Annotated in this window: 50 protein-coding genes; 33 read left to right on the top strand and 17 right to left on the bottom strand. The window is 76.0% G+C overall.

The features are described from left to right. Window positions 1-1641: 1641 nt before the first annotated feature. From FB586_RS15620 to FB586_RS15565, 12 genes are all read left to right on the top strand, one after another. A complete protein-coding gene (locus FB586_RS15620) occupies window positions 1642-2499 on the top strand; it encodes a hypothetical protein (RefSeq protein ID WP_246036799.1) in 858 nt (285 codons plus the stop codon). Beyond that, complete coding sequence (locus FB586_RS15615; RefSeq protein WP_136520215.1) at window positions 2496-3515, top strand: HAD-IIA family hydrolase; 1020 nt, start codon at window positions 2496-2498, stop codon at window positions 3513-3515. The genes FB586_RS15620 and FB586_RS15615 overlap by 4 nt, the downstream gene beginning before the upstream one ends. A 207-nt stretch (window positions 3516-3722) precedes the next feature. Further along, entirely contained in the window at window positions 3723-3941 is a 219-nt protein-coding gene (locus FB586_RS15610; RefSeq protein ID WP_136520214.1) for a hypothetical protein, read from the top strand. 8 nt (window positions 3942-3949) lie between these two features. Further along, on the top strand, window positions 3950-4792 hold the full coding sequence (locus tag FB586_RS15605; protein WP_136520213.1) for a TlyA family RNA methyltransferase: 843 nt from the start codon (window positions 3950-3952) through the stop codon (window positions 4790-4792). Next, entirely contained in the window at window positions 4789-5652 is an 864-nt protein-coding gene (locus FB586_RS15600; RefSeq protein ID WP_136520212.1) for an NAD kinase, read from the top strand. Before FB586_RS15605 ends, FB586_RS15600 begins: the two co-directional genes overlap by 4 nt. Next, entirely contained in the window at window positions 5649-7376 is a 1728-nt protein-coding gene (gene recN / locus FB586_RS15595; protein WP_136520211.1) for a DNA repair protein RecN, read from the top strand. The genes FB586_RS15600 and recN overlap by 4 nt, the downstream gene beginning before the upstream one ends. 7 nt (window positions 7377-7383) lie before the next feature. Next, complete coding sequence (gene steA, locus FB586_RS15590) at window positions 7384-8571, top strand: putative cytokinetic ring protein SteA (protein WP_136520210.1); 1188 nt, start codon at window positions 7384-7386, stop codon at window positions 8569-8571. 79 nt (window positions 8572-8650) lie between these two features. Further along, the gene (locus tag FB586_RS15585; RefSeq protein ID WP_136520209.1) at window positions 8651-9709 is read left to right on the top strand and encodes a copper transporter; all 1059 of its coding nucleotides are present in this window, start codon (window positions 8651-8653) and stop codon (window positions 9707-9709) included. Further along, window positions 9706-10608 carry a hypothetical protein gene (locus FB586_RS15580; protein WP_136520208.1) on the top strand — a complete coding sequence of 301 codons (903 nt, stop codon included), beginning with the start codon at window positions 9706-9708 and terminating at the stop codon, window positions 10606-10608. The genes FB586_RS15585 and FB586_RS15580 overlap by 4 nt, the downstream gene beginning before the upstream one ends. After that, window positions 10605-12389 carry a murein biosynthesis integral membrane protein MurJ gene (gene murJ, locus FB586_RS15575; protein ID WP_187697878.1) on the top strand — a complete coding sequence of 595 codons (1785 nt, stop codon included), beginning with the start codon at window positions 10605-10607 and terminating at the stop codon, window positions 12387-12389. The genes FB586_RS15580 and murJ overlap by 4 nt, the downstream gene beginning before the upstream one ends. A gap of 63 nt (window positions 12390-12452) precedes the next feature. Continuing rightward, window positions 12453-14120 (top strand): CTP synthase, encoded by a 1668-nt coding sequence (gene pyrG, locus FB586_RS15570; RefSeq protein ID WP_136520207.1) that lies wholly within the window; start codon window positions 12453-12455, stop codon window positions 14118-14120. Beyond that, a complete protein-coding gene (locus FB586_RS15565; RefSeq protein WP_136520206.1) occupies window positions 14117-14734 on the top strand; it encodes an NUDIX domain-containing protein in 618 nt (205 codons plus the stop codon). The genes pyrG and FB586_RS15565 overlap by 4 nt, the downstream gene beginning before the upstream one ends. Before the next feature lie 79 nt (window positions 14735-14813). Here the strand turns inward: FB586_RS15565 and FB586_RS15560 are convergent, their stop codons facing one another. The 3 genes from FB586_RS15560 to FB586_RS15550 all read right to left on the bottom strand — a co-directional run bounded on the left by FB586_RS15560 (window position 14814) and on the right by FB586_RS15550 (window position 17691). Next, the gene (locus FB586_RS15560; RefSeq protein ID WP_136520205.1) at window positions 14814-15881 is read right to left on the bottom strand and encodes a COX15/CtaA family protein; all 1068 of its coding nucleotides are present in this window, start codon (window positions 15879-15881) and stop codon (window positions 14814-14816) included. An 83-nt stretch (window positions 15882-15964) separates the two neighbouring features. Then, on the bottom strand, window positions 15965-16747 hold the full coding sequence (locus FB586_RS15555; RefSeq protein ID WP_136520204.1) for an ABC transporter permease: 783 nt from the start codon (window positions 16745-16747) through the stop codon (window positions 15965-15967). After that, on the bottom strand, window positions 16744-17691 hold the full coding sequence (locus tag FB586_RS15550) for an ABC transporter ATP-binding protein (protein ID WP_136520203.1): 948 nt from the start codon (window positions 17689-17691) through the stop codon (window positions 16744-16746). Before FB586_RS15550 ends, FB586_RS15555 begins: the two co-directional genes overlap by 4 nt. Before the next feature lie 199 nt (window positions 17692-17890). Here FB586_RS15550 and FB586_RS15545 point away from each other — a divergent pair, with 199 nt between their 5' ends. From FB586_RS15545 to FB586_RS15505, 9 genes are all read left to right on the top strand, one after another. Next, window positions 17891-18484, top strand: a complete 594-nt coding sequence (locus FB586_RS15545; RefSeq protein ID WP_136520202.1) for a hypothetical protein — start codon at window positions 17891-17893, stop codon at window positions 18482-18484. 157 nt (window positions 18485-18641) lie between these two features. After that, complete coding sequence (locus FB586_RS15540) at window positions 18642-19364, top strand: helix-turn-helix transcriptional regulator (protein ID WP_136520286.1); 723 nt, start codon at window positions 18642-18644, stop codon at window positions 19362-19364. Window positions 19365-19437: 73 nt separating this feature from the next. Further along, window positions 19438-20895, top strand: a complete 1458-nt coding sequence (gene sufB / locus FB586_RS15535) for a Fe-S cluster assembly protein SufB (protein ID WP_136520201.1) — start codon at window positions 19438-19440, stop codon at window positions 20893-20895. After that, window positions 20895-22193 (top strand): Fe-S cluster assembly protein SufD, encoded by a 1299-nt coding sequence (gene sufD, locus FB586_RS15530; RefSeq protein ID WP_136520200.1) that lies wholly within the window; start codon window positions 20895-20897, stop codon window positions 22191-22193. Before sufB ends, sufD begins: the two co-directional genes overlap by 1 nt. Then, window positions 22190-22522: a non-heme iron oxygenase ferredoxin subunit gene (locus tag FB586_RS15525; protein WP_136520199.1), complete on the top strand. Its 333-nt coding sequence runs from the start codon at window positions 22190-22192 to the stop codon at window positions 22520-22522. The genes sufD and FB586_RS15525 overlap by 4 nt, the downstream gene beginning before the upstream one ends. Before the next feature lie 20 nt (window positions 22523-22542). Then, window positions 22543-23304, top strand: a complete 762-nt coding sequence (gene sufC, locus FB586_RS15520; RefSeq protein ID WP_136520198.1) for a Fe-S cluster assembly ATPase SufC — start codon at window positions 22543-22545, stop codon at window positions 23302-23304. 127 nt (window positions 23305-23431) lie between these two features. Next, window positions 23432-24751: a cysteine desulfurase gene (locus tag FB586_RS15515; protein WP_136520197.1), complete on the top strand. Its 1320-nt coding sequence runs from the start codon at window positions 23432-23434 to the stop codon at window positions 24749-24751. Further along, entirely contained in the window at window positions 24751-25239 is a 489-nt protein-coding gene (gene sufU / locus FB586_RS15510; protein WP_136520196.1) for a Fe-S cluster assembly sulfur transfer protein SufU, read from the top strand. The genes FB586_RS15515 and sufU overlap by 1 nt, the downstream gene beginning before the upstream one ends. Then, window positions 25236-25631 carry a metal-sulfur cluster assembly factor gene (locus tag FB586_RS15505; RefSeq protein WP_136520195.1) on the top strand — a complete coding sequence of 132 codons (396 nt, stop codon included), beginning with the start codon at window positions 25236-25238 and terminating at the stop codon, window positions 25629-25631. Before sufU ends, FB586_RS15505 begins: the two co-directional genes overlap by 4 nt. Window positions 25632-25698: 67 nt before the next feature. Here FB586_RS15505 and ypfJ read toward each other — a convergent pair whose 3' ends face one another. The 4 genes from ypfJ to FB586_RS15485 all read right to left on the bottom strand — a co-directional run bounded on the left by ypfJ (window position 25699) and on the right by FB586_RS15485 (window position 28803). After that, on the bottom strand, window positions 25699-26577 hold the full coding sequence (gene ypfJ, locus FB586_RS15500) for a KPN_02809 family neutral zinc metallopeptidase (protein WP_136520194.1): 879 nt from the start codon (window positions 26575-26577) through the stop codon (window positions 25699-25701). A gap of 74 nt (window positions 26578-26651) precedes the next feature. After that, on the bottom strand, window positions 26652-27272 hold the full coding sequence (locus FB586_RS15495) for an energy-coupling factor transporter transmembrane component T family protein (RefSeq protein WP_168800574.1): 621 nt from the start codon (window positions 27270-27272) through the stop codon (window positions 26652-26654). Between the two features lie 113 nt (window positions 27273-27385). Next, window positions 27386-28126: an energy-coupling factor ABC transporter ATP-binding protein gene (locus tag FB586_RS15490; protein WP_136520192.1), complete on the bottom strand. Its 741-nt coding sequence runs from the start codon at window positions 28124-28126 to the stop codon at window positions 27386-27388. After that, window positions 28123-28803, bottom strand: coding sequence for a biotin transporter BioY (locus FB586_RS15485; protein WP_136520191.1), 681 nt, complete (start codon window positions 28801-28803; stop codon window positions 28123-28125). The genes FB586_RS15490 and FB586_RS15485 overlap by 4 nt, the downstream gene beginning before the upstream one ends. A gap of 194 nt (window positions 28804-28997) precedes the next feature. Here FB586_RS15485 and FB586_RS15480 point away from each other — a divergent pair, with 194 nt between their 5' ends. Then, entirely contained in the window at window positions 28998-30596 is a 1599-nt protein-coding gene (locus FB586_RS15480) for an ABC-F family ATP-binding cassette domain-containing protein (RefSeq protein ID WP_136520190.1), read from the top strand. Here the strand turns inward: FB586_RS15480 and FB586_RS15475 are convergent. Genes FB586_RS15475 through FB586_RS15465 form a run of 3 tightly spaced genes read right to left on the bottom strand, consistent with a single transcriptional unit; the run spans window position 30569 to window position 32123 of the window. Further along, a complete protein-coding gene (locus tag FB586_RS15475; RefSeq protein WP_136520189.1) occupies window positions 30569-31564 on the bottom strand; it encodes an SURF1 family cytochrome oxidase biogenesis protein in 996 nt (331 codons plus the stop codon). The two genes, FB586_RS15480 and FB586_RS15475, sit on opposite strands and share 28 nt — an antisense overlap. Continuing rightward, entirely contained in the window at window positions 31561-31788 is a 228-nt protein-coding gene (locus FB586_RS15470) for a hypothetical protein (protein ID WP_136520188.1), read from the bottom strand. The genes FB586_RS15475 and FB586_RS15470 overlap by 4 nt, the downstream gene beginning before the upstream one ends. After that, window positions 31785-32123, bottom strand: a complete 339-nt coding sequence (locus FB586_RS15465; protein WP_246036798.1) for a DUF3099 domain-containing protein — start codon at window positions 32121-32123, stop codon at window positions 31785-31787. Before FB586_RS15465 ends, FB586_RS15470 begins: the two co-directional genes overlap by 4 nt. A 111-nt stretch (window positions 32124-32234) precedes the next feature. On the opposite strand from FB586_RS15465, the gene fabG reads away from it, so the two are divergent. From fabG to FB586_RS15450, 3 genes are all read left to right on the top strand, one after another. Next, window positions 32235-32996, top strand: a complete 762-nt coding sequence (fabG, locus tag FB586_RS15460; protein WP_136520187.1) for a 3-oxoacyl-ACP reductase FabG — start codon at window positions 32235-32237, stop codon at window positions 32994-32996. A 56-nt stretch (window positions 32997-33052) separates the two neighbouring features. Continuing rightward, complete coding sequence (fabI, locus tag FB586_RS15455) at window positions 33053-33820, top strand: enoyl-ACP reductase FabI (protein WP_136520186.1); 768 nt, start codon at window positions 33053-33055, stop codon at window positions 33818-33820. 109 nt (window positions 33821-33929) lie between these two features. Continuing rightward, window positions 33930-34451, top strand: a complete 522-nt coding sequence (locus tag FB586_RS15450) for a SixA phosphatase family protein (RefSeq protein ID WP_136520185.1) — start codon at window positions 33930-33932, stop codon at window positions 34449-34451. A gap of 38 nt (window positions 34452-34489) precedes the next feature. On the opposite strand, the gene serB is transcribed toward FB586_RS15450, so the two are convergent. Beyond that, complete coding sequence (gene serB / locus FB586_RS15445; RefSeq protein WP_281276686.1) at window positions 34490-35161, bottom strand: phosphoserine phosphatase SerB; 672 nt, start codon at window positions 35159-35161, stop codon at window positions 34490-34492. 46 nt (window positions 35162-35207) lie between these two features. Beyond that, a complete protein-coding gene (gene glgC, locus FB586_RS15440) occupies window positions 35208-36449 on the bottom strand; it encodes a glucose-1-phosphate adenylyltransferase (RefSeq protein WP_136520184.1) in 1242 nt (413 codons plus the stop codon). Between the two features lie 108 nt (window positions 36450-36557). Between glgC and glgA the strand changes: the two genes are divergently transcribed. After that, window positions 36558-37784 carry a glycogen synthase gene (glgA, locus tag FB586_RS15435; RefSeq protein ID WP_136520183.1) on the top strand — a complete coding sequence of 409 codons (1227 nt, stop codon included), beginning with the start codon at window positions 36558-36560 and terminating at the stop codon, window positions 37782-37784. 18 nt (window positions 37785-37802) lie between these two features. Here the strand turns inward: glgA and FB586_RS15430 are convergent, their stop codons facing one another. From FB586_RS15430 to FB586_RS15420, 3 genes are all read right to left on the bottom strand, one after another. After that, window positions 37803-38561: an Rv1486c family protein gene (locus tag FB586_RS15430; protein ID WP_136520182.1), complete on the bottom strand. Its 759-nt coding sequence runs from the start codon at window positions 38559-38561 to the stop codon at window positions 37803-37805. Window positions 38562-38665: 104 nt separating this feature from the next. After that, window positions 38666-39127 carry a GatB/YqeY domain-containing protein gene (locus tag FB586_RS15425; RefSeq protein WP_136520181.1) on the bottom strand — a complete coding sequence of 154 codons (462 nt, stop codon included), beginning with the start codon at window positions 39125-39127 and terminating at the stop codon, window positions 38666-38668. Between the two features lie 77 nt (window positions 39128-39204). Next, window positions 39205-41688: a DNA gyrase/topoisomerase IV subunit A gene (locus tag FB586_RS15420; RefSeq protein WP_136520180.1), complete on the bottom strand. Its 2484-nt coding sequence runs from the start codon at window positions 41686-41688 to the stop codon at window positions 39205-39207. Between the two features lie 151 nt (window positions 41689-41839). Here FB586_RS15420 and FB586_RS15415 point away from each other — a divergent pair, with 151 nt between their 5' ends. The 4 genes from FB586_RS15415 to FB586_RS15400 are packed head-to-tail and all read left to right on the top strand — an operon-like array spanning window position 41840 to window position 47100. Further along, window positions 41840-44638: a GNAT family N-acetyltransferase gene (locus tag FB586_RS15415; protein WP_136520179.1), complete on the top strand. Its 2799-nt coding sequence runs from the start codon at window positions 41840-41842 to the stop codon at window positions 44636-44638. A gap of 32 nt (window positions 44639-44670) precedes the next feature. After that, entirely contained in the window at window positions 44671-45243 is a 573-nt protein-coding gene (locus tag FB586_RS15410; RefSeq protein ID WP_136520178.1) for a DUF5998 family protein, read from the top strand. Beyond that, window positions 45240-46400 (top strand): alkaline phosphatase family protein, encoded by a 1161-nt coding sequence (locus FB586_RS15405; RefSeq protein ID WP_136520177.1) that lies wholly within the window; start codon window positions 45240-45242, stop codon window positions 46398-46400. Before FB586_RS15410 ends, FB586_RS15405 begins: the two co-directional genes overlap by 4 nt. 16 nt (window positions 46401-46416) lie before the next feature. Then, the gene (locus tag FB586_RS15400) at window positions 46417-47100 is read left to right on the top strand and encodes a thymidine kinase (RefSeq protein ID WP_136520176.1); all 684 of its coding nucleotides are present in this window, start codon (window positions 46417-46419) and stop codon (window positions 47098-47100) included. A 44-nt stretch (window positions 47101-47144) separates the two neighbouring features. Here FB586_RS15400 and sepH read toward each other — a convergent pair whose 3' ends face one another. Next, on the bottom strand, window positions 47145-48275 hold the full coding sequence (sepH, locus tag FB586_RS15395; RefSeq protein WP_136520175.1) for a septation protein SepH: 1131 nt from the start codon (window positions 48273-48275) through the stop codon (window positions 47145-47147). 132 nt (window positions 48276-48407) lie between these two features. On the opposite strand from sepH, the gene FB586_RS15390 reads away from it, so the two are divergent. The 3 genes from FB586_RS15390 (at window position 48408) to FB586_RS15380 (ending at window position 50509) form a co-directional block, all read left to right on the top strand. Further along, window positions 48408-49049 (top strand): trimeric intracellular cation channel family protein, encoded by a 642-nt coding sequence (locus FB586_RS15390; protein ID WP_136520174.1) that lies wholly within the window; start codon window positions 48408-48410, stop codon window positions 49047-49049. Between the two features lie 53 nt (window positions 49050-49102). After that, window positions 49103-49975 (top strand): inositol monophosphatase family protein, encoded by an 873-nt coding sequence (locus FB586_RS15385; protein WP_136520173.1) that lies wholly within the window; start codon window positions 49103-49105, stop codon window positions 49973-49975. A gap of 234 nt (window positions 49976-50209) precedes the next feature. Continuing rightward, window positions 50210-50509, top strand: a complete 300-nt coding sequence (locus FB586_RS15380) for a DUF4193 domain-containing protein (protein ID WP_135973448.1) — start codon at window positions 50210-50212, stop codon at window positions 50507-50509. 88 nt (window positions 50510-50597) lie between these two features. Here FB586_RS15380 and FB586_RS15375 read toward each other — a convergent pair whose 3' ends face one another. Then, window positions 50598-51089, bottom strand: a complete 492-nt coding sequence (locus FB586_RS15375; RefSeq protein ID WP_136520172.1) for a DUF3093 domain-containing protein — start codon at window positions 51087-51089, stop codon at window positions 50598-50600. Window positions 51090-51093 lie beyond the last annotated feature (4 nt).

Genomic DNA, 51093 nt, shown 5'->3' with positions numbered 1-51093 from the left:
TGGTACTGCACCCGCCAGGGTGTGGGAGAGTAGGACGCCGCCGGACAACCATTCCACGAAGGCCCACCCGATCACGGGTGGGCCTTCGTGCATTCCGGAGACAATTTCCGCCCTTCCGCGGTGTCCCTCGCGGCACCTGTCCGGTGATTCTTGGACAGTTCGGCCGCGGCCGTGCGGTGGTGCGCCGCAGCGGACTGCGACGATTCCGGTCGCGAGCCTGAGCGTGGACTCGGCCGCCCGCACCGGGGGTGTCGCTTCCCTGCCGTGCGGCAGGTCGAGCGCTCCGCTCGGTCCATCGCACGCCCACGACGGGGATCACGTGCCCCGTGCCCGGAGCGAGCGGCTTCGGCACCGCCGGTGATGAGACCATGGGCGTCGACGTACGACGAGGAGCACAACATGAACAGCGACGGCGCAGCCGACGATCGACGCCCCCGCCGCGAGGGCCAGAGCGGCCAGGGCAGCGGTGCGGGACGCCCCCGGGGAGGGCCTGGGGGCGCGCGTGGTGGCGCGCCCCGTGGAGGTGCGCGCGGCAGCCGGCCCGCCGGCGAGACCCGGGGTGGCGCGTGGCGTCCGGAGCCGGGCGGCCGCGCTGACGGAGGCGTGCGGCGCGAGCGCGACGGGCGTGGCGGGGACCGTGACGAGCGCGTGGGGGGACGTGCAGCCGGCGCGTCGGGCTCGTGGAGCGGGCGTGAGCGCGCCGGCGGTGGCGGTGCTCGCGGCGACTCGGGACGCGGCCGTGCCGAGGGCCGGTCGTTCGGCGGCCAGCCGACCCGCGGCTCGGGTCGCCCCTCCGCTGCCTCGTCGGAGGGTCCTGGCCGTGGCGCCCGGCGCGAGCGGGAGGCCGGGGACCGGCGCCACGACGAGCGTCGCCCCGACGATCGTCAGCGTGGCGGCGGGTTCGGCGCCGGACGAGGCGCCGCGCCGGGTCGGTCCTGGCGCGACGACGACCGAGGTCGTGGTGCTGCGGGTCCGGGCTCTCGCACGGGTGGTCCCGGCCGCGCCGCCGCTGACCGGCGTGACGAGACGGGCGGTCGCGGCCCGCGCCCGCAGACGTCGGGCTGGACCGGGCAGGGACGCGGCGACGGGCGCGGGCCCGGTGCATCCGGTGCCCGGCAGGGTGCGCGTACCTGGGAGTCGCGGGGCGAGGAGCGTCGAGGTGCGGGGCGGCCGGCCGGCTCCGGTTCGCGTCCCTGGGAGTCGGGTGCGGCGGACCGTCGGGGAACCGGGGGGCCTGCCGGCTCGGGTGCACGCCCCTGGGAGTCACGAGGTGAGGACCGCCGGCGTGAGGAGCGTGCCGGTGCAGCACACCCCCACCGTGAGGACCGGCGCCGCGACGACCGCTCGCAGCCCTCGGGCTCGTCGACCGGCGAACGTGGTCTCCGGGGACGGGACGGTCGCGGCGCCGGTGCGTACAGCGGGCCCTCCGCTGGCGGCCGGCGCGAGGACGGCGGACGCACCGGGGGGTTCGCGGCACGCGGCGCCGCCGGCGGGCGTGACGCCGAGCGCCGCGGACGCGGGGACGACCGGCACCCCGGGGGCGCCCGGCCGCGCGTGGCCGGTGCGGACCACACCCCGCGTGCGGGGGACCGGCACGAGCCGGAGCGTGTCCGCGTCCCAGAGCCCGAGCTGCCGGACGAGGTGACCTTCGCGGAGCTCGACCGAGACGTGCGCGGGCGGCTGCGGACGCTGAGCAAGGAGAACGCGCAGCGCGTCGGGCGGCACCTGGTGATGGTCGGTCGGCTGCTCGACGTCGACCCGGAGCTGGCGTACGAGCACGCCGCGGCTGCGGTGCGTCGTGCGGGCCGCGTGGACGTGGTGCGCGAGGCGGCGGGGCTGGCCGCGTACCGCACCGGTCGCTACGCGGAGGCGCTGCGCGAGCTGCGCACCGTGCGCCGGCTCAACGGGTCGTCCGAGCACCTGGCGGTCATGGCCGACGCCGAGCGCGGGCTGGGACGTCCCGAGCGCGCGATCGCGCTGGCCCAGGAGCCGGCGGCCGAGACGCTGCCCGCGGCGACCCGCGTGGAGCTCGCCATGGTCGTCAGCGGCGCGCGGCTCGACATGGGCCAGTCCGAGGCCGCGGTCGCGGCGCTGTCGACGGAGCTGGTGCGGCGCGCCGGCGGCGTGCTGGCGGTGCGCGTGGCGCAGGCCCGCGCGGCGGCGCTCGAGGCCGCCGGCCGGCACGCCGACGCCGAGGCGGAGCTGGCTCCGTACACGCAGGAGCAGCTCGACGAGGCCGCGGGCGAGGTAGCGGTCGAGGAGGACGTCGTGGTGTACGACCTCCTCGAGGACGTCGAGGACGTCGAGGACGTCGAGGACGTGGAGCCCGCTGCCGCGGACGAGGACGTGGAGCCCGCTGCCGCGGATGAGGACGTGGAGCCCGCTGCCGCGGGTGAGGACGTCGAGCCCGCGACGGGTGAGGAGCCCACGCCCGGGGACGAGGACGACGAGGACCGGCCGGCCGCGGAGCAGGCCGACGACGACGAGGGAGCACGGTGACCGAGGCAGGACTGCTGGCATCGCAGGAGCCGCTCGCCGAGCGCTACGACCTGGCGCTCGTCGACCTCGACGGGGTCGCGTACCGGGGGCACGAGCCGATCGACGGGGCGGCGGACGGGCTCGACCGGGCTCGGGGCGCCGGCATGCGCCTGGTGTTCGTGACGAACAACGCCTCGCGCGAGCCCGAGCAGGTGGCCGACCAGCTGGTCGGGCTAGGCATCCCGACCGCACCCGACGAGGTGATGACGGCCGCGCAGGCGGCTGCCGAGCTCCTCGCGACGCGGGTCCCCGCGGGGTCCCGGGTGCTCGTGGTGGGCGGTGCCGGGCTGGTCACGGCGGTGCGCGCGAAGGGCTACGAGGTGGTCGCGTCCGCGGACGACGAGCCGGTCGCCGTCGTGCAGGGGTTCGCGCCGGACCTCGGGTGGGCCCACCTGGCCGAGGCCGCCTACGCCGTGCAGCGGGGTGCGTGGCACGTCGCCTCGAACCTCGACCTGAGCCTGCCGACGGCCCGTGGCTTCGCGCCCGGCAACGGCTCGCTCGTGGGTGCCGTGCGTGCGGCGACGGGCGTCGAGCCGGCCAGCGCCGGCAAGCCGTCGCCGACGATGTACCACCTCGCCGTGGAGCGGTACGGGGCGCGTGCCCCGCTCGTCATCGGCGACCGCCTCGACACGGACCTGGCGGGGGCGCGCTCGGGCGGCATCCCGGGCCTGCACGTGCTCACCGGGGTGAGCAGCGCCCGGGACGACGTCCTGGCCGTCGCGGGGGAGCGACCCCACTACATCGGCGCGGACCTGCGCTCGCTGCTCGAGCCGCACCCGGCGCCCGTCCTGCGTGAGGGGTGGTGGGTGTGCCGCGAGGCCGCTGCGCGCGTGCACGACGGCGCCCTCGAGCTGGGCCCGGCCCGGGGCTCCGCCCCCGACGGGCGGCTGGACCTGGTCCGCGCGGCCTGCGCGGCCGCGTGGGACGCCGCCGACCACGGCGCGCCCCTGCAGCCGTCCGCCGTGCCCGAGCTCTGACGGAGCCGAGCTCTGACGGACCCGACCGCGCCGCGGCACGGCGACGCCTGTGGGTCGTGCCCGTCGTGTCGCGGACGCGGCAGGTAGCGTGGGGGCGCCCACGCCCCCGCACGTGGCGGACGTGCCGCGTCCACGGCCCGCCCTGGTGCGCGCCGACACCCCGACGGGGGACGACCGCGGGGGGACCGCGACGAAGGAGGACCGCACGTGAGCGAGACCGCGCACGCCGGTGCCGCCGTGCCCGGCCCGCGCCCGCTGCCGCCCACCCCGGCGGACGTCCTGACCGCGCCCACGGGTGACGACGCCGTCGACGAGGCGCTCGGGCGTCTGCGGGACGTGCAGGAGCTGGACCTGCGCGGTCAGCTGGCGACGTTCGAGGCGGTGCACGAGGCGCTGCAGGACCGGCTCGCGGACTCCGAGGGATGACGGCGACCATGACGGCACGTCTGGACGCCGAGCTGGTCCGTCGGGGCCTCGCCGCCTCCCGGACGCAGGCCGCGCGCCTGGTGGCGCACGGGCGGGTGCTCGTGGACGGGGTCGCCGCCCAGCGACCCGCGACGTCGGTCGGCGAGTCGAGCGCGGTCACGGTCGTGCCCGACCCGGGCGACGCGGCGTGGGCGTCGCGGGCGGCGCACAAGCTCGCGGACGCGCTCGACGCGTGGCCGGACCTGGCCGTGCACGGCCGGACGTGCCTCGACGCGGGCGCGAGCACCGGCGGCTTCACGGACGTGCTGCTCCGGCACGGGGCGGCACGGGTCGTGGCCGTCGACGTCGGCCACGAACAGATGGTGCGTCATCTGCGCGAGGACCCGCGCGTCGAGGTGCGCGAGGGCGTGAACGTGCGCGACCTGCGTGCCGGCGACGTGCTGCCCGCGCCGTCGCTCGTCGTCGGGGACCTGTCCTTCATCTCCCTGCGCCTCGTGCTCGGCCCCCTGGTCGCGGTCGCGGCGCCGGGCGCGGACCTCGTCCTGCTCGTCAAGCCGCAGTTCGAGGTCGGCCGCGAGCGGCTGGGGAGCCGGGGCGTCGTGCGCGACCCCGCCCTGTGGCGCGCCGCGGTGCTCGACGTGTGCGCCGAGGCGTACCGGCTGGGCGTGCAGGTGCGCGACGTGCGCCCGAGCACGCTGCCCGGGACGCACGGCAACCAGGAGTTCGTCCTGCGCCTGTCGGCCGGCGGCGGCTCCCGCCCCGACGCGGCCGCCGACGTCGACGCGGCGGTCGAGCGCGCGGTGCGCGACGCCGCTGCCGGCACCCTGCTGCGGCGGGAGGACGTCCGGTGACCCGCCGCGCGCTGGTCGTCCGCCACAGCGGGCGACCCGAGGCGGTCGCGGCCGCGGACTCCGTGGTGCGGGCGCTCGCGCGGGCGGGCGTCGAGGCGCTGGAGGCGTCCGAGGACGTGACGGCGGACGAGCTGCCCCCGTTCGAGCTCGCGGTCGTCCTGGGCGGGGACGGCACGATCCTGCGGGCGGCGGAGCTGACGCGCGGCACGGACGTCGCCCTGCTCGGCGTGAACCTCGGGCACGTCGGGTTCCTCGCCGAGATCGAGCCGGCCGACGTCGCCACGGCGGTCGAGCGGCTGACCGCCGGCGACCACCACGTCGAGGAGCGCGACACGGTCGACGTGCGCGTCGTGCACGCGGACGGCCGGGTCGAGTCGGGGTGGGCGCTGAACGAGGCGGCCGTGGAGAAGACGGACCCGGCCCGGATGATCGAGGTCGTCGTGGAGGTGGACGGGCGCCCTCTGTCGTCGTTCGGCTGCGACGGCCTCGTCGCGGCCACCGCGACGGGGTCGACCGCGCACGCGTTCTCGGCGGGTGGGCCGGTGCTGTGGCCGGACGTGGCGGGCACCGTGCTGGTGCCGCTGGCCGCCCACTCGCTGTTCGCGCGGCCGCTCGTCGTGGGGCCGGGGAGCGTGCTCGCCGTCGAGCTGATCGACCGGTCGCCGTCGACCGCCGTGGTGACCTGCGACGGGCGGCGGCAGCTCACGCTGGACCGCGGCGCGCGGCTCGAGGTGCGGGTGAGCGACACGCCCGTGCGGTTCGCGCGCCTCAACCCCGCGCCGTTCACGACGCGGCTGGTGCAGAAGTTCGACCTGCCGGTGGTCGGCTGGCGGGGAGCCCGCGAGGACGGTGGACGGTGATCGAGGAGATCCGGATCGACGACCTCGGCGTCATCGGCCGGGCGCACGTCCGGCTGGGGCCGGGGCTGACGGTGCTGACGGGTGAGACCGGCGCCGGCAAGACGATGGTGCTGACGGCGCTGTCGCTGCTGCTGGGAGGGCGCGCGGACCCGGCGACCGTGCGCACCGGTGCGCGGTCGGCCGCGGTCGAAGGCCGTGTCGTCTTGGGCGACGGGGCGCCGGCGCTCGAGCGCGCGCGGGAGGCGGGCGCCGAGGTCGACGACGACGGCAGCCTGGTCGTCCTGCGCACCGTCACGGCGGCGACCGACGACGCGCCGGGCCGGTCGCGGGCGTTCCTGGGAGGACGCTCGGTGCCCCAGGGCGTCCTCGCCGAGATCGCCGAGGAGCTCGTGACCGTGCACGGGCAGGCCGACCAGGTGCGGCTGCGGTCGCCCGCGCGGCAGCGGGCCGCGCTCGACGCCTTCGCCGGTCCGGAGCACCAGGCGGTCCTGGCCGAGCACCGGGCCGCGTGGACCGAGCGCAGCCGCGTGCAGGCCGAGCTCGACGACCTCGTGGCACGTGCGCAGGAGCGTGCGCGGGAGGCGGAGCTGCTGCGGCTCGGCCTCGCCGAGGTCGAGCGGGTGGACCCGCAGCCCGGCGAGGACGTCGCGCTCGCGGCGGAGGCGGAGCGGCTCGGCAACGCGGAGGACCTGCGTGCGGCGGCCGCCGGTGCTCACGCCGCCCTCGTCGGCGACGACGACACCGCCGGCGAGGCGGTCGCGGCGACCCTGCTCGTCGAGGACGCCCGGCGGCGCCTCGAGCACGTGGGGGAGCACGACCCGGCCCTCGCCGGGCTCGCGACCCGCGTCGCCGAGGCGGGGTACCTGCTCGCCGACGTGGCGGCGGAGCTGGCCGCGTACGTGCAGGACCTGCAGGCGGACCCGGCCCGGCTCGACGCGGTGCAGCGGCGGCGGGCCGAGCTCGCGACGCTCACCCGCTCGTACGGGGAGGACGTCGCGGCGGTGCTGCGGTGGGCGGAGGAGTCGTCCGCGCGCCTGCTCGACCTCGAGGGCGGCGAGGAGCGCATCGCCGCCCTGCGCGAGCGCCGGGACTCGCTGGACGCCCGGCTGCGCGACCTGGCCGCGACGATCACCGCGGCGCGGTCGGCAGCGGCGGGGACGCTGGCGGACGCGGTCAGCGCGGAGCTCGCCGGCCTGGCGATGGCCGGCGCGCGGCTCGTCGTGGACGTGCGCCCCGCCGACGAGCACGCCGCCCACGGAGCCGACCAGGTCGAGATGCTCCTCGTGCCGCACGCCGGCGCGCCGGCCCGGCCGCTCGGCAAGGGGGCGTCCGGGGGAGAGCTGTCGCGGGTGATGCTGGCCCTCGAGGTGGCGCTCGCGACCGCCGAGGGCTCGGCCGCGCCCGGCACGTTCGTCTTCGACGAGGTCGACGCGGGGGTCGGCGGCCGGGCCGCCACCGAGATCGGGCGGCGGCTCGCGCAGCTCGCCACCGGCACGCAGGTGCTCGTCGTGACGCACCTCGCGCAGGTCGCCGCGTTCGCCGACCGGCACCTCGTCGTGACCAAGTCGACGGCGGACGGGGTCGACGTGGTCACGGAGTCGGACGTGCGCGAGGTGGACGGCGAGGAGCGCGTGCGCGAGCTCGCGCGGATGCTGTCCGGCCAGGACTCCGAGACGGCACGCGCCCACGCGTCGGAGCTGTTGGCCCGGTCCGTGGGACGATGACGCCACGATGAGAGTCTCCCTGCGCAGGCGTACGAGCGTGCCCGACACCGGTGAGGTGGTCGGGCCGGCACGCGTCGACCGCCGCACGAAGTCCCTGACCAAGCGCCTGCGGCCCGGCGACGTCGCGGTCATCGACCACCTCGACCTCGACCGCGTCTCCGCCGAGGCCCTGGTCCGCTGCCAGCCCGCCGCGGTGCTCAACGCGTCCCCGTCGTCGTCCGGCCGGTACCCCAACCTGGGCCCCGAGATCCTCGTGTCCGCGGGGATCCCGCTGGTCGACGACCTCGGCGCGGACGTCATGGCCGTGCCCGAGGGGCACACGCTGCGCGTCGTCGACGGTGCGGTCCACGACGGCGACACCCTCGTCGCCGAGGGCGTCGCGCAGACGCCGGCGTCGGTGGCCGCGGCGATGGAGGAGGCACGGGCCGGCCTGTCCGTGCAGCTCGAGTCCTTCGCGGCGAACACGATGGACTACCTGCGCCGCGAGCGTGACCTGCTCCTCGACGGCGTGGGCGTGCCCGACATCGACACGCGGCTCGAGGGCCGGCACGTGCTCATCGTGGTGCGCGGGTACCACTACAAGGAGGACCTCGTCACGCTGCGGTCCTACATCCGCGAGTACCGGCCGGTGCTCATCGGGGTGGACGGCGGCGCCGACGCGATCCTCGAGGCGGGCTGGCGCCCGGACATGATCGTCGGCGACATGGACTCCGTCTCGGACCGGTCGCTGCAGTGCGGGGCCGAGATCGTGGTGCACGCGTACCGCGACGGCCGTGCGCCCGGCCTCGCCCGAGTCGAGCAGCTGGGCGTGCCCCACGTCGTCTTCCCCGCGACGGGCACGAGCGAGGACGTCGCGATGCTGCTGGCCGACGACAAGGGCGCCGAGCTGATCGTCGCCGTCGGCACGCACGCCACGCTGGTCGAGTTCCTCGACAAGGGCCGCGCCGGCATGGCCAGCACGTTCCTCACGCGACTGCGCGTGGGCGGCAAGCTCGTGGACGCCAAGGGCGTGTCCCGCCTGTACCAGCACCGCATCTCCAACGTGCAGCTGACGCTGCTCGTGCTGGCCGGCCTGCTGGCCCTCGGCGTCGCGCTGGCCTCCACCGCGGCCGGGCAGACCCTCATCGGCCTGCTGGGAGCGCGCCTCGACGACGTCGTGTCGTGGTTCGGCTCGCTCGTCGGCGGCTCGCCGTGACGGCCGCCCGGCACCTCCCCCCGACGTCCTCCGCCCCGCGCGCCGTGCGCGCAGGCGCCCCCGATCGAGAGCTCATCCCGTGATCGACTTCCGGTACCACATCGTCTCCCTCATCTCCGTCTTCCTGGCGCTGGCCGTCGGCATCGCGCTCGGTGCCGGGCCCCTCAAGGAGACGATCGGCGACACGCTCACCGGCCAGGTCGAGCAGCTGCGCGCGGAGAAGGAGGACCTGCGGGCGCAGCTCGACGCCGCCGGCACGGACGAGGCCGCCGCGGAGGCGTTCGTCGCGGCGTCCGCCGACCGCCTGCTCGCGGGGTCGCTCGCCGACCGGCGGGTCGCGCTGGTGCTGCTCGACGAGGTGCCGGAGGAGCAGGTGACGGCGCTCACGGAACGCCTCCGTCGGGCCGGGGCGTCCGTCCCGGCGACGGTCCGGCTGACGGACGCGTGGACGGACCCCGGCCTGCGGACGTACCGGCAGGCGCTCGCCGGGACGCTGGTGTCCTACCTCGACGCCGCCCCGCCGGCGGACGCCGGCACCCAAACCGAGCTCGCGGACGCCCTCGTGCAGGGTCTGACCGGGGCCGACGCGTCCGCGCCGGACCAGGTCTCGGAGAACGCGGCGACGCTCGTCGAGCTGCTCTCGTCCGGCGACAACCCGCTCCTCGAGCTCGCCGGCGAGGTGACGGGCCCCGCCGACGCGGTCGTCGTCGTGGCGGGACCGCCCGCGGAGCCCGCGGAGCCGTCGCCGACGGCCGGCGCCGAGGCCCCCGGCCCGGACGCCGCGCTCGCCGTCCTCGACGCGGCGCAGCGGATCTCCGAGGGCGCCGTGCTGGCCGACGGGCCCCGCACGCCCGAGTCGCTCACGGCCGCCGTGATGGGGGACGGGGAGCGCAGCGAGCGGCTCACGACCGTGTCCCGCACGGACGACGTCACGGGTCAGGTCGTGGTCCCGCTGGCGCTCGCCGCGCGGATCGCCGGCGAGAACGGGCACTACGGGTACGGCGACGACCTCGAGCCGCTGCCGCCGGCGGTGCAGCTGCCGCCGGTCGACCGGACCCCGGTGTCGCCCGGCGAGGCCGCGGGCGAGGGCACGACCGACGGCGGGGGTGCGGACGCCGGCGCGGAGGGCCAGGGATGAGCGTGACGCGCCGTCTCGTCGCCGCCGTGACCGCGGCCGCGACCACGAGCGTGGTCCGGGGCGTGCTGGACACGAGCCCGCCCGGGGGACCGCGGGTGTGGACGCGCACCAACCACCGCGGCGAGCCGGTGAGCATGCTCGAGGGTCCGGCGACCGCGGCGGGCCTGCTCGTGGGCGCCGTCGCCGGCGCCTCGTCGGCCCGCGGCGCGCTGGCCGCGGGGGTCGCGGTGACGAGCGCGGCAGCGTTCGGCCTCGTCGACGACCTGCGCGAGGACACCACGACGCGCACCAAGGGCCTGCGCGGGCACCTCGGCGCCCTGGCGCACGGACGGCTCACCACCGGCGGCCTCAAGGTCCTCGGCATCGGCGCCGGCGCCCTGCTGGCGGCCGCGGTCGCACCGCCGGCCGGCGGACCGGCGACGCACCCGGCCGCGCGCGCAGCCGAGACCCTCGCCTCCGGCGCCCTCGTGGCCGGGACGGCGAACCTGTTCAACCTGCTCGACCTGCGCCCGGGCCGGGCGCTCAAGGCCGCGGGCCTCGCGGCCGTTCCGCTCGCCGTGGCCGGCGGTGCCGGCGCCGGGACCGCCGCGGCGGTGCTGGGGGCGGGCGGTGCCGCGGTCGAGCAGGACCTCGCCGAGGCCGACATGCTCGGCGACGGCGGCGCGAACGCGCTGGGCGCCGCGCTGGGCACGGCGGTCGTGCTCGGGGCCCCGCGGCCCGTGCGCCTCACGGCGCTGGCGGCGGTCGTCGCGCTCACGCTCGCGAGCGAGCGCGTCAGCTTCACGCGCGTCATCGAGCGCACGCCGGTGCTGCGCGAGATCGACGCCTGGGGACGCCGCCCTGCCGCCCCCGCCCCCCGGGGCGGCCACGCCGCGCCGTCGGACGACACCGACGCATGAGCCGGGGCGCTCGCCGGGCCGTCCAGGGGCTCCTCGGTGCGGCGGCCCTCATCACGGTCGTCACCGTGGTGTCCCGCGTGCTCGGGCTCGCCCGCAACCTCGTGCAGGCCGGCACCGTGGGCACGCAGGAGATCGCCGAGGCGTACAACGCCGCGAACGCGCTGCCGAACATCCTCTTCGAGGCGGCGGCCGGCGGGGCCCTGGCGGGCGCGGTCGTGCCGATGCTCGCCGCACCGCTCGCCGGTGGTGACCGGGCGCGCGTCGACCGCATCGCCTCGGCCGCGCTCGGCTGGACGCTCCTCGTCCTCGTGCCGCTGGGTCTGCTGCTCGCGGTGCTGACCGGTCCGATCGCGGTCCTCGTCGCCGGGGACGACGCCCCGGTCGCCCTCGTCCGCTTCTTCGTGCTCGTCTTCGCCGTGCAGGTGCCGCTGTACGGGGTGACGGTGCTCCTCTACGGCGTCCTGCAGGCGCACCGGCGGTTCTTCTGGCCGGCGTTCGCCCCCGTGCTCAACTCCGCCGTGGTCATCGCGGCGTACGCGGTCTACGGCGCGCTCGCCGACGGCGAGGTGAGCGACCCCGGCGGGCTGCCGCCCGGCGCCGTCGAGGTGCTGGCCTGGGGCACGACCGCCGGCGTCGCGGCCATGTGCCTGCCGATGCTGGTCCCCGTGCACCGGCTCGGCGTGCGGCTGCGGCCGACCCTGCGGTTCGGCGGCGACGCCGGTCCCCGGTTCCGTGCCCTCGCCCTGGCGGGCGTCGGGTCGGTCGCCGCGCAGCAGCTGGCGGTGCTCGTCACCCTGCTCCTCGCGCGGAACTTCGCGCCCGGCGCCGGCGAGGGCTACACCGCGTTCGTGTACGCGCAGCAGGTCTACCTGCTGCCGTACGCGGTCCTCGTCGTCCCGCTCGCGACGTCGACGTTCCCGCGGGTCGCGGAGCACGCGGCGACGGGGGACCGCGACGCGTTCGGGCGGCTCGCCGCGGTGACGACGCGAGGGGTCGTGACCGCGGCCGCCCTCGGGGCGGCGGCCGTGCTCGCCGCCGCTCCCGCGGTCGCGACGCTGTTCGGCGCGCTCGACCGCGGCACGGGCAGGGTCGCGGTGGGCATCCTCGACGCGCTCGTCCCGCTGGCGCCCGGTGTCGTGGGCCTCGCCGTGCTGTTCCACGTGTCGCGGTGCCTGTACGCGCTGGAGCGGGCCCGCTCGGCCGTCGCCGTGAACGCCCTCGGCTGGGGAGTCGTCACCGTGACGGCGCTGCTCCTCGTCGCGCTGGTGCGCGGCACGGAGGTGAGCGTGCTGGCGGCGCTGGGCGCGGCGACAGCCGTGGGCATGACCGTGGGCGCCGTGGTGGCCCTGGTCGCGCTGCGCCGGGCCGCCGGTCCCGCAGCCCTGACGGGCCTCCTGCGGACGGTCGCGGTCGTGGTCGGCGCCGCGGCGCTCGGCGCCGTGGCGGGCCGCTGGGTGGCGGACTCGGTGCTGCTGCTCGCCGGCGAGGGCCCGCTGTCGGCGACCGGGGCAGCCGCCGGCGGTGCCGTCACGGCGGCGGTCGTCGTCGCTGCCGCCGCCGCGCTCCTCGACCGGGGGACGATCGCCGGTGTGGCCCGTGCGGAGCCGCCGGCGGGCACGCACGAGGGAGCCGCGCTCGCCGTGCCGGTCGACGCCGTGGTGCCGACGGCCGCGCCCCTCGACGCCGCCGTCCCGGGGGACGCGCCGCGCGAGGGCCCGGCGGGCACGTCGCGGCGGCCGGCGCGCGACGGCGACGACGCGGACCGCCCGACCGCGCGCTGACGCGCCGCGCCGGCGGCGGCGCGCCCCCGGCAGGACGCGGCGCGTCCGGTAGGGTGGAAGCCCGTGACAGAGCGCGCGTACCGACTCTCCGGGCGGTCGGACATCTCGACCCGGCACATCTTCGTCACCGGGGGCGTCGCCTCCTCCCTCGGCAAGGGCCTGACGGCGAGCAGCCTCGGCCGCCTCCTCCGCTCGCGCGGCCTGCGGGTCACGATGCAGAAGCTCGACCCGTACCTGAACGTGGACCCGGGCACCATGAACCCGTTCCAGCACGGTGAGGTCTTCGTCACCGAGGACGGCGCCGAGACGGACCTCGACGTCGGCCACTACGAGCGGTTCCTCGACGTGGACCTCGTGGGCTCGGCGAACGTCACCACCGGCCAGGTCTACTCGCAGGTCATCGCGAAGGAGCGCCGGGGCGAGTACCTCGGCGACACGGTCCAGGTGATCCCGCACATCACGGACGAGATCAAGGCCCGCATGCGCTCGCAGGCGGGCGACGACGTGGACGTGATCATCACGGAGATCGGCGGCACGGTCGGCGACATCGAGTCGCTGCCGTTCCTCGAGGCGGCGCGGCAGGTGCGTCACGACCTCGGGCGCGACAACTGCTTCTTCCTGCACGTCTCGCTCGTGCCGTACATCGGCCCGTCCGGCGAGCTCAAGACCAAGCCGACGCAGCACTCCGTGGCCCAGCTGCGCAGCATCGGCATCCAGCCGGACGCGATCGTCCTGCGCGCCGACCGGGACGTCCCGGAGTCGACCAAGCGCAAGATCGCGCTCATGTGCGACGTGGACGTGCAGGGCGTCGTCACGGCCAAGGACGCGCCGAGCATCTACGACATCCCGCGCGTGCTGCACAGCGAGGGCCTCGACGCGTACGTCGTGCAGCGCCTCGGCCTGCCGTTCCGCGACGTCGAGTGGAGCGGCTGGGAGGACCTGCTGCGCCGGGTCCACCAGCCGGCCCACCAGCTCGAGATCGCCCTGGTCGGCAAGTACATCGACCTGCCCGACGCGTACCTGTCGGTGACGGAGGCGCTGCGTGCGGGCGGCTTCCACCACGACGCGAAGGTGACGATCCGCTGGGTCCCGTCCGACGAGTGCCAGACGCCCGAGGGCGCGCAGGAGGCGCTGGGCGGCGTGGACGCGGTGCTCATCCCCGGCGGGTTCGGCGTGCGCGGCATCGAGGGCAAGCTGGGCGCGCTGCGCTGGGCGCGCGAGCAGAAGGTGCCGACGCTGGGCCTGTGCCTCGGCCTGCAGTGCATGGTCGTCGAGTACGCGCGCAACGTCCTCGGGCTCGCGGACGCGTCGTCCACGGAGTTCGAGCCGGACACGGAGCACCCCGTCATCGCGACCATGGAGGAGCAGCTCGCGATCGTCGGCGGCCAGGGCGACCTGGGCGGCACGATGCGCCTGGGCGCGTACGACGCGCGGCTGACCCCCGGCTCGGTGGTGGCGGAGGCGTACGGCGCGGAGCAGGTCTCCGAGCGGCACCGTCACCGGTACGAGGTCAACAACGCGTACCGCGACAAGCTCGAGGACGCGGGCCTCGTGATCTCCGGCGTCTCGCCCGACACCTCGCTCGTCGAGTTCGTCGAGCTGCCGCGCGAGGAGCACCCGTACTACGTCGCGACGCAGGCGCACCCGGAGTTCAAGTCGCGCCCGACGCGTGCGCACCCCCTGTTCGCCGGGCTCGTCGGCGCCGCGCTCGCGCTGCGGGCCGGCGCGTGAGCGCGCCCGACCCGCAGCACCTCGTCGACGAGCCCGCCGAGCGCGACGTCGTCGCGCACGACGTCGTGCTCCAGGGCCGCATCTGGGACGTCGTCCGCGACACCGTCGAGCTCGGTGACGGGCCCGCCGTCCGCGAGTACGTCGCGCACCCGGGCGCCGTCGCCGTGCTCGCGATGGACGACGAGGACCGCGTGCTGCTGCAGTCGCAGTACCGCCACCCCGTGCGGCACGTGCTGTGGGAGCCGCCCGCCGGGCTGCTCGACGTCGAGGGGGAGGACCGCGTCGTCGCCGCGGCCCGCGAGCTCGCGGAGGAGGCCGACCTCGAGGCCGGCCGGTGGTGGCGGCTGGCGGAGTTCTTCAGCAGCCCCGGCGGCAACGACGAGCGCATCACGGTGTTCCTCGCGCGCGACCTGCGGCCCGTGGCGGAGCAGGACCGGTACGAGCGCGGCGAGGAGGAGGCGGACCTCGTCCCCGTGTGGGTCCCCCTCGAGGACGCCGTGACCGCCGTCCTCGAGGGACGGCTGCGCTGCCCCACCACGGTGACGGGGGTGCTCGCGGCGGCGGCCGCCCGCACCCAGGGCTGGTCGACGCTCACCGAGGTGCACCTGCCCTGACCCGTGACGCCCGTGCGGACGACGACGGCCGCTTCCCGTGGAGGGGAGCGGCCGTCGTGCGTGAGGACCGGGGGTCGGGTCAGGCGATCGTCGCGGCGTCCCGGGCGGGCGCCGGCAGCGCGGGACGCACGCGCAGGCGGCCGAGGAACAGCGCCAGGTACGCCGTGAGCACGGCGGCCCCGAGCATGTGCAGGTTGACGAGCGCGATCGGCAGCCCCGTGAAGAGCTGCACGTAGCCGATGCCACCCTGCGCGAGCGTGACGACCAGGAGCACGAGACCGGACCGCCGGGCACGGCCCAGGGCGTCGCGGTCGGCGGGGCCGTGGACGGGCGCGACGCCGCGGGCCGGCTGCGGCGTGCCGTCGGCCCCCGGGTACGCCGGCGTCGCGGCGGCGCGCCCGGCCCGCGCGACGCGGACGAGCACGACGAGCAGCAGCGCGACGAACACCCACACGGCGAGCGCGTGGACCCGGGCCGTGGTGTACGGGTCGACGGCGAACCGGTAGCCGACCTCCTCGTCGCCCGAGTGGGGCCCGGCACCGGTCACGACGACGCCGAGGACGAGCACGACCGCCCCGACGGCCGCGAGCACCGCGGCGAGCGCCCGCGTGCGCCGGTCGACGACGGGCACGGGGGCCCCGTCACCCTCGCGCGTGCGGACGAGCAGCCACGCGGACACCGCGACGAGCGCCATCGAGATGAGGAAGTGGGACCCCACGACCGCGGGGTGCAGGTGGACGAGCACAGTGATGCCGCCGATGACCGCCTGGAGGACGACGCCGAGGATCGGCGCCCACGCCCACGCGCGGTACGACGCCGGGCGGCTGCGGTCGAGGCCCGCGAGCAGGGCGACGGCCGCCGCGACGACGACCAGCACACCGGTCAGCGTGCGGTTGCCGAACTCGACCGCCGTGTGGATCGACATCGCCTCGTGGAACACCGGGGCGAACTGGCCGGGCTCGCACTGCGGCCACGTCGAGCAGCCCAGTCCCGACCCCGTGAGGCGCACGGCACCGCCCGTGACCACGATGACGACCTGCGCGAGCAGGTTCGCCACGACGGCGGGGACGGTCCACCGCGGCCGCAGCCGCTGCAGCAGGGACGGCGACGGCGGGGCGACCGGGGGCGTGGCGGACGTCGTGCTCACGCGTCCAGGGTAGGCGCCGGGGGCGGCGCACCCGGCACGGGGAGGCGGGCGTCACACGACGCGGGGCGTCCGTCCGGCGTGGGTCAGTGCCAGCGGAAGACGCGCGCCGCGAGCGCACCCAGCCCGACGGTCCACGCCGCCAGGACCAGCGCCGGGGCGAGCGGCAGCGTCCCGTCGAGCAGGCAGCCGCGCAGCACGTCGCCCAGGGCGCCGGACGGCAGCCACCCCGCGAGGGCGGACACGGGCGCGGGCAGGTCCCCGGCCGGCACGATGACGCCCCCGCCGAGGGCGAGGACGAGCAGGAGCAGGTTGGCCAGCGCGAGGACGGCCTCCGCACGCAGCGTCCCGGCGACGAGGAGTGCGAGGGCCGTGAAGGCGGCCGTGCCGAGCACGACGCCCACGAGCGCCAGCGCCAGCCCGGCGGCCGGGGGACGCCAGCCGAGCGCGGCGGCGGCACCGCCGACGAGCACGACCTGCACGACCTGCACCGCCAGCACCCCGAGCACCTTGCCCGCCAGCAGCCCGCCGCGACCCAGCGGCGTGGTGGCCATGAGCCGCAGCACGCCGTTGCGCCGGTCGAACGCCGTGGCGATGGCCTGGGACGTGAACGCCGACGTCATGAGGGCCAGCGCCAGCAGGCCGGGGGTGAGGAAGTCGACGCGCGAGGCACCCGCGGTGTCGATCTCGACGAACGTGCCGCGCACGAGCCCGACGAGCGCGAGCACGGGGATCACGACGGTGACGAGCAGCTGCTCGCCGTTGCGCAGGATCGTGCGGGTCTCGAACGCGGCCTGGGCGAGGACGCGCCGGGCCGGGGGAGCGGCGCCGTCGGCCGGTGCGGTGGCGGCGGGGGCCGGGGCGCTCATCGCAGGCTCCGTCCGGTGAGGTCGAGGAAGACGTCCTCGAGCGTGCGCGGGCCGAGGTCGAGCCGTGTCGCCAGGACGTCCTGCGCCGCGAGCCACGCGGTGACGTCCGCGAGCGTGCGCGGCCCGACGGGGCCCGTGACCGCGAGCGTGGTGGCGGACCGCTGCTCGACGGCGAGGGTGCCGCCGAGCGTGCGCCGCAGGGCGTCGGCGTCCACCGGACGCTCGGTGCGCAGGACGAGCGTCGTGCCGGGGTGCTCGCCCGTGGCGGGTCCGTGGCCGCCCGCGAGCAGCGCGGCCACGGTGCCCTCGGCGAGGACGCGGCCGCCGTCGACGACGACCACGTGGTCGGCCAGGTCCTCGGCCTCCTCCATGAGGTGCGTCGTGAGGATGACCGCGACGCCCTGGTCGCGCAGCTCGCGCACGAGCTCCCAGACCGCGAGGCGCGACTGCGGGTCCATGCCCGCGCTCGGCTCGTCGAGGAAGACGACGCGGGGACGCCCCACGACGGCGACGGCCAGCGCCAGGCGCTGCCGCTGGCCGCCGGACAGGCGCCGGACGGTGGTCCGCGCGAAGGCTCCGAGCCCGAGCCGCTCGGCGAGCTCGTCGGTGCTCAGGGGGTCGGCGTACATGCGCGCGACGTGGTCGAGCATCTCCCGGGCCCGCACGCCGGTCGGCAGGCCGCCGTCCTGCAGCATGACCCCGACACGGGGGCGCAGCGCGGCACCCTGGGCGACCGGGTCGAGGCCGAGCACGCGCACCGTGCCGGCGTCGGGGCTGCGCAGGCCCTCGCAGCACTCGACGGTCGTCGTCTTCCCCGCGCCGTTGGGCCCGAGCACGGCGGTGACGCGACCGGAGTCGGCGGTGAGGTCGAGGCCGTCGACCACGGTCCGGCCGCCGTAGCGCTTGACGAGCCCGCGGACCTCGACGGCGGGGGAGTGCGGCACGGTGGGCGAGTCTAGGTGCTCGCGGCGAGCCCGGGCGCGGGTGCGCCCGTGCGGTCCCGGGCCGCGTCGGTTGCGCCCCGCTCGTCCGGGATGTCCCCCAGGTGGACGACGGACGCAGCCGGCGCGGGTGCGCCCCTAGGGTGACGCGTCGGTGCCCCGCGGCGCCGTGCCGGCGGATCCGACGACGACGGGAGAGCCCGTGCCCACCTACCGCATCGACCCCGACTCCCTGCGGGAGGTCCCCGGCGACGTGACGGCGGTCTGGGCCCACGTCGAGCAGCTGGAGGCGCGGGGGCCGCAGGCGGACGGCGAGCGGGTCGTGTGGCTGCGGATCCTGGGGGCGCTCGGGTCCGCGCGGGAGCTGGGCTGGGCGGACGTCGCACGGCGCGGCGGTCCGCCGACGCTCGAGGCGGCGGCGGTCACGGTGCCGCGGACGGTGCCGCCCGAGGCGTACCGCCCGCTGCTGCGGGTCGCCCACGTCCTGCACTGGCAGCGGCGGCACGCCGACGCGGACACGGTCATCGACCTCGTCCGCGCGGCCGCGTCCGCACGCCTGGAGTGGACGGACGCGTCCGAGGTGCGCGGCGACTGCGCGACGGTGCTCGCGTTCGCCGACCAGCACCAGGGCAAGGTGCGGTACGACGAGGGCCGGTACGCGGAGGCGGCCGTGCTCTTCGCCGCAGCGCTGGAGCGCCGCGAGCGCGAGCACGCGCCGTCGGACCAGGTGGTGTCGAGCCGGCAGGCCCTCGAGGCGGCGCGGCGGCGCCAGGCGGGCGTGCCGACGCTCGTGTGAGGCACGGCTCACGAAGGCTGACCTTGCTTGCGGGGATGGATTTCGGCAACAAGGATGTTGCCGATATCAGGTGCGCGTACCCGATGCGCGCACGTCCTGCCGGACGCGACCACGCGGACCGGCGCCGGCCGGCCCCGCGGAGGTGAGCGTGAGCAGCATGCTGCCCGTCGTCGCCCCTGCCGGCGCGCCCGCCGTCCTGCCCGGCGCCGTCGCCGGGTCCGACCTCGACGCCGGCACACGGCGCCGCGTGCTGCGGATCGTCGCGAGCGACGGACCGGTCAGCGCCGCCGACCTCGCCGCCGCGCTCGACCTGACCGCCGCCGGTGTGCGACGCCACCTCGCGGCGCTCGAGCAGGCCGGCCAGGTCGTCGTCCACGAGGGCCGCGGCGGTGCCCGCGGCCGCGGCCGGCCCGCGCGTCGCTACGTCGTGACGGGCGAGGGCCAGGCGACGCTGTCGCAGCGGTACGCCGAGATCGCGTCGGAGGCGCTGCGCTTCCTCGCCGAGGCGGCCGGTCCCGAGGCCGTGGAGCGTTTCGCGGAGCAGCGCGTGCGCGAGCTCGAGACCCGGCACGCCGCCGCGGTCGACGCCGCCGGCGACGACGTCGGCGCCCGCGCCCACGCGCTCGCCGACGCGCTGGCGGGCGACGGCTACGCCGCGTCGGCACGGCCGGTCCCGGGCGCCGCCGCCGTCCAGCTGTGCCAGGGGCACTGCCCGGTGCAGGACGTGGCCGCCGAGTTCCCCCAGCTGTGCGAGGCGGAGACGCGCGCGTTCAGCCGCCTCCTGGGCGTGCACGTGCAGCGCCTGTCGACCCTGACCACGGGCGGGCACGTGTGCACCACCAGCGTGCCGACCCGCACCCCACCGACCGGCGGACGGTGACCCCGCCCGCGACCCCCGCCCCGTACCCGAACCCCCAGACCCCGCACGTGCACTCGACGGAAGGACCGACACCATGAGCGCACCCACGGACGAGACGGCCACCCGGCCGGCGGCGACCGAGCCGCTGAGCCAGGACGAGGCCATCGCCTCCCTCGGCAACTACACCTACGGCTGGCACGACCCGGACGTGGCCGGCGCGAGCGCGCGCCGCGGCGTGTCCGAGGACGTCGTGCGCGACATCTCGCGGCTGAAGAACGAGCCGGAGTGGATGCTCAGGACGCGGCTGAAGGCGCTGCGCCTGTTCGACAAGAAGCCCATGCCCTGGTGGGGCGCGGACCTGTCGGGCATCGACTTCGACAACATCAAGTACTTCGTGCGGTCCACCGAGAAGCAGGCCACCAGCTGGGAGGACCTGCCGGAGGACATCAAGAACACGTACGACCGCCTCGGCATCCCGGAGGCGGAGAAGCAGCGCCTCGTCGCGGGCGTCGCCGCGCAGTACGAGTCCGAGGTCGTCTACCACCAGATCCAGGAGTCGCTCGAGGAGCAGGGCGTCATCTTCCTCGACACCGACACCGGTCTGCGCGAGCACCCGGAGATCTTCGAGCAGTACTTCGGCTCGGTCGTGCCCCCGGGTGACAACAAGTTCGCGTCGCTGAACACGGCCACGTGGTCGGGCGGCTCCTTCGTCTACGTGCCGCCGGGCGTGCACGTCGAGATCCCGCTGCAGGCCTACTTCCGCATCAACACGGAGAACATGGGCCAGTTCGAGCGGACGCTGATCATCGCCGACGAGGGCTCCTACGTGCACTACGTCGAGGGCTGCACGGCGCCGATCTACCAGTCGGACTCGCTGCACTCGGCCGTCGTCGAGATCGTCGTGAAGAAGAACGCCCGCGTGCGCTACACGACGATCCAGAACTGGTCGAACAACGTCTACAACCTCGTGACCAAGCGCGCCACGGTCGCCGAGGGCGGGACGATGGAGTGGGTCGACGGCAACATCGGCTCCAAGGTCACCATGAAGTACCCGGCGATCTACCTCATGGGCGAGCACGCGCGCGGCGAGACGCTGTCGATCGCGTTCGCCGGCGAGGGCCAGCACCAGGACGCCGGCTCGAAGATGGTCCACGCGGCCCCGCACACGTCGAGCTCGATCGTCTCCAAGTCGGTCGCGCGCGGCGGTGGCCGCACCTCCTACCGCGGCCTCGTGCAGATCCTCGAGGGTGCCTCGCACTCGGCGTCCAACGTGCTGTGCGACGCGCTGCTGGTCGACCAGATCTCGCGCTCGGACACCTACCCGTACGTCGACGTCCGTGAGGACGACGTGTCGATGGGCCACGAGGCGACGGTTTCGCGCGTCAGCGAGGACCAGCTGTTCTACCTGATGTCCCGGGGCATGCCCGAGACCGAGGCGATGGCCATGATCGTGCGCGGGTTCGTCGAGCCCATCGCGCGCGAGCTGCCCATGGAGTACGCCCTCGAGCTCAACCGCCTCATCGAGCTGCAGATGGAAGGGGCCGTCGGCTGATGACGACCACCACGAACGAGGGCGCCGGCGTCGGCCTCTCGACCGACCACTCGCGTGCCGTCGCGGACGGTGCCCACAGCCACGGCGTGGGCACCGTCCCGGAGTCGTCGCGCGCATTGCGCCCGACGAGCTTCGACGTCGCCGACTTCCCGGTCCCCACGGGCCGGGAGGAGGAGTGGCGGTTCGCGCCCGTCGACCGGTTCGCGCCGCTGTTCGGCGCCGCGACCGGCGGGGTGCTGTCGGGCCACGGCGTGCTGACCACCGTCGTCGAGTCGCCGGAGGCGCGCGTCGAGATCGTCGACCGCGACGACGCGCGCCTCGGGCGTGCCGGCGAGCCCGGCGACCGCACCGCCGCCGCGGCGTGGGCGTCGTTCGGGCGCGCGACCGTGCTGACGCTGCCGCGCGAGTCGGTCTCGTCCAAGGTGACGTCGATCGTCGTCGAGGGTTCGGCGAGCGACGAGATCGCCGCCGAGCCGACGGCGACGCACCTGCTCGTGCACGCCGAGCCGCTGTCGCAGGGCGTCGTCGTCATCGACCACGTCGGGCACGCGAACCTCACCGAGACGGTCGAGATCGTCGCGGAGGACGGCGCACACCTCACGGTCGTGTCCGTGCAGGACTGGGCCGAGGGCACCGTGCACGCGTCCAGCCACCGCCTGCGCATCGGCCGCGACGCGTCCGTCAAGCACATCGTGGTCACGCTCGGCGGCGACGTCGTGCGCGTCACGCCCGACGCCGAGTTCGTCGGCGAGGGCGCGTCGGTCACGATGCTGGGCGCGTACTTCGCCGACGCGGACCAGCACCAGGAGCACCGCCTGTTCGTCGACCACGCGGTGCCCAGCTGCATCTCGCGCGTGACGTACAAGGGCGCGCTGCAGGGCGCCGGCGCGCACACCGTGTGGGTGGGCGACGTGCTCATCCGCGCGGCCGCCGAGGGTACCGACACGTACGAGCTCAACCGCAACCTCGTCCTCACCGACGGGGCGCGCGCCGACTCGGTCCCCAACCTGGAGATCGAGACGGGCGTCATCGAGGGTGCCGGCCACGCGAGCGCGACCGGCCGGTTCGACGACGAGCAGCTCTTCTACCTGCGCGCCCGCGGCATCCCGGAGGCCGACGCACGCCGCCTGGTCGTGCGCGGGTTCTTCGCCGAGCTCATCCACGAGATCGGCGTGCCCGAGGTCGAGGAGCGCCTCATCGCCTCGATCGAGGCCGAGCTCGAGAAGTCGATGAGCGAGATCCTCGGCACCCCGCGGGTCGAGGAGTCCGAGGCGGTCGCCCCGGCGGACGAGGCATGACCGCTCAGCTGGCCTGCATGACCGACGACGTGCCCGTCGCCGGCACGCTGCGCGTCGAGCTCGAGGGCGAGGCGGGACCCGTCGAGGTCGCCGTCGTCCGTGACGAGGCCGGCGAGTGGCACGCCATCAGCGACGTCTGCTCGCACGGCGCCGTCTCCCTCTCCGAGGGCGAGGTCGAGGACTGCACGGTCGAGTGCTGGCTGCACGGGTCGCGCTTCGACCTGCGCAGCGGCAAGCCGCTGTCGCCGCCGGCCATCCGTCCCGTCCCCGTCTACCCCGTGACCGTCGACGGCGAGCGTGTGCTCGTCGACGTCGACGCCCCGCTCTGAACCCCGAGGAGTACCCCGAGATGTCCACCCTGGAGATCCGCGACCTGCACGTCAGCGTCGAGACCAAGGAAGGCGCCAAGCCGATCCTGCGCGGTGTCGACCTCACCGTGAACAGCGGCGAGACCCACGCGATCATGGGCCCCAACGGGTCCGGCAAGTCGACGCTGGCCTACTCGCTCGCCGGCCACCCGAAGTACGAGATCACGTCGGGCACCGTCCTGCTGGACGGCGAGGACGTGCTCGAGATGAGCGTGGACGAGCGTGCCCGTGCCGGCATGTTCCTCGCGATGCAGTACCCCGTCGAGGTGCCGGGCGTGTCGGTGTCGAACTTCCTGCGCACCGCCAAGACCGCCATCGACGGCGAGGCCCCGCCGCTGCGCACGTGGGTGAAGGACGTGCGGGGCGCCATGGACGCGCTGCGCATGGACTCCTCGTTCGCGGAGCGCTCGGTCAACGAGGGCTTCTCCGGCGGTGAGAAGAAGCGCCACGAGATCCTGCAGATGGAGCTGCTCAAGCCGCGTATCGCGATCCTCGACGAGACCGACTCCGGCCTCGACGTCGACGCGCTGCGCGTCGTCTCCGAGGGCGTCAACCGGGTCCGCGAGACGACCGACGTCGGCGTGCTGCTCATCACGCACTACACGCGCATCCTGCGCTACATCAAGCCCGACTTCGTGCACGTCTTCGTCGACGGCCGCATCGCCGAGGAGGGCGGCCCCGAGCTGGCCGAGCGCCTCGAGAACGAGGGCTACGACCGGTTCCTCACGTCCGCCACGGCCTGAGCCTGCGCGAGCGCTGCGTGAGCACCGCCCGCCGGGACGCGACCACGGTCGCGTCCCGGCGGCGCCCCGGCACCCGGGGCCACCGGACGGCCACCGCCGCCCGGCCCACCGTCCGGAGGGACATCCCATGACCAGCACGCTCGAGCCGGTCGCCGCGCCCGACGGCCGGCTGTCCGCCGCGGAGCTCGCCGCGGTCCGCGCCGACTTCCCGCTGCTCGCGCGCACCCTGCGCGACGAGCGTCCGCTGGTGTACCTCGACTCCGGGGCGACCTCGCAGAAGCCGGACGTCGTCCTCGACGCCGAGCAGGACTTCTACCTCCAGCGCAACGCCGCCGTGCACCGCGGCGCCCACCAGCTCGCCGAGGAGGCGACCGAGGCGTTCGAGGACGCCCGTGCGCGCGTCGCCGGGTTCGTCGGCGCGACGCCCGGTGAGCTCGTGTGGACGTCCAACGCGACGGCCGCGCTCAACCTCGTCGCGTACGCGATGTCCAACGCGTCCCTCGGGCGCGGGGGAGAGGCGGCGCGCGGGTTCGCCCTCGGCGAGGGCGACGAGATCGTCGTCACCGAGCTCGAGCACCACGCGAACCTCGTGCCGTGGCAGGAGCTCGCGGCCCGCACGGGCGCCACGCTGCGCTGGATCGGCGTCACCGACGACGGCCGGCTGCGCGTCGACGAGCTCGACACGGTCGTCACCGAGCGCACGAAGGTGCTCGCGTTCTCGCACGCCTCCAACGTCACGGGGGCCGTCACGCCGGTCGAGCGGTTCGTCGCCCGCGCCCGCGAGGTCGGCGCGCTCACGGTGCTCGACGCGTGCCAGTCGGTCCCGCACATGCCGGTCGATCTCGCAGCCCTCGGCGTGGACTTCGCCGCGTTCTCCGGGCACAAGATGTACGGGCCGACCGGTGTCGGCGCGCTCTACGCGCGGCGCGAGCTGCTCGAGGCGATGCCGCCCGTGACGACGGGTGGCTCGATGGTCGAGGTCGTCACGATGGAGACCACGACGTACGCGCCGCCGCCGCAGCGGTTCGAGGCCGGCACGCAGATGGTGTCGCAGGCTGTCGCCCTCGGCGCCGCCGCGCAGTACCTCGGCGACCTCGGCATGGCCGCGGTGCACGCGCACGAGACCGAGATGGCCGGGCTGCTGCTCGACGCCGTCGCGTCCGTGCCGGGCGTGCGCGTCATCGGCCCGACCGACACGACCGACCGCCTCGCGAACGTCGCGTTCGTCGTCGACGGCGTGCACGCGCACGACGTCGGCCAGGTGCTCGACGACGCGGGCGTCGCCGTGCGTGTCGGCCACCACTGCGCGCAGCCCCTGCACCGCCGCTTCGGCGTCGCCGCGACCACGCGCGCGTCGGCCGGCGTCTACACGACCGCCGAGGACGTCGCGGCGTTCCGGGAAGCACTGGCGGGGGTCCGTGCGTTCTTCGGTGCGGAGGGAGCGTGATGAGCACCGGATCGATGGAGCAGCTGTACCAGCAGGTCATCCTGGACCACGCCAAGTTCCCGCACGGGCGGGGGCTCGGCACCGCGGGCGAGGCCGCCGCGGTCACCGGCGAGTCGCACCAGGTGAACCCGACGTGCGGTGACGAGGTGACCCTGCAGGTCGACCTCGACGACGCCGGCGTCGTGCGCGACGTGCGCTGGGAGGGGCAGGGCTGCAGCATCTCGCAGGCCTCCGTCTCGGTGCTGCACGACCTCGTCGTCGACAAGGACCTCGCGGGCGTCGACGAGCTCGCCGCCACGTTCCGCGCGCTCATGCAGTCCAAGGGCGCCGGTCTCGACGACGAGCACGCCGAGGACCTCCTCGGCGACGCCACCGCCTTCACGGGCGTCGGGCGGTTCTCGGCACGCGTGAAGTGCGCGCTGCTGGGGTGGACCGCCCTGTCCGACGCCCTCATCACGTCCGGCGCACGCGCCCGGGAGGACGCATGACCACCGAACCCACCACCAGCCCCGCGCCGGTTACGGCGCCCGACGACGCCCCTGTCGCCGCGGCCGCGGCGCCCGCGTCCGCGCCCGCCAACGTCGCCGACGTCGAGGAGGCGCTGCGCGACGTCATCGACCCCGAGCTCGGCATCAACGTCGTCGACCTGGGCCTCGTCTACGGCGTCGCGATCGACGGCGACAACACCGCGGTCATCGACATGACGCTCACGTCGGCGGCGTGCCCGCTCACCGACGTCATCGAGGACCAGTCGGCCCAGGCCCTCGACGGCATCGTCGACGGCTTCCGCATCAACTGGGTGTGGATGCCGCCGTGGGGCCCCGAGAAGATCACCGACGACGGTCGCGAGCAGATGCGGGCGCTCGGCTTCAACATCTGACGCACCGCGTGCCACGACGGCCCGGCCCCCCGTGGGGACCGGGCCGTCGTCGTCCGCGCGGGTCGTGTCAGAGCGTCTGCGCGGCGAACGTGTCGCACGCCTCCAGGGAGCCCTGCTCGTAGCCGATGGTGAACCAGCGCTGGCGCTGCTCGCTGGAGCCGTGCGTCCAGGTGTCGGAGTCCACGCCTCCGCCGGACTGCTGCTGGATGTGGTCGTCGCCGACCGCGGCGGCCGCGTCGAGCGCCTGGGCCAGCTCCTCGGCCGTGATGGGCTGCAGGTAGGGGACGTCCGTGCCCGGCCGCAGGGTCTGCGTGGCGGCACCGGCCCACATGCCGGCGTAGCAGTCGGCCTGGAGCTCGACGCGCACCGAGTCGGACTCGGCGCCGCCGCCGCTGCGGTCCGCGCGCTGGAAGACGCCCGTGAGGTTCTGGACGTGGTGGCCGTACTCGTGCGCGTACACGTACATCTCGGCGAGGGGACCGCCCTGGGCGCCGAACTGCGTCTGCAGCGTCCGGAAGAAGCCGAGGTCGACGTAGATCGACTGGTCCGCCGGGCAGTAGAAGGGCCCGGTCGCCGACGAGGCGGCGCCGCACGCGGTGGAGACGTTGCCCTCGAAGACGGCAGCCTCGGGCGCCTGGAACGAGCCACCCGCGGACGCGAGCTCCTCGGCCCAGTAGGTGTCCAGGGCCTGGATCGTGACCTCGAGCCGGCAGTCGGGGTTCTCGTTCGCCTGCTCGACGGTGCAGTACTCGACCAGGGAGGACTCCTGCCCGCCGCCCCCGTCCGGTGCCGCCCCGCCGAGGAGCGGGGAGACGTCCTGACCGGTGAACAGGTAGATCGCCAGCGCGATCACCCCGATCAGACCGCCGCCGCCGGCCGCGACCGCACCGCCGGAGCGTCGCTTGACCCGGCCGCCCTCGAAGCCGCCACCCTCGCTGAACGTCACGCGGTCACGCTAGACCGGGGCCGCCCGGGTCGCTCGGCGAGCGCTCCCGGTCCTGGGCGCCCGTCCGGCTCGGGTCAGTCGTCGCCGAGGCCCCGTGCGGCCAGGGCGTCGCCCGTGCTGCGCGCGTGGCCGACCATGCGCACGGCGGCGGGCACGACGAGCGCGCGGGGGTCGCGCTCGAAGCCCCGTGCCCGCGCCGCGTCGCGCGTCTCGGCGACGGTGCGGACGAGCACGGGGACCGTCCGCAGGAAGAGGCTGACCGCGAGGCCCACGGTCTCGGGCGGCAACCCGACGTGCCGCAGGGGACGGGCCGCGCGTGTGACCGCCGCCAGCAGGTCGTCGGCGCGGGTCGTGGCGGTGACGAGGCTGCCCGCGAGCACGAGCGTGAGCAGGTCCACCGCCGCCTCGGCACCACGCGCCGGGTCGCCCACCCACGTCTGGTAGGCGCCGAGCGCGACGGCGGTGAGCACGACCGGGAGCAGGCCCCTGGTGGTGCGGTGCCACGGGACCCGCGCGAGCGCAGTGGCCCCGACGACGAGCGCGAGACCCGCGACGGCGGCCGTCAGGCCGCGCACGAGGACGACCGCGAGGCTCAGCGCGGCGAGCGCGACGAGCTTCGCCGCGACCGGGGCGCGGTGCAGGACGCTGCGTCCCGGGTGGTGCAGCCCGAGCGGACCCGCCCACGGCGCGCGCACCGGCCCGCCGGCCCGTGCGCGCCCTCGTCCAACCCGTCGCCCGGCCCGCGCAGGCCCGTTCCCGTCCGTCGCGGTGCCCGTGCGCGGCGGTGCCGCAGGGTCCCGGGGCGACGTCACGGGCGCCGCTCGCCGGACGGGGCGGCGGACGCCCCGGTCATCAGCGCCCGGTAGTGCGCGAGGGCCGGCCCCGGTGGTCCGTCGGCGACGACGGCGCCGCCGTCGACCACCAGCACCCGGTCCGCGCGCGCGGCCGCCTCGAGGTCGTGCGTCACGACGACGACCTGCTGGTCGAGCGACGCGAGCAGGTCGTCCACGCGTGTGCGCCACCGCAGGTCGAGCAGCGTCGTCGGCTCGTCGCAGACGAGCACCGCCGGCTCGGTTGCCAGGACGGCGGCGAGCGCGAGCAGCTGCCGCTGCCCGCCGGACAGCGCGTGCACGGGCACGTGCGCGCGGTCGGCGAGGCCGAAGCGCGCGAGCACGTCGAGCGCGCGCGCCGTGCGCTCGGACGCGTCCGGGACGGTCCGGCGCAGCGACAGCGCGACGTCCTCGACGGGCGTCGGCATGACGATCTGCGCGTCCGGGTCCGTGAACACGAAGCCCACGCGCCGGCGTACCGCGGCGCCGTCGTCGGCCGTGTCGAGCCCGTCGACGACGACGCGCCCCGCCGACGGCAGGACCAGCCCGTTGACGAGCCGGGCGAGCGTGGACTTGCCGGAGCCGTTGGCCCCGACGACGGCGACGCGGCGTTCGGCGAGCGCGAGCGAGACGGGCCCGAGCAGCCGCACGACCCGGTCGGCGCCGCCCGCGGGGTCGGACGTCCAGGCGGTGACCTCGACGTCCTCGAACGTGATCACGGACGGGGTGCTCGGGCCCGGGCGTCGGGGCGCAGGTCGGGGTAGGCGCGCAGCACGGCGACCGTGACCGCGCCCGCGAGGAGGTTCTTCACGACGTCGCCCGGCCAGTAGACGACGTCGACGAGGAACGCGGCCGGCAGGTCGAGGCCGGCCCGCCACACCAGTCCGGCGATGCCCGCCGGGTGCACCGTGAGGAACGACGCCCCGAGGCCCGCCGCGGCCAGTGCCGCCCAGCGCCACCGCAGCGGCGCGCGCAGCGCGACGCGCGAGAGCAGACCGGCGACCGCCGCGGCCAGCGGGAACGACAGCAGGTAGCCGACCGAGGGCTTGCCGAGCACGCCGAGCCCACCGGTCATCTCGGCGAACACGGGCACGCCCGCCAGGCCCACGACCAGGTACAGCGCGACCGCGAGGAACCCGCGCAGCGGGCCGAGGACCAGCCCGGCGAGGACCACGCCGAACGTCTGGAGGGTGATCGGCACGCCCGAGCCGGTCGGGATCGGCGGGACGAGCGCGCACGCCGCGACGAAGGCGGCGAACGTCGCCACGAGGGCGACGTCCGTGCCGGGGCGGCGCCGCTCGCGCGGGGCCGGCAGGGCCGCCTCCCGCGGGGCGTCGGCGGTCGGCTGCGCACGCGCGGCCTCGTCGGTCGTCGTGTCGTCGAAAGCGCTGGACATGGGTCGCCTTCCGCAGGGAGTGTCGGGTCCTGGCCGGACGGCGGTGTCCCGGACCGCACCGCGTCGCGCCGGTGCGGACCGGACCGACGCGGGCCGCAGCCCCTGAGCCGCTCGTCACGCTAGCGGCTCGGTAGACTGCTGGGCGTTTGTGCCGGGCGCCAGATCCCTCCCGGCGTCCTCGGAGGAAACCACCAGTGATCACCGCCTCGGCCGTCGAGCTGCGCGTCGGCGCACGCGTCCTGCTCGAACCCACGACCTTCCGCATCGCCTCGGGCGACCGGATCGGTCTCGTCGGCCGCAACGGCGCCGGCAAGACCACCCTGACCAAGACCCTCGCGGGGGAGAGCCAGCCCACGGGCGGCACGGTCTCCCGCAGCGGCGACGTCGGCTACCTGCCGCAGGACCCCGCCTCGGGCGACCTCACCCAGCTGTCCCTGGACCGCGTGCTCTCGGCGCGCGGCCTCGACGCCGTGCTCGCGGCCATGCGCGAGACCGAGGGCGCGATGGCGTCCACGGACGACGCGACGCGCGAGCGCGCGATGGAGCGCTACACGAAGCTCGAGGCGCGTTTCACCGCCGCCGGCGGGTACGCGGCCGAGTCCGAGGCGCACCGCATCACGGCGGCCCTCGGTCTCGACGACCGGGTGCTCGGCCAGGAGCTCGGCACCCTGTCCGGCGGTCAGCGCCGCCGCGTCGAGCTCGCGCGCATCCTGTTCTCCGGCGCGGAGACCCTGCTGCTGGACGAGCCGACGAACCACCTCGACGCCGACTCGATCGTGTGGCTGCGCGACTACCTGAAGAACTACCCGGGCGGCTTCCTCGTCATCAGCCACGACGTGGAGCTGCTGCGCGCCACGGTGACGAAGGTCTTCCACCTCGACGCCAACCGCTCGCAGCTCGACCAGTACAACCTCGGCTGGGACGCGTACCTGCTGCAGCGCGAGACGGACGAGAAGCGCCGCCGCCGCGAGCGCGCCAACGCCGAGAAGAAGGCCGCCGCCCTGCTCGCGCAGGCCGACAAGATGCGCGCCAAGGCGACCAAGGCCGTGGCGGCGCAGAACATGGCGCGCCGCGCCGAGCGCATGCTGTCGGGTCTGGAGGAGGTGCGCGTCTCCGACAAGGTCGCGAAGCTGCGGTTCCCCGACCCCGCGCCGAGCGGCCGGACGCCGATCACGGCCGAGGGGCTGTCGAAGTCGTACGGCTCGCAGGAGGTCTTCACCGACGTCAGCCTCGCGATCGACCGCGGGAGCAAGGTCGTCGTCCTCGGCCTCAACGGCGCCGGCAAGACGACGCTGCTGCGCATGCTCGCCGGGCTCGAGAAGCCGGACACCGGCGAGGTCAAGCCGGGGCACGGGCTCAAGCTGGGCTACTACGCGCAGGAGCACGAGACGCTCGACCTGAGCCGCACGGTCGTGGAGAACCTGCGCACGGCGGCGCCCGACCTCACGGACACCCAGGTCCGCTCGGTGCTCGGCTCGTTCCTGTTCTCGGGCGACGACGCGGACAAGCCCGCGCGGGTGCTCTCGGGTGGAGAGAAGACGCGGCTGGCGCTCGCGGCCCTGGTCGTCTCGAGCGCGAACGTGCTGCTGCTCGACGAGCCGACGAACAACCTCGACCCGGCCTCCCGCGAGGAGATCCTCGCCGCGCTGCGCGGGTACAAGGGCGCGGTCGTGCTCGTCAGCCACGACGAGGGCGCGGTCGCCGCGCTCGAGCCCGAGCGGGTGCTGCTGCTGCCCGACGGCGACGAGGACCTGTGGGGCCCGGACTACCTGGACCTCATCGCGCTCGCCTGACCCCGGCTGGCGCCGCCGCCCAGCTGCGCGTCGATCTCGGCGTCCTCGTCGAGCTCGTCGCGGCCGCGCGCCCGTCGCGGACGTGGCGGGGCGGGCGGCGGCGGGGGACCGGGACGCCCGTCGGGCCCGGCCGCACCGCCGTCACCGGCGGGAGGTGCGTCGCGCCACTCACGCCGCGCGGCGACCGAGAACGCGACGAGCCCGCCGAGGGCGAAGACCCACCACTGGAACGCGTACGACAGGTGCGAGCCGGGGTCGGTGCTCGGTGCCGGCAGGGCCCCGAGCTCGGTCCCGGCCGGCGGCAGCTCGCTCACCAGGCCGCCGTACGCCGCGTACGGCTCGGCGTCGGCCGGGACGGCCTCGCCCCCCGCCGCCACGACCTGCGCGGGCGTGATGGTGTGGACCTGCCCGGCCGGGGCGTCCCGCGTGCTGGGCGACTCGCCCGGGCGCAGCCGCACGGTGACCTCCACGTCGCCGGCGGGCGGCGGCGGCACGTCGACCCCGGACGACCCGTCCTCGCCGGTGGGCACCCAGCCGCGGTCCACGACGAGGACGCGGCCGGCGTCCACCGGCGGCCCGAAGGCGCCCGGTGCGGCGTCCGTCACGAGCAGGGGCACGAGCACGTGGTACGAGGGCGTGCCGTCGACGGGCCGGTTGCGCAGCAGCACGGTCGCATCCGCGAGCCAGCGGCCGGTGACGGTGACCCGGCGCCACGCGTCGTCGTCCGGCAGCGGGGCGGACGGGTCGGGCACGACGTCCGCGAGATCCGTCGGCGCGGCCGCGTAGTTCTCCTCGACGACGGCGATCGCCGCGGCGCGGGCCACGTGCCGATGCCACTGCCAGCGTCCGAGGAACGTGCACACCACGGCGACGGCGACGGCGAGCGCGAGCAGCCCGAGCGCGCGCCGACGGACGTCCGCGCGCGTGCCCACCGCCGGCACGTGCAGCGGGTCGGACCCGTCGCTCACGGCACCGCCCGCTCGAGGTCGGCCACGGGCACGACGTCGCGCAGGAACCCGCGCACCTGCAGGTACTCCCCGAGGTGGGTGCGGTGCTCGTCGCACGCGAGCCACACCTTGCGCCGCTCAGGCGTGTGCAGGCGCGGGTTGTTCCACAGCACGCCCCACGTCGCGTCGGCGCGGCACCCGCGGGCGCTGCACACCAGCTCGTCGACGGCGTCGGGCGTGCTCACTCGGTCCCTCCCAGCTCGCCGCCCCCGCGGGGTGCGGCGCCCAGCTCACGCGGCGTCATGTACACGTCGCCCTCGACGCGCCGCTCGCGGCCGGCGTTCGCCAGCAGCACCGCGACGTAGGGGAGCACGACGGCCGCCGACATCAGCACGATCGGCACGACCACGGGCACGTGCGCCCAGAGCAGGCCCGCGGCGAGGAAGCAGACCACGCGGATCCCCATCTGCCACAGGTAGCGGCGCTGCCGGCGGGCGAGGTCGTCCGCCAGCGGCTCGGGGGCGCTGGTGATGCGGTGCACCTCCTCGTCCGGGAGGCCGCGCCGGCGTCGGGTGCTCACACCCCATGGTAGGCGCGTGCGTCGTTGTGGGCGTCCCACAAGGACGGGCCCGCAACTCGTGCGCGCCCGCACCCCCTGCCGTCGCGGGGGCGTCGGCTAGCGTCGTGACCCGTGCCTGCGACGACACCCGAGCCCACGACCGCCACCACGCCCGACGCGACCGCCCGCGCGCCGCGCAGCGTCCTGGTGACCGGCGCCAACCGCGGCATCGGGCGCGCCATCGCCGAGCGGTTCCTCGCGTCGGGCGACGCGGTCGCGACGATCGTCCGCTCCGGCGGCGCCCCCGAGGGTGTCCTCGAGGTCCGGGCCGACGTCCGCGACACCGCCGCGGTCGACGCCGCGTTCACCGAGGTCGAGAAGGCGCAGGGCCCCGTCGAGGTCGTCGTCGCGAACGCCGGCGTCACGCGCGACCAGCTCCTGCTGCGCATGACCGACGAGGAGTTCGAGGACGTCCTCGACGTCAACCTCACCGGGTCGTTCCGCGTGGTCCGCCGCGCGAGCAAGGGCATGATCCGCCTGCGCCGCGGCCGCATCGTGCTCATCTCGTCGGTCGTCGGCCTCTACGGCTCGCCCGGCCAGGTGAACTACGCGGCGTCGAAGTCCGCGCTCGTGGGCATGGCCCGCTCGATCACGCGCGAGCTCGGCGGGCGCAACATCACGGCCAACGTCGTCGCCCCCGGCTTCATCGACACCGACATGACGAAGGCGCTGCCGCAGGACCGGCAGGACGCGTACCTCGCGTCGATCCCCGCCGGCCGGTTCGGGCACGCGGAGGAGGTCGCCCGCGTGGTCGAGTTCCTCGCGTCGGACGCCGCGGCCTACGTCTCCGGTGCGGTCGTCCCCGTCGACGGCGGCCTCGGCATGGGCCACTGACGCCCGCCGCCCCGCGCCCCGCACTCTCTCCCCGCACCACCCACGGAAGGCATCCCATGGCACTGCTCGAGGGCAAGACGCTCCTGGTCACCGGCGTCCTCACGGACGGATCCATCGCGTTCCACGTCGCGCGGCTCGCGCAGGAGCAGGGCGCCCAGGTGATCCTCTCGTCGTTCGGGCGCCAGCTCCGCCTGACGCAGGCGATCGCGCGCCGCCTCCCGCAGCCGGCGCCCGTCGTCGAGCTCGACGTGACCTCGGCCGAGGACCTCGCCGCGCTCGCCGACCGCGTGCGCGAGCACGCCGACCACCTCGACGGCGTCGTGCACTCGATCGGCTTCGCGCCGCAGTCCGTCATGGGCGGCAACTTCCTCGCGGGGGAGTGGGACGACGTCGCGACCGCCGTGCAGATCAGCGCGTACTCGTTGAAGTCGCTCGCCGTGGCGGCCCTGCCGCTCATGGGGCCGGGCGGCTCCGTCGTCGGCCTCACGTTCGACGCGCGCTACGCGTGGCCGGTCTACGACTGGATGGGCGTCGCCAAGGCCGCGTTCGAGTCGACCGCCCGCTACCTCGCGCGTGACCTGGGTCCGCAGGGCATCCGCGTGAACCTCGTGTCCGCCGGCCCGATCCGCACGACGGCTGCCAAGTCGATCCCCGGCTTCGAGTCGATGGAGGGCGGCTGGCCCGAGCGCGCCCCGCTCGGGTGGGACGTGACGAACCCGGAGCCGACGGCCCGTGCGGTCGCGGCGCTGCTGTCCGACTGGTTCCCCGCGACGACCGGCGAGATCGTGCACGTCGACGGCGGCGTCCACGCCATGGGTCTGTGACGGACGGCTCTGCGACGGATGGCTCCGTGACGGCGGACGTCGCGCACGTCACGGCCGACGCCCGCCCGCACCCCGGTGCGGGCGGGGCCGTCGGTGGGACGCTGGTCCGGTGACCTCGCACCGACTCGTGCTCCTGCGCCACGCCAAGGCCGAGCCCGCCGGCTCGCTGCCCGACCACGAGCGTCCGCTCGCGCTGCCCGGGCGCCGTCAGGCGTCGGCCGCGGGCGCGGCGCTCGCCGCGGCCGACCTGGTGCCGTCACGGGTGCTGTGCTCCTCGGCGCTGCGCACGCGGCAGACCTGGGAGCTGGCCCGCACCGCGCTGGCCGCGGCCGGAGCCCCGGACCCCGTGCTGACCGTCACCGACGCGCTGTACGACGCGACGACCGGGGACCTCGCCGAGCTCGTCCGTGCGGTGCCGGAGGACGACGGCACGGTGCTCGTCGTGGGGCACGAGCCGACGATGTCGCACGCGGCGGTGACGCTCGCGGGTCCGGGGTCCGACGAGCAGGTCCTCGCCCGCGTGCGCACGGGCGTGCCGACGTCCTCGTGGTCGGTCCTCGAGCTCGACGGCCCGTGGGACGCCACCGCGCCGGGCGGCCTGCGCCTGGTGCGTCTGGGCCTGCCGGACTGAGCCGCCGGCCGCTTCGCCGGCGTCCCGCGCCTCCCGCCTCAGCCGGCGAACGGCTCCAGCGCGAGCACCGCGTCCAGCCGGCCGTCGAGGGCGACGTCCGCCGCCTGCGCCACCACGGGCTTGGCGTTGAACGCGATGCCGGTGGCCGCGGCGGCCAGCATGTCGAGGTCGTTCGCGCCGTCGCCGATCGCGACCGTGCGCGCCAGGGGCAGGCCGAGCTCGTCCGCCCAGGCGGTGAGGGTCGCGGCCTTCGCGGCACGGTCGACCACCGGGCCGTCGACCCGGCCCGTGAGCCGCCCGTCGCGCACCTCGAGGCGGTTCGCGTGCACGCGGGTGATCCCCAGGCCCGCCGCGAGCGGACGCACGACCTCGAGGAACCCGCCGGACACCAGGCCGACGGGCCAGCCGCGCCGGTCCAGCTCGGCCACGAGCTCGCGGGCGCCCGGCGTCAGCTCCACCTCGGCCAGCACGTCGTCGAAGACGGACACGGGCAGCCCCTCGAGGGTCGCGACGCGCTCGCGCAGCGACTGTCCGAAGTCGATCTCGCCGCGCATGGCGCGCTCGGTGATCGCGGCCACGAGCGGCAGGGAGCCGGCGCGCGCCGCGAGCATCTCCACGACCTCACCCGTGATGAGCGTCGAGTCGACGTCCATGACGACGAGCCGGCGGGTGTCCGTCGTGACGTCCGGGCGTGCGGGGGTGCTGTCCACGCCCGGCAGGCTAGTCGCGGGCCGGGCGTGGACGCGGTGGTGTCCGTCAGTCGGTGATGACGGTGCCCTTGGGCACCACGGTGATGCCGCTCTCGGTCACGGTGAACCCCCGCGCACGGTCGTGGTCGTGGTCGAGCCCGATGCGGGCGCGCTCCGGCACGACGACGTTCTTGTCGAGGATCGCCCGGTGCACCTGCGCGTACCGGGACACCTCGACGTTGTCCATGAGCACCGAGTCGGTCACCTGCGCCCACGAGTGCAGCCGCACCCCGGGGGAGAGCACCGACGAGGAGACCGTGGCGCCGGACACCAGCACGCCGGGCGAGACGATGGAGTCGGCGGCGTGGCCCAGGCGGCCCGCGCCGGCGTGCACGAACTTGGCCGGCGGCAGCCCGGTGTAGCCGGTGTAGACGGGCCACTCCTCGTTGTAGAGGTTGAACACCGGCTCGATCGAGATGAGGTCGTGGTTCGCCTCGTAGTAGGAGTCGATCGTGCCGACGTCCCGCCAGTAGTCGCGGTCCCGGTCGGTCGAGCCCGGCACGTCGTTGCGGATGAAGTCGTACACGCCGGCCGTCCCGCGCTCGACGAACCACGGGACGATGTCGCCGCCCATGTCGTGGCGCGAGTTGACGTTCTGCGCGTCCGCCGTCACGGCCTGCACCAGGGCGTCCGCGTTCGCGACGTAGTTGCCCATCGACGCGAGGATCTCCGTCGGCGAGCCGGGCACCGGCGTCGGGTCGGACGGCTTCTCCCGGAACGCGGCGATGCGCGACGGGTCCTCCGGCACCGTCTCGATGACGCCGAACTGGTCCGCCATGTCGATGGGCTGCCGGATGCCCGCGACGGTCAGCTCCGCGCCCGACTCGACGTGCGCGTCGACCATCTGCGAGAAGTCCATGCGGTAGACGTGGTCGGCGCCGACCACGACCACGATGTCGGGGCGCTCGTCGTCGATGATGTTGAGGCACTGGTAGATCGCGTCGGCGCTGCCGAGGTACCAGTGCTTGCCGACCCGCTGCTGCGCGGGCACGGCCGCCACGTAGTTGCCCAGCAGCGGCGACATGCGCCACGTGCGGGACACGTGCCGGTCGAGGCTGTGCGACTTGTACTGGGTCAGCACGATGACGTGCAGGTAGTGCGAGTTGATGACGTTCGACAGGGCGAAGTCGATCAGCCGGTAGATGCCGCCGAAGGGCACGGCGGGCTTCGCGCGGTGCGTCGTCAGGGGCATGAGCCGCTTCCCCTCCCCTCCGGCGAGGACGATGGCGAGGACACGCGGCGCTGGCATGGACCCAACCTAGGGCTGTCGGGCGCTCGCAGCGAGGCGACGCGGCGTGCGCGCTAGCGTGTCGTCCAGGACCGGCTGACCAGGCCGGTCACCACCTGGAGGCCCCCCGTGCGCGTCGACCTGCTGACCCGTGAGTACCCGCCGCACGTCTACGGCGGCGCGGGCGTCCACGTCGCGGGGCTGACGGCCGTGCTGCGCGATCTGGTCGACGTGCGGGTGCACGCCTTCGACGAGCCCGTCGCCGAGCCGGGCACCCACGGGTACTCCGTGCCCGACGCGCTGCGGGGTGCGAACGCCGCGCTCGCGACGATGGGCGTCGACCTCGCGATCGTCGACGGCATCGGCCGCGACGACGCCGGCGGCGGCACCGACCTCGTGCACTCGCACACCTGGTACGCGAACCTCGCCGGCCACCTCGCGTCGCTGCTGTACGGCGTGCCGCACGTCGTCACGGCGCACAGCCTCGAGCCGCTGCGCCCCTGGAAGGCCGAGCAGCTCGGCGGCGGCTACGCGCTGTCGTCCTGGGTGGAGCGCACCGCCTACGAGGCTGCGGCGGGCGTGATCGCCGTGAGCGCCGGGATGCGCGACGACATCCTGCGCGCCTACCCGGCCGTCGACCCCGGCCGGGTGCACGTCGTGCACAACGGCATCGACCTCGACGGCTGGCGCCGTCCCGAGGGCGACGAGGCGACCGCTCGGGCCCGCGCCGTCGTCGACGGCCTGGGGATCGACCCGGACCGCCCGGCAGTGGTCTTCGTGGGGCGCATCACCCGGCAGAAGGGCCTGCCGTACCTGCTGCGGGCCGCGGAGGCGCTGCCCGCCGACGTGCAGCTCGTGCTCTGCGCGGGTGCCCCGGACACCCCCGAGATCATGGCGGAGGTCACCGGGCTCGTCGAGGGGCTGCAGGCCCGGCGCGGCGGCGTCGTGTGGATCGAGCGGATGCTGCCGCGCGACGAGCTCGTCGCGGTCCTCGCGCACGGCACGGTGTTCGTCTGCCCGTCCGTCTACGAGCCGCTCGGCATCGTCAACCTCGAGGCGATGGCCGTCGGGATGCCGGTCGTCGGCACCGCCACCGGCGGCATCCCCGAGGTCGTCGACGACGGCGTCACGGGCTGGCTCGTGCCGATCGAGCAGGTGCAGGACGGCACCGGCACGCCCGTCGACCCGGACCGCTTCGTCGCCGACCTGGGCGCCGCGCTCGCGGGCGCGGTCGCGGACCGGGAGCGTGCGGCGGCGTTCGGCGTCGCCTCGCGGCGTCGCGTCGAGGACCACTTCTCGTGGCGGGCGATCGGGGAGCGGACGCTCGAGGTGTACCGGACGGTGCTGGGAGCCTGACGGCCGGGCCCGCGGCGGTCAGTCGCGGGCGAGCCGGGTCGCTGCCGCCGCCATCGCGCGCCGCGCCACGCGGTCGACCTCGCGCAGCGCCGTCGACCGCTGGTCCGCCTGCCACAGGTTCACCGCGCCGCCGTCGTCGCGCACCGCGAGGCGGACGATCGCGCGCAGCCGCGCGGCGCTGGTCAGCACGCGCAGCCGCTGACCGTCCAGGCCGGCGGGCAGGCGCGACGGCGTGAGGGCGCCGTCGCGGACGCGCGCGATCTCGTCCGCCGCGTCGGCGCTCCAGCGGGCGACGTCCAGCCCGACGAGTGCCTCGGTCGCCGTGCGCAGGCCGTCGCGCAGGGCACGCTCGGCCTCCTCGAGCGAGCCGACCTGCGCGTGCGCCGCACGCCGCCAGTCGGCGACGTCCACGAGGCTCCAGCGCACGAGGTGGCCGGGCTCGAGGTCCGAGCCGAAGCGCTCCACGTGCGGGACCACGGCCGAGGTCGCGTCGCCGGTCGCGACGAGCACGCACTCGCCCGCGGCGGTCGCGTCGCCGGACGCAGGCGGGGGGACGGCCACGGGCTCACCGGGCACGGGCAGCGCGACGCCGACCTCGGTCGGCGCGGGGGAGTCCGTCAGCCACTGGACGAGGGGCACGACGTCGTCGTCGCCGCGGCGCACGACGTGCGGCTCGTCCGCGCCCTGCACGGCGAGCGTCGCGCGGCGCGGCTCGCCGGGGGAGGACAGCCACAGCGCGAGCAGGACGGAACGGGGGAGGTCGAGAGCGGGTGCCACGCGCCCCACGGTAGGACGGGCGCACCCCCGCCGTGGGCACGGCGGGGGCGTGCCCTGCGTCACCGGACCGGTGCCGGGACGGGTACCGGGACGGTGCCCCGCGGTCAGGACGCGCGCGCGGCCAGCTCCTCGCGCACGAGCGCCGAGAGCGCCCGCCCGTCGGCACCCCGCCCGGCGCGGGCCGTGACCTCCTTCATCACCCGGCCCATGTCCTTCGGGCCGGCGGCGCCGAGCTCGTCGACGACGGTGCGCACCAGCCCGGCGAGCTCCTCCGCCGTCGGCGCCGCCGGCAGGTACGTCGCGATGAGGTCGGCCTCGGCGGTCTCGGTCGCCGCCCGCTCCGCCGCGCCCGCGTCGGCGTATATCTGCGCGGACTCGCGCCGCTTCTTGACCTCGCGCGCCAGCACGGCCAGGACGTCGTCCTCGCTCAGCTCGCGCACGGCCGGGCCTGCCTTCGCCTCCGCACGCACGGCGCCGATCGCCTGGCGCAGCGTGTTCGTGCGGGTCGCGTCGCGGGCCTTCATGGACGCCGTGAGGTCGGCGTCGAGACGCTCGAGGGTGCTCATGGCACCAGCCTGCACGGCCGGTGCCCCGCGCGTCGCCCCGATACCCGGGCGGGCCGGGGACCGGGGTGACGCGGGCGTCAGCCGATGGCGTGCACCGGTGCGGCCAGGGGCGTGCCGGAGCCGTCGCGGCGCGGGTCGGGCTCGGGCAGCGGGACGGGCTGCCCGCCGGACCCCGTCGCGCGGGCGGGGGTGGGGCCGACGTGGGCGAGGATCAGCGCGTCCTCGCCCTTGAGGAACCGGTGGGCCCGCACGCCGCCGGTCGCCCGCCCCTTGGCGGGGTAGACCGCGAGCGGGGTGACCTTCGCGGAGCCGGTCTGCGTGCCCGGCAGCGCCGACGACGCACCGGCGACGGTCACGACGACCGGGTCCGCATCCTCGGGGCGGACCACGTCGAACGAGACGACGCGCGCGCCCGCGCCCAGCTTCATGCCGGCCATGCCGCCCGCGGGGCGGCCCTGCGGGCGCACGTGCGCCGCGGCGAAGTGCAGCAGCGACGCGTCCGACGCCACGAGCACGAGCTCGTCCTCGTCGCGGGCGGGGGCGGCCCCCACCACCTCGTCGCCGTCCTTCAGTCCGATGACCTCCCACGCGTCGCGGTTGCCCGGCACGTCGCCCGGCGTCACGCGCTTCACGACGCCCTGCACGGTCGCGAGCGCGAGCGGCGGCGCGTCCGCGGTCAGCGGCACCAGGGCCACGACGCGCTCGTCCTTCTCGAGCGCCGCGGCCTCGCCGACGGGCAGGCCGCCCGACAGCGTGGGCGGGCCGTCGGTCGGCGGCAGCGCGGGCAGGTCGAGCACGGGGACGCGCACGACGCGCCCGCGGTTCGTCAGCGCGCCGACCTCCGCGCGCGCCGTCGTCGCCACCGCCGAGGTGACGACGTCGTGCCGGCTGCGCCGCGTGCCGTCGCCGCGCACCGGCTCGGCCTCGTCCCCCGTGCGGGCGAGCAGCCCGGTGGCCGACAGCAGCGCCCAGCACGGCGTGTCCGCGATCTCCAGGGGGGCGGCGGCCTTGCCCCGCCCCGCGGGGGCCGCGGCGGCACCGGCGACGCTCGCCCCGCCGGCGTGCTCCAGCAGGATCGTCCGCCGCGGCGTGCCGAAGGTCGCCGCGACCTCCGCCATCTCGTCGGAGACCTGGCTGCGCAGCAGCGCCTCGTCGGCGAGCAGGGCCTGCAGGCGGGCGATCTCCTCGGTCAGCTCGGTCTGCTCGCGCTCGAGCTCGAGCCGCGAGAACCGCGTGAGGCGGCGCAGGCGCAGCTCGAGGATGTACTCGGCCTGCGGCTCCGACAGGTCGAAGACCGTGCGCAGGCGCGTGCGCGCCTCGTCGGAGTCCTCGGACGTCCGGATGACCTGGATGACCTCGTCGATGTCGAGGATCGCCACGAGCAGGCCCTCGACGAGGTGCAGGCGCTCCTGCCGCTTGCGCAGGCGGTACCGGGTGCGGCGGCGCACCACGTCGATGCGGTGGTCCACCCAGACCTGCAGCAGCTCGCGCAGGCCGAGCGTGCGCGGCTGGCCGTCGACGAGCGCGACGTTGTTGATGGAGAACGACTCCTCCATCGGCGTGTAGCGGTAGAGCTGCTCGAGCACGGCCTCCGGGTGGAAGCCCGTCTTGACCTCGATGACGAGGCGCAGGCCGTGCTGGCGGTCGGTGAGGTCGACGGCGTCCGCGATGCCGGAGAGCTTCTTGGACTGCACGCCCTCCTTGATCTTCTCGATGACCTTCTCGGGCCCGACCGTGTAGGGCAGCTCGGTGACGACGATGCCCTTGCGCTTGGGCGTGACGTTCTCGATCCGGGCGGTGGCACGGGTGCGGAACGCGCCGCGGCCCGTGCGGTACGCGTCGCGCACGCCGTCGAGGCCCACAACCTTGCCGCCCGTCGGCAGGTCCGGCCCCGGGACGAACCGCATGAGGTCCTCGAGCGTCGCGTCGGGGTGCAGCACGAGGTGCCGCGCGGCCGCGACGACCTCGACCAGGTTGTGGGGGGCCATGTTCGTCGCCATGCCGACCGCGATGCCGGTCGCGCCGTTGACGAGCAGGTTCGGGATCGCGGCCGGCAGCACGCCCGGCTGCGTCAGCTTGCTGTCGTAGTTCGGCACGAGGTCGACGACGTCCTCGTCGAGCCCCTGGGTCATCGCGACCGCCGCGGGTGCCATGCGCGCCTCGGTGTACCGGGAGGCGGCCGGGCCGTCGTCCAGGGAGCCGAAGTTGCCGTGCCCGTCGACGAGCGGCAGCCGCAGCGAGAACGGCTGCGCGAGCCGGACCATCGCGTCGTAGATCGGCGCGTCGCCGTGCGGGTGCAGCTTGCCCATCACCTCGCCGACCACGCGCGCCGACTTCACGTACGGGCGGTCGGGCCGCAGGCCCATGTCGGCCATCTGGTAGACGATGCGCCGCTGCACCGGCTTGAGCCCGTCCCGCGCGTCCGGCAGTGCCCGGGAGTAGATGACCGAGTACGCGTACTCGAGGAACGACCCCTCCATCTCGGTCGCGACGTCGATGTCGACGATCTTCTCGACGAGGTCCTCGGGCGGCAGGTCGGGGGTCGCGGGACGACGCGCCATGGGGTGCTCTGCTCCTCGGGGTGCGGGTGGGCGGCGGGTGCCGCGGCGCCCATTGTCCCGCGTCGCGGACCCGCGCCGGGCACGGCACGCCCGCGCCGGCGCAGGGGGTCGGCACCGGCGGGCCGGCGGCGCCCCCGCTAGCCTGGCGGACATGGCCGACGACGTCCCCCGTCCGCCGCGCAGCGGGGCAGCCGACACCGGGGCTCCGGCGTACCCGGCGGCGTGGGAGGCCGACGTGGTGCTGCACGACGGGTCGACGACCCGCCTGCGGCCGATCCGCCCCGAGGACGCCGACGCGCTGCAGGCGTTCCACGTCGCGCAGTCCGAGCGCTCGACGTTCCTGCGCTTCTTCGCCGCCCTCGAGCGGCTCCCGGAGCGCGACCTGCACCGGCTGGTGCACGTGGACCACGTGGACCGCGTCGCGCTCGTCGCCGTCGCGGGCACGCCCCGCCCCGCGCCGGGGACCGACGGCGACGGGGGCGGCGCCGACGCCTTCGAGCGGATCATCGGCGTCGCACGGTACGACCGCGTCGAGGGGGAGAGCGCCGAGGTCGCGTTCAACATCGCCGACGCCCACCAGGGCAAGGGCCTCGCGTCCGTGCTGCTCGAGCACCTGGCCGCGGCCGCCCGGGAGCGCGGCGTGCGCCGGTTCGTGGCCGAGGTGCTGCCGCAGAACGGGCGCATGCTGCACGTGTTCCGCGACGCCGGGTACGAGGTGCGGCAGCGCACCGAGGACGGCGTCGTGCAGGTGACGTTCGACATCGACCCGACCGAGCGGTCGCTCGCGGTCATGGCCGACCGCGAGCACCGTGCCGAGGCGCGGTCGATGCGCGCGCTGCTCACGGCGCGGCGCGTCCTGCTCGTCGGGCCCGGGCCGCAGCCGGAGCGGGCGCTGCACGCGGCGCATGCCGAGCGCGTGCTCGGCGGTCTCCTCCCGGCGGCCCGCGACGGCAGCACGACCGTCCACGCCGTCGGCGTGCCCACGGCCGCGGGTACGGACGGCGTCCACGTGCACGAGCGCGTCGACGACGTGCCGGCGCCCGTCGACCTCGCGGTCGTGGTGCTGCCCGCCGAGCAGGTGCTCGACGCCGCACGCCGCCTGGGCGCCCTGGGCGTGCGCGGGCTCGTGCTGCTCTCGTCCGGCTTCGCCGAGGCCGGGCCGGAGGGGCTCGCCCGGCTGCGGCTGCTGCTGGGCGTCGTGCACGGCGCGGGCATGCGCCTGGTCGGCCCCGCCTCGTTCGGGATCGTCAGCCACCACGACGGCACGACGCTCGACCTGTCGCTCGCGGAGCACCCGCCACGCCCCGGGCGCATCGGGCTGTTCTCCCAGTCCGCCCCGCTCGCCGTCCCGCTGCTCGCGGCCGTCGAGCGCCGCGGCCTGGGGCTCGCGCAGTTCGTCTCGGCGGGGCACCGGGCCGACGTGTCGGGCAACGACCTCATGCAGTTCTGGGGCGAGGACGACTCCACGGACGTCGTCGCGCTCTACCTCGAGTCCATCGGCAACCCCCGGAAGTTCTCCCGGGTCGCCCGCCGGCTGGCGGCGCACAAGCCGGTCGTGGTCGTCACGGCCGGTCGCTCCGGGCAGGTCGTCCCGCCCGGCCACGCCGTGCGCCCGACCCGCGCGCCCCGGCGCACCCTCGAGGAGGTCATGCGCCTGTCGGGTGTGATCCGCGTCGAGAACCAGCACCAGCTCCTCGACGTCGTGCAGGTGCTCGCGCACCAGCCGCTGCCCGCCGGCCGGCGCACGTCCATCCTGGCGAGCTCCGCGAGCGTCGCCGCGCTCGTCGCCGAGGCCGCGGCCGCGGCCGGTCTTGTCGTGACCGGACGGGTCGAGCTGCTCGTCGAGGACGCACCCGTCGACGAGGTGCGCGCGACCGTCGAGCGTCTGTACGCCGACCCGCAGACCGACGTCGTGGTCGCCGTGCGGCTGCCGACCCTCGGCACGCCCGACCCCGCCGTCGCGCAGGAGCTGGCGCGCGCCGCGGCCGCCAGCGGCCGGACGACGGTCGCGTGCATGGTCGGGCTGCACGGCATCACCGACGACCTCACCGCCCCGGACCCCACGGGCCGCCCCCGCACCGTCCCCGCCTACAGCGCCCCCGAGGACGCCGTGCTGGCCCTGGGCCACGCGGCCCGGTACGCGGCGTGGCGCGGCACCGACCGGGGCAGGCCCGTGCGCCCCGAGGGCGTCGACACGCGCGCGGCGGAGCGCCTCGTCGCGGCCCGCCTGGCCGCCGGCCACGCGACCGACGGCAGCCCGGTGCCGCTGTCGTCCGCGGACGTCGCCGCGCTCCTCGCGACCGTGGGCGTGCACGTCTGGCCGTCCGTGCGGGTGCACGACGCGGACGAGGCCGTCGCGGCCGCCGAGCGCCTCGGCTGGCCCGTCGCCGTGAAGACGACCGTGCCCGCGCTGCGGCACCGCGCCGACCTCGGCGGGGTGCGGCTGGACGTCGCGGACGAGGCGGAGCTGCGCTCCGACGTCGCGGGCATCCTCGCGCTCGCGGCCGGGCACGACCCGGGCCCGGGCGTCCCGCCGCTCGAGGTGCAGGCGATGGCGCCCCACGGCGTGCCGTGCGTCGTCCGCTCCGCCGAGGACCCCCTGTTCGGGCCCGTCCTCAGCTTCGGCCTGTCCGGCGACGCCACCGACCTGCTCGGCGACGTCGCCTACGGCGTCCCGCCCCTGACCGACGTGGACGTCGCCGAGATCGTGCGGACGCCGCGGGCCGCGCCGCGGCTGTTCGGGTACCGGGGCCTGCCGCTGCTCGACGTCGCGGCGCTGGAGGACCTCGTGGCCCGCGTGTCGGTGCTCGCCGACGCGCTGCCGGACCTGCGGGCGCTCGAGCTCGCACCGGTGGTCGTGTCCCCGGCGGGCGTCGCCGTGCTCGGGGCGACCGCGTCCGTGGCGCCCGCGGACCGCGCGGACGCGCTGCGCCGGCTGGCCCGGACGTGAGGCGCCCCCGGCGCAGGTGGGAGGATGGGGACGTGCCCGCACCGTCGACGACCCTCCAGCACGACCTGCACCGCGCCGGCTACTACCCGGAGCTCGTGGGTGACGTCCTCGACCTCGCGCTCGCGGGGGAGGACGTCGTGGCCCACCTGGTGCACCCCGAGACGACCTTCGACGCGAACGAGGTCCGCCGGCACGTCACCGTGCTGGTCCTGACCCCGACGCGGCTCGTCGTCGCGCACGTGGACGACCACCCGGCGGACTCCGAGCACCCGTCGGCGAGCGCGTCCGCGACGACGGAGGCCGTCCCGCTGACCGAGCTGCGCTCGGTGGCGATCACGCACGTGGTGCCGAACCCGCAGCAGCACCGGTCGGGGGTCGACGCGACGGAGCTGACCCTCGCGATCGGGTGGGGCGCCGTGCAGCGCGTGGACCTGGAGCCCGCCAGCTGCCCCGACCCGGCCTGCGAGGCGGACCACGGCTACACGGGAACCCTCGCGCCCGACGACGTGGTCGTGCGGGTGAGTGCCGCGGCCGAGGGCCGCGACGCCGTCCGGGCCGCGACCGAGTTCGGGCGGACCCTGTCGGCCGCGTCGGCCCGCCGGTGAGCGCCTGGGCCGTCACCCCCGAGGCGGAGGAGCTCGTCCTCCCCGGGTCCGGGACGCGCTCGCTCGCGCACGTCCTGCCGGGGGTCGTCGCCGCGCTGGGTGCCGACCTGCCCGGTGCCGCGGACGCCCGGCGGGCGCTGGCGCTGCCGGCGGTGGAACGGGCGTGCGTCGTGCTGGTCGACGGGCTCGGCCACCTCAACCTCGCCGAGCGCGGCGGCCACGCACCGTTCCTGCGCTCGCTGCTGCCCGGGTCGGAGCCGCTCGTCACGACGTTCCCGTCCACCACGGCCACCGCGCTGGGCACGTTCGGCACGGGGGCGTCGCCCGGCGCGACCGGCATGCTCGGGTACACCGTCCGGGTGCCGGGCACCGGGGCGCTGGGCAACCTCGTCTCCTGGACGGACCTGCCGGACGCCCACGCGTGGCAGACCGAGCCGACGGTCCTCGAGCAGGCCGTGGCCGCCGGGCTGCCCGTCACGAGCATCGGGCCGGCGCGGTTCGCCGGGTCGGGGCTGACGAACGCGGTGCTGCGCGGTCCCGCCTACGTCGCGGCCGAGTCGCTCGACGCGCGGGTCGACGCGACCGTGCGCGCGCTGCGGGCACCGGGCCTGGCGTACCTGTACTGGGGCGAGGTCGACAAGGCCGGGCACCACCACGGCTGGGGCTCGTGGCAGTGGGGCGAGGCGCTGGGCGAGCTCGACGCGGCGCTCGCGCGGCTGTCGAGAAGCCTGCCGCGCGGCACGCTGCTCGTGGTCACGGCCGACCACGGCATGGTCGACGTCGACCCGGGCCGCCGCCGCGACCTCGCGGGCGACCCCGTCCTGGGTGCGGGCGTCGCGCTGACGGCGGGGGAGCCGCGCGCGCTGCACCTGCACCTGGACCCGGACGCCGACGCGGCGGCCGTGACCGAGCGGTGGCGTGCCGAGCTGGGCGAGGACGCGGTCGTGGCGACCCGGGACGACGCGGTCGCGGGCGGCTGGTTCGGCCCCGTGTCCGACCACGTCCGCCCCGTCGTGGGGGACGTGGTCGTGGCCATGACGGGCGCCGCCACGGTCGTGGACTCGCGCACGCAGACGCCGGCGTCGATCGCGCTCGTCGGGGTCCACGGGTCGCTCACCGCGCGCGAGATGCTCGTCCCGCTGCTGGTGCACGCGTGAGCGGGGAGGGCTGAGGGTGGCGGAGCTGGTCTTTTTCTCCGGGACCATGGACTGCGGCAAGTCGACCCTCGCGCTGCAGATGCACCACAACCACGCGGTGCGCGGGCGCGACGGCGTGCTGTTCACCCGGCACGACCGCGCCGGCGCCGCGACGATCTCGTCCCGCCTCGGGCTGCGCCGCCACGCCGAGGAGGTCGACGACGGCACGGACTTCTGGGCGGAGGTCGTCACGCGGCGCACGCGGGGGCGCCCGGTGGACTACCTGATCGCGGACGAGGCGCAGTTCTACACGGCGGCGCAGGTCGAGCAGCTGGCGCGGGTGGTCGACGAGCTGTCGGCCGACGTGTTCGCGTTCGGCATCACGACCGACTTCCGGGCCCGGCTGTTCCCCGGCTCGGCGCGGCTGGTCGAGCTGGCCGACCGCGTCGAGGTGCTGCAGGTGCGGGCGCTGTGCTGGTGCGGTGCCCGTGCCACCCACAACGCGCGCACGGTGGGCGGCGTCATGGTCGTCGAGGGCGAGCAGGTGGTGGTCGGCGACGTCGACGGCGACGGCGCCGACCGGGCGGAGGTCGCGTACGAGGTGCTGTGCCGCCGCCACCACGTCCGGCGCATGACGGCCGCGACCGCACGTGCACTGGCGCCGGGCGGGCAGGACGCCTTGTTCGAGGACGGCGACCCTGCCCGCAGGCCCGGCGCCTGAGAGGTACGACGTGCCCGCCCGGCGTCGCCGGGCGGGCACCGGTCTCACTCGGGCTTGGCGCCGAAGACGATCTCGTCCCAGCTGGGCACCTTCGCGCGCGTCCGGCGCGACCGGCGCTCCGGCGCGGGGCGCTCGGCGTCGGGCGCGTCGGAGGGCGCGTCGGGCGCGCCACCTGTCGCTGCCGTCGCCGCCGGTGCGGCGGCCGCGGCGGGGGAGAGCACGGGTGTCGGCGGCACGGCGGGGGCCGGTGCCGGCGCGGGCTCGTGCGGACGCTCGGCCGCGGGCGCCGGCTGCTGCCCGCGCGGCGGCGTCAGCACCACGGCCTCCCGCTCGGGGTCCGCGTCGACCGGGTGCGCGCCGGGCGCCGTGGCGTCGTCCACGCCGACCGTGGAGAAGTCGAACGCGTGCTGCGGGCCGAAGCCCTCGAACTCCTCGTCGTCGCCCTCCTCGTCGAGGGGCTGACGGACACCGCGCCGGGAGCGCAGCTCGTCGAGCAGCACGTGCGTCGGCTCCGGCTCCTCGGGGACGGGCGCCTCGGCGGGGGCCATCGCGTCGATGTCGAACACGACGTCGCGGACCGCCGCCAGGTGCCGCCGCGCCACCGGCTCGTCGATCTCCGTCTCGGACAGCCAGCGGGCCTCGTCCTCGACGGCGACCACGGCGCGCGCGACCGGGTCGTAGGTCCAGCGCGCCTCGCGCGGGCCGTCGGCGACGACGAACCGGGCGAGGACCGTCCAGGGCCCGCCGCCCTCCCGGGCGGCGTCCCACGCGAGCGAGGTCAGGTCGACGCCGCGGGCGGCGAGGCGGTCGGTCACCAGGTCGCCGAGCACGGGGGCACCCGCGTCCCGACCGACGCGCGTCGCCCGGGCCTGCTCGGCCACGTACTCGCGCTCGGCCAGCACGGGGCCCTCGTAGCGGCGCACCGCCTCGACGGGGACGCCCGACGCGTCCGCCACCTCCTGCGCTGTCGCCCCGGCGCGGATGCGCGCCTGGATCTCCCGCGGGCTCAGCGTCCCGGCCCGCTCCGCGCGCAGCTGCTCCAGCTGCGGACGGTCGCGTCGCACGGCCGCGCGCAACGGCTCGTCGATGCGCAGGCGGTAGCGCTGCCCGTCGGGCGCGACCAGGACGAGGTGCTCCCCGTCCTCGTGCAGACCGACCAGCTCCAGCTCACCCATCCGACCTCCCCGGGGCTCCGGGCACCGAGCCTGCCACCGATCGGCGGCCGTGGCGTGCACCTGGGCCCGGTGCGCCGTCACCCGGTTGCGTCACACGGCGCCCGCGCGCCGCGTGCGCGCGGTGCTGCGAGGATGGCGAACGTGCTGCCGGACCTGCCGTACGTGGCGCTGCTCGAGGCGGCCGGTGTCCTGGTCAGCGCCGCGTCGGGCGCCGTGGCCGCGGTGCGCAAGCAGTTCGACGTGTTCGGCATCCTCGTGCTGGCGTGGGTCACGGGGCTCGGCGGCGGCGTGCTGCGCGACGTCCTGCTCGGCGCCGTGCCGCCCGTCGGCATCAGCGACCCGTGGCTCGTGGTCGCCGCGCTGGCCGGGGGCGTGCTCATGTACTTCGGCCACCCGCGCCTGGAGCGCGCGCGCCGCACCGTCGTGGTGCTCGACGCGGGTGCACTCGCGCTCTTCACGGCCGTGGGCACCCTCAAGGGCCTCACGCTGGACGCGACGCCGCTGGCCGCGATCGCGGTGGGCGTCCTCACCGGCGTCGGCGGCGGCGTCCTGCGGGACCTGCTCACGGGCGAGGTGCCCGTGGTCCTGCACCACCGCCAGCTGTACGCGATCCCGGCTCTGGTCGGCGCCACCGCGATGGTGGTGCTCTGGTACGCCGACGTCACCGGTCCCGTCGTGACCGCCGCGGTCGCCGCGGGCGTCTTCGGCCTGCGGCTCGTGGCGCTGCGCTACCGGCTCAGCGCGCCGGGCCCCTGGCGCGGCGGCACCCGCTGAGCGCTCCGCCGCGGTCGCCGGGCGGTCCGCGGGGGCTGGGGCAGGATGACGCCATGACCGACCCCCGCCTGCTCGCCGACGCCGACCTCGTGGACAGCCTCGTGACCGTGGCGGAGGACGTCGCCCGGCGCGCCGGCACGCTCGTGCACGAGGGACGCCCCGCCGACCTCGGCGTCGCCGCCACCAAGACGAGCGCCGTTGACGTCGTCACCGCGATGGACCTCGCCAGCGAGGAGCTGCTGCGCACCGCCCTGGCCGAGCTGCGCCCGGACGACGGCGTGCTCGGCGAGGAGGCGGGCCACCAGGCCGGGACCTCCGGTGTCACGTGGGTCGTCGACCCGATCGACGGCACCGTCAACTACCTGTACGGCATCCCCGCGTACGCGGTGAGCGTCGCGGCCGTCGTGGACGAGAGGGCGGCCGCGGCCGGTGCGGCGCCCTCGCCCGAGACGTGGACCGTCCTCGCCGGGTGCGTGCACGCGCCCGCGCAGGGCCTGACCTACACCGCCGGACGCGGCCGTGGGGCGCACGCCGACGGCCGGCCGCTGCGGCTGACGCCCCCGCCGCCGCTCGCGCGGTCCCTCGTGGGGACGGGCTTCGGCTACGTCGCGGCGCGCCGGCGGGCGCAGGCCCGGGTCCTCACCGAGGTCCTGCCCCGTGTCCGGGACATCCGCCGCGCCGGTGCCGCCGCGCTGGACCTGTGCGCCGTCGCGGCCGGTCGCCTGGACCTGTACTACGAGCGCGGGCTCGGGCCGTGGGACATGGCGGCGGCGTCCCTCGTCGTGGCCGAGGCGGGCGGCGACGTGCGCGGCCTGCGCGGGCGCCCGGCGGGCACGGAGATGACCGTCGCCGGTGCGCCCGAGCGGGTCGCCGAGCTGGTCGCGCTGCTCGAGGAGCTCGACGCCGACAGCGACGCCCCGGCCTGACAGCGGGCGGCGCGGGGGGTAGACAGGAACCCTCGCGCGGGTGAGGGGGAGACGTGCGTCACGCGACCGGCTGTGGGCCCTGTCACCTGCGCGGACATGGGCACGTGTCCGTGTTCGCGTCCGCCCCTCCGGTGGTGCACAATCCGACCGCGCGGGGGAACAAACCAGGGCTGTCGAGCATTGAGCCCCCGTACCCCCGGATCCCACGGCAGAAGACGGAGTGTGACGCCGCACATGGCAACCGACTACGACGCCCCGCGCAAGACCGAGGAGGACCTGAGCGAGGACTCGCTGCAGGAGCTCCAGGCCCGGCGCTCCGACAAGAACTCGGGCGTGGTGGACGAGGACGAGACGGAGGCTGCCGAGGGCTTCGAGCTCCCCGGTGCCGACCTGTCCGGCGAGGAGCTCTCCGTCCGCGTCCTGCCCCGCCAGGCCGACGAGTTCACGTGCTCCAAGTGCTTCCTGGTGCACCACCGCAGCCAGCTCGCCTACGAGCGTGACGGCCAGCCCGTCTGCTCGGAGTGCGCCGCCTGACCTGCGTCTCGACCACCGACGGCCGGTCGCCCCACCCGGGGCGGCCGGCCGTCGTCGTCCCGAGCCGCGGCCGTGCCGGGCCCCGGCGTCAGGCGGAGGTGCCCCGCAGGGCGGCGACGAGCTCCTCCGGCCGGCGGGTCGAGACGATCCAGTAGGGCGTCGGGTCCTGCGGGTCGCGGACCTCGACCCGCACGGCGGTGCCGACCCAGGCCCGCAGGCACGCGAACGCCCGCGCGTCGAGCGCCGGGCCCATCTCGACCCGCAGCTCCTCCCGCGACAACGGCCGGGGGTCGGCGAGCAGACGCACGGGGATGCGGGCGGTGCCGGCGCGCAGGGTGCCCCGCTCGACCTGGACGACCGGCGTGGTCAGCACGGCGACCGCCAGGCCGCCGAGGACCGCCAGGACGGCGACGACGAGCGCCACCAGGTCGTCCACGGGCAGGAGCGCGACGCCCAGCACGACGCCGAACGCGACGACGCCGACCCACCCGAGCGGACCGGGCCACAGGCGCTCCCGGAAGACGGGGCGGCCGGCGGACGGTGCGGGCGTGGCGGCGGGGTGCTCGGTGGGTGCGGGCATGGCA

This window comes from Cellulomonas telluris (assembly GCF_004886325.1).
Taxonomy (GTDB): domain Bacteria; phylum Actinomycetota; class Actinomycetes; order Actinomycetales; family Cellulomonadaceae; genus Cellulomonas; species Cellulomonas telluris.
The sequence above is the reverse complement of the archived record's forward strand: the minus strand, read 5'-3'. Positions and strand labels throughout refer to the sequence as shown.

Excerpts from the sequence above, each read along its gene's own strand:
- FB586_RS15605 (WP_136520213.1), top strand. The coding sequence starts at position 3,950 with ATGACGGCACGTCTGGACGCCGAGCTGGTCCGTCGGGGCCTCGCCGCC.
- steA (WP_136520210.1), top strand. The coding sequence starts at position 7,384 with ATGAGAGTCTCCCTGCGCAGGCGTACGAGCGTGCCCGACACCGGTGAG.
- FB586_RS15580 (WP_136520208.1), top strand. The coding sequence starts at position 9,706 with ATGAGCGTGACGCGCCGTCTCGTCGCCGCCGTGACCGCGGCCGCGACC.
- murJ (WP_187697878.1), top strand. The coding sequence starts at position 10,605 with ATGAGCCGGGGCGCTCGCCGGGCCGTCCAGGGGCTCCTCGGTGCGGCG.
- FB586_RS15555 (WP_136520204.1), bottom strand. The coding sequence starts at position 16,747 with ATGAGCGCCCCGGCCCCCGCCGCCACCGCACCGGCCGACGGCGCCGCT.
- FB586_RS15540 (WP_136520286.1), top strand. The coding sequence starts at position 18,642 with ATGCTGCCCGTCGTCGCCCCTGCCGGCGCGCCCGCCGTCCTGCCCGGC.
- sufB (WP_136520201.1), top strand. The coding sequence starts at position 19,438 with ATGAGCGCACCCACGGACGAGACGGCCACCCGGCCGGCGGCGACCGAG.
- sufD (WP_136520200.1), top strand. The coding sequence starts at position 20,895 with ATGACGACCACCACGAACGAGGGCGCCGGCGTCGGCCTCTCGACCGAC.
- FB586_RS15525 (WP_136520199.1), top strand. The coding sequence starts at position 22,190 with ATGACCGCTCAGCTGGCCTGCATGACCGACGACGTGCCCGTCGCCGGC.
- sufC (WP_136520198.1), top strand. The coding sequence starts at position 22,543 with ATGTCCACCCTGGAGATCCGCGACCTGCACGTCAGCGTCGAGACCAAG.
- FB586_RS15515 (WP_136520197.1), top strand. The coding sequence starts at position 23,432 with ATGACCAGCACGCTCGAGCCGGTCGCCGCGCCCGACGGCCGGCTGTCC.
- sufU (WP_136520196.1), top strand. The coding sequence starts at position 24,751 with ATGAGCACCGGATCGATGGAGCAGCTGTACCAGCAGGTCATCCTGGAC.
- FB586_RS15505 (WP_136520195.1), top strand. The coding sequence starts at position 25,236 with ATGACCACCGAACCCACCACCAGCCCCGCGCCGGTTACGGCGCCCGAC.
- FB586_RS15485 (WP_136520191.1), bottom strand. The coding sequence starts at position 28,803 with ATGTCCAGCGCTTTCGACGACACGACGACCGACGAGGCCGCGCGTGCG.
- fabI (WP_136520186.1), top strand. The coding sequence starts at position 33,053 with ATGGCACTGCTCGAGGGCAAGACGCTCCTGGTCACCGGCGTCCTCACG.
- glgC (WP_136520184.1), bottom strand. The coding sequence starts at position 36,449 with ATGCCAGCGCCGCGTGTCCTCGCCATCGTCCTCGCCGGAGGGGAGGGG.
- FB586_RS15425 (WP_136520181.1), bottom strand. The coding sequence starts at position 39,127 with ATGAGCACCCTCGAGCGTCTCGACGCCGACCTCACGGCGTCCATGAAG.
- FB586_RS15420 (WP_136520180.1), bottom strand. The coding sequence starts at position 41,688 with ATGGCGCGTCGTCCCGCGACCCCCGACCTGCCGCCCGAGGACCTCGTC.
- FB586_RS15415 (WP_136520179.1), top strand. The coding sequence starts at position 41,840 with ATGGCCGACGACGTCCCCCGTCCGCCGCGCAGCGGGGCAGCCGACACC.
- sepH (WP_136520175.1), bottom strand. The coding sequence starts at position 48,275 with ATGGGTGAGCTGGAGCTGGTCGGTCTGCACGAGGACGGGGAGCACCTC.
- FB586_RS15390 (WP_136520174.1), top strand. The coding sequence starts at position 48,408 with ATGGCGAACGTGCTGCCGGACCTGCCGTACGTGGCGCTGCTCGAGGCG.
- FB586_RS15385 (WP_136520173.1), top strand. The coding sequence starts at position 49,103 with ATGACCGACCCCCGCCTGCTCGCCGACGCCGACCTCGTGGACAGCCTC.
- FB586_RS15380 (WP_135973448.1), top strand. The coding sequence starts at position 50,210 with ATGGCAACCGACTACGACGCCCCGCGCAAGACCGAGGAGGACCTGAGC.
- FB586_RS15375 (WP_136520172.1), bottom strand. The coding sequence starts at position 51,089 with ATGCCCGCACCCACCGAGCACCCCGCCGCCACGCCCGCACCGTCCGCC.